The following is a 57,671-nucleotide window of genomic DNA, read 5'->3' as shown; positions in this document are numbered from 1 at the left end:
ATCTTCAAGCCAACGATAAGGATCGCTTACTTTCGTTCCAAAATAGTCATCTTCTACCACTTTCTGTTGCGTTTGTGGATAGGAGAGCTTTTCCCAAGCTTCTTGAGCTTCTTCTTTTTTAGGATTGTCCTGACAGGCAGAGAGGGCAAGCAGGCAACCTATAGGGATAAAAAAATGTCTCATAGATATAACCAAATTAGATGTTTTATGCACATTTTAGTACCAATACCTTGCCCAAAAGTTATTCTCAGAAAATTCTTTTATAGGCAAGAAGTAGTGTTAATAAAAGTAAAAAATATCATTTTACTTGATATAATGAGACAAACTTACGAATTTTTTCTGAAAACACCTAAAAAAAATGTGTTTTTTTAATGTTTTTCTTTATTCATTGCTAATCTTAGAAAAATAAATAAGAGCATAGTGAAGCCCCATAGCCCTGAACCTCCATAACTAAAGAAAGGGAGAGGGATTCCTACAGTAGGCATAATTCCTATAACCATACTGATATTGACAAAGAAATGTACAAAGAAGATAGAGGCTACACAATAGCCATAGATACGATAGAATTTGCTTTTTTGAATCTCTGCTAAGTACCATATCCTTAAGCAAAGAATTGCAAAAAGTAAGGTTACCAACGAGGTTCCGTAGAATCCCCATTCCTCTCCTAAAGTAGTAAATATATAATCAGTATGTTGTTCAGGAACAAAATTTCCTTTGGTAAGAGTTCCCTCAAGGAATCCTTTTCCAGAGAGACCTCCAGAGGAAATAGCTGATTCGGCTTGGAGAGTGTTATAGGCAACGGTTTGTCGAAGTGTTTGGCTATCAGTGATTTCGTTTTCTAATCTTAACCAAAGACTGAATCGGTCTCGGTGATGCTGTTTGAAGACTTTATAGAAGACAAAATTAGCAGAAAAAGCAGTAATAACACAAATAATAACCAGAAGAATCATATTCTTATAAGGAATATGTCCCTTACGTTTTTTTACCCAATATCCGAAAACAAGTGTTAGGAAAATAAAGGAAGTAATTGTATTTCCTATTCCGAACTTTAAAGTAGAGAGAAATACTCCAAGGAATAAAAGTAAGAGGAAAACAAAGGAAGTACTCATCCCTTCTCGTGTGAGGGCAAAGATAAAAGAACCATATACAAGAGTGCTACCAGGGTCTGGCTGTAGAATAATTAAAGCACAAGGAATTAGGATAATGAGCAGGGTGTAGAGTAAGTCTTTGAAATGCCGAATATCAGTTTGTAAATAACTCAGATGCTTTGCAAAAAGAATGGCAGTAGCTGTTTTGGCAAATTCCGCAGGCTGTAGAGTAATGGGACCTATTGCATACCAAGCCTTGGCACCATTGATTGTTTTCCCAAAGATAAGTACTCCCGCAAGAAGAAGCATAGCAATGAAGTAAAAAACTTCGGCTGAATTTTCATAAAAACGAGGTTCTATAGCTAAAATAAATAAGATAAAAATCAGACTGGTACTGATGAAAAACAGCTGCTTAGTAGCGTGCTGAGAGAAGTCTAATAGATGTGTTGTTTCAGGATTATAACCTGTCGCATAGATACACATCCAACCAATTCCTACTAAGGAAAAATATAATAGTACACAAATCCAGTCTAAGTGTTTCAGCATAGAGAATCTTATTTGTTAATAGAGAAAGGACGACCAGAATAAGGTTTAGCATATTCCTCTTCTAGGCTTTTCTCAAGCATTGTCTTTTCTAGGTCTTTTCGTTTGATATTCTTAGTTAGATATTTTTCAATCATCAGTGAGCAGATAGGTCCTGCAATACGTGCTCCAAAATATCCATTTTCTACAATTACTACAATAGCAATCTTAGGATCCTCTACAGGAGCTAATGCCATAAAGATGGAATGGTCAGTCAGTTGCATTCTTTTTCCATTGATACGGACATAGTTCTCAGCAGTTCCTGTTTTGGCAGCTACACTGATGCTATCTATCTGAGTTCCACGTGCAGTTCCCCCTGTATAAGCCATATGCATCCCTTGTAGAATTGCATCGAAATATTTAGGGTCAATATGAGTTTGTTTAGCTTCTGTAAATTGGGAAAAAGGAGTTGTTTTTCCATCAATTTTTCTAACAATATGTGGTGTATAGAAGTAGCCTTTGTTAGCGATAGCGGCTACACCATTGGCAAGCTGTAAGGGAGTTACTAATACTTCTCCCTGCCCGATTCCATTGGAGATATTATAGGTAGCAGCCCAAGCATTTTCTCCATATTGTTTGTTATAGAAAGCCGCATCGGGAATATATCCTTTTCTACCAATAGGGAAATCACTACCTAGGAATGTTCCAAACCCAAAACTCTTTAAGTCCTCATTCCAAGCAGTAATTCCTTGAGAAGGAGATTTGTATTTTTCAATAATTTTACGGTATTCAACGGCAAAATAGGCATTACAGGAATTGGCAATAGCGTGAGCCATATCCAGAGGAGAAGCGTGATGGTGGCACTTCATTGTACGGGAACCATAATGATAGCCACCACTACAGGACACAAGGCTTTGAGGAGTCATTACCCCTTCTTTTAAGCCTAGAAGAGCAGTAAAGGGCTTGAAAGTAGAACCGGGAGGGTATTCTGCTAATAAAGCTCTATCGAATAATGGTTTGGCAATGGAGTCATTATATAGAAGTGTGTAATTTTCAGAACGTTTTCTTCCTACTAATAAGTTTGGGTCATAGGATGGAGCAGAAACCAGTGCGAGGATTTCACCCGTTTTAGGTTCAATGGCTACAATACTTCCTCGCTTGCATTCCATTAGCATCTCTCCATAGGTTTGTAGTTCTTCATCAAGGGTCAGTTCTAAGGATTTTCCAGCAATGGGAAGTGTATCATAAATACCATTCTTATAGGAACCGATTACTCGATTGTATTTGTCTTTTTGTAGGTATCTTACTCCTTTTTTTCCTCTTAGGAAATCCTCATATTGTTTCTCAACTCCTTGTCTTCCTATAATTTCTCCTGCTAGGTAGTAAGGGTTGTTCTTGAGTTCCCAGTCATTCACTTCACTGATGTATCCCAGTACATTGGCACCACTGAAAGTTTCATAATGGCGTAATGAACGCTTCTGAACGAAGAATCCTGGGTATTTTCGTAATTTTTCTTGTAGAGGAGCAAATTCTTCCTTAGATAGCTGGCTTACAAAAACCGAAGGCTTACGGGGGGAATAATTCTTTGCTTTTTCAAAATTGGTAAGAAATTGCTCTTTGCTAATATTTACCATATTGCAAAACTCCAGAGTATCCATAGCCTTTACTTCACGAGGAACAATCATAATGTCATAAGCAGACTGATTGGTTACCAGTAGTTTTCCGTTACGATCATATATATATCCTCTTTGAGGATAATCATAGGCTACTTCTATCGCTATATCACTGGCAATACTGTCTTTACTTTGCTCTTTTACAATAATTTGCAAGTAAAAGAGCCTTGCTAGTAAAGAAAAGGTTGCTATGGTAATAATTAGTGGAAGAAATAGTTTTTTCATTATTGAAAGAGACTGTTTTTGTCGAGGCAAAAATACATAATAATATTTGAATAAAGCTATTTTTTTGCAAAATATTTGCGAATTTAGATGAGATTACAAAAAATGGCATTATATTTGATAGGGCTTTTTATATAACACACAAAAGGTTTTATTAAAAGATTTAAATTTGCTTATCAAATAATTTTTCTTGGAACAAATAAAATACTTTTGAATATTATATTAGTATTTTTCGAGTTTATCATTTTAAAATTATTTGTAAAATAAACTATATTTAACATATTTAATAAATAAAATAGTTTGTTGTTTATGTTCTTTTGGATGTTGAAAACTATTAAAAATATTTTTATTTTCATATTATTAATTAATAATTGTTTGTTTGTAACAAAAAATTTATTTTTAAAGTTAAAATATGTTTAAAATATTTTTTAGGATATTGTAAGAATAAAAATAAATTGTATATTTGCAAAAAATTTTAATAGATGATTTTATATCCATTAAGCAGATTCACCTTACTTATGTTAGGGGTGTCTTAAAAGAGGAGAAGTAATTCTCCTTTTTTACAGTTCAAGATACCACAAGAGTACAAAAAATAAAAGCAATTTTTATCTTTAACCTAAAATTTTTTGTATTTTAAAAATAAAAAGTCAATGATTATTAGAACAAATTTTTTCAAAGCAAAACAGATTTTTTGCTTTTCTTTCTTGAGCATCGCAACACTTACTTTTGCTCAGGATTCTGATAAAAAAGAATACAAGAACACCCTGTCGGGACCAGTTAAGAGTATTCGTATCACCACTTACAAGGCTCTGGATAAGGGAGAAGGACACTTTGGGAAAGGTGAAGTAGCTCGTGGAATGGATAATTTCCTTACTCTTTATGATAAAAAAGGAAATATCACAGAACGAATTGCTTACTACGCCAATGGAAGTGTGTGGTATACTAAAAAATATTCATATGAAGGAAGAAAGGAGGAAAATATAGCTCCTAAGAAAGATCCTTCTCGTGAGGTGAAAACTGTTACGCAAGCTCTTCAGAAAGGAGAAGAAGGCTTCCGAGGTCGTGTAACCTATCGATATGATAAGAAAGGACAAAAAACAGAAGAAGCTTCTTATGATAAGAAAGGAACTCTTCTATGGCGTTATGTTTATCGTTATGATAACAGAGGAAATATTGTAGAAAAAGATAGTTTTGATCCACAAGCAAACCTTCTTTCAAGAGAATCCTATCGTTATGATGCTAATAATAATATGCTTGAGAAAGTGATTACTATTAAGAACCAAACCGCTTACAAATGTACTTGGCAGTATAATGATAAAGGGAAAGTAGAACAAAAAGAAGAGTATTTTACTGAACTCATTGCTCCTGAGAAAGTTAATAGTATTATTGAAGATGAGATTAATGTAAAAGGAGCTTTATGGAAAAGATTTCAGTATGCATATGACAACAAAGGAAATCGTACAGAAGTAAGTGTATATGATGCTCAGGAGAATCGCAAATCTTATTCTACTACAGCTGCAGTTCCTGATAAAGTAGAAACTAAAGCTATTAGTAATAAGGAACCTTCTTATGATGAGCTACCCAACCCCAAGCTCTTAACTACTGACGAATATGATAGCTTTGGTAACTTCTGGAAAAAGGATGCTTATACTTATGATGCGGAAGGAAGAATCATTGAAGTAAAAAGCATAGATATAGATAAGAAACCATTGTTCCGATATGTATATAAGTATGATAAAAGAGGGAATGAAATAGAACGTATCAACTATGATAAGGATAATAGTATAGTACAGAGAACAACTCATACTTATGATGCAAAGGGATTACTTACAGAACGTGCTGAATATGATTCTTATGGAGAACTTATCCAGAAGAGTATTTACAAATATGATGAGGCTGGAAATAAAATAGAACAACAAGTCCGTAATACTAATGGAAGTTTGGCTTTTGTTATTAAGTTTCTTTATAATGGCTTAGGAGAACTGATTGAGACCAAAACTTTTAATCCTAAAGGAGAGCTTACTTCCAAATTAGTACAGCAGTTCAAGCTAGATGAACATAAAAATTGGGTAAAACTAACCCAGTATGCTGATGGTAAGGCTACTTATATTACAGAACGTACGATAGAATATTATAGATAATTATTATTTGTTAATTATTATTAACTGATTGATAAAGGGTAATAGAATTTCTATTACCTTTTATTTTTTTATTATCTTTGCAAGATGTTATGTTTATTTCTAATTCTTAATAGTTTTTATTTTAATTAGTATATAACCGATGAAATATTCTTTTATTATACCTGTATATAACCGACCTGATGAAGTTAAAGAACTTCTGGAAACACTAGTTCAGCAAACTTTTACGGGGGATTTTGAGACTTTAGTTATAGAAGATGGCTCTACACTCTCCTCACAAGAGGTGGTGGATTCTTTTCAGAATAGAATAGATATTACTTATTTGACTAAGCCTAATACAGGTCCTGGAGATAGTCGTAATTTTGGGATGCAGAGAGCTAAAGGAGATTATTTTATCATTTTGGATTCTGATTGTTTATTGCCTACTCATTATTTGGATGTGGTTAATGATTTTCTTCAGCAAAATTATGTGGATTGCTTTGGGGGAGCCGATGCTGCTACAGATACCTTCACTCCTATACAAAAAGCAATTAACTATGCAATGACTTCCTTGCTCACCACAGGAGGAATTCGAGGGAGTAAACATACAATAGGTCGGTTTGAACCTCGTAGTTTTAATATGGGGATTTCTCGTAAAGCATTTGAGGCTACTGGAGGATTTGGCTATATACACCCAGGGGAAGATCCAGATCTGACCATTCGCTTATGGAAAGCAGGCTTTCAAACAGCTTTTATAGAAGAGGCATTTGTGTATCATAAGCGACGCATTTCTTGGGAAAAATATAATATACAAGTAAGAAAATTTGGACAGACACGTGCTATTCTTAACCTTTGGCATCCTTCTTATAGAAAAATAGTCCATTGGTTTCCTACACTTTTTTTACTAGGATTTGTTTTTGCTTTTCTTGCGACAGTTTTTGGCTTCTGGGAATTTCTACTTCCTTATTTGATTTATTTTACCTTAATATTCTTTGATAGCAGGCATATAAATCATAGTACAGAGATTGGATTCCTCTCTATTAAGGCAGTTTGTATTCAATTTTTTAGTTATGGAATAGGTTTTTTGCAGGCTACTTTTCGGATTTTATTCTCTAAAAAGCCCCCAGAAGAATTATTTCCTAAATTATTTTTTAATATAAATAAATGAAAATCAATGAAATAAAAAATAATTTGAAAAAAATAGCTTAAAAAATTTGTCAGTTTCAAAAAAAGTTGTACCTTTGCACTCGGAAAATTGATAGATAAATAAAGTTTTCCAAAACATAAAAATATTCCTCCTTAGCTCAGTTGGTTAGAGCATCTGACTGTTAATCAGAGGGTCACTGGTTCAAGTCCAGTAGGGGGAGCAAAAGAGACACTGTAATAGGTGTCTTTTTTTGAAAATACTCTTTAGAATTGAAAATAAAATAGGTGCTTGATAACACCTATTTTATTAGTAGTTTTACTTAATTTCTTTTTAAAGGATTTTTAACGGATGAAGATCTCAGCTAATCCAATCCCCACAAGGCATGATATTCCCACTGCAATAAGCCCAGGAACCATAAAGCTATGATTGAAATAATATTTTCCTATTTTGGTGGTACCGGTAGGATCAAAATTTACGGTGGCGATATCTGATGGATAATTAGGAATGAAGAAATAAGCATAGGTGGCAGGCATAATACCTATTAGTAGAGGAACAGGAAGTCCCATCGCAATGGCTACAGGAAGCATCATTTTAGCTGTTGCAGCTTGGCTGTTGATTACTACAGAAACAGCAAAAAGAGCAAATATAAATGTCCAAGGATAAGCTTTTACCATTGAAGTGATTCCTTGCTCAAAATAAGGCATTGCATAAGTAAAATAAGTGTCACTCATCCAAGCTATCCCAAAGATAGCAATACAAGCCACCATTCCTGATTTGAATACAACACCTTCTGGAACAAGTCTTACAGGAGTCTTACACGAAATAAGAATAATACCTCCAAAACAAAGCATTACCATCTGGATAATAACTCCCATAGAAACAATATTTTTAGTGACAACTCCCTCTTTTATAACTTCAAAAGTTCGGATATCTTCATAAAGGGCTAGAATAACAATAATTACAATAGAGGAAAGGAATATATATACAGCATTCTTGGCGGACTGTGGTATATAATCATTTAGGGTAGTCTTGGTACTATTAAGGATAAGGTCTCTGTAGGTAGGATCCTGTAATCGGCGTTGGTACTCTGGATCTTTTTCCAGATCTTTTCCTCTACGAAGGCTATAGAGGCACATTGCCAACATTCCTAAGAAGGTAGCGGGTAGTGTAACAGAAAGGACATTGAGTAATGTTAGGTTAGCTCCTCCCTGTAAGTGAAAAAGATCAATAAGAGCCTTGCCTAGATATACATTAACAACAGCAGAGATAGGACTAGCTGTGAGGGCAAGCTGAGAAGCTACAGAGGCTGCTGCCATTGGTCTCTCAGGACGAATTTTATTCTTTAAGGCTATATCTCCAATAATAGGCATAATAGAATACACTGCGTGTCCTGTTCCAAGCATAAAAGTAAGTGTATAAGTAGCAATAGGTCCTAAAAAAGTAATTTGTTTGGGATTTTTTCGTAGGATTTTTTCTGCTACCTGAAGCATAAACTTTAATCCTCCAGCGGCTTCCAGAATAGAAGCGCAAGTAACTACAGCGAGGATAATCAGCATTACTTCAATGGGAGCTGAGGCAGGAGGCATTCTGAATACAAAAACTTCAATAATTAAGCCTATACCAGAGATAACTCCAAGCCCGATTCCTCCATAACGGCTCCCTGCATAGAGCATTCCCAAGAGGAAAAGAAATTCTAAAATCAATACATACGTGTTCATAGAAATTTAATTTACATTAGAGAATAAATAAAATGATTGTTTTTCGGGTGTAAAGCTATGAAAAAAAATTATTCCACCAAAGAAAAAGAAAATATTTTTTTGCAAATCTATATGATTTTTTGAGAATAATTTTCAGGATAAAAAAACATATTGGTAGAGATAAAATTTAAGAATATTTCGCTAAAAATATTTTGATAAATGGAAATATATGCTTATATTTGCCCGCTAATAATAAAAAAATAGAACCCAATGAAGAACTATTTATCTATTCTTGTTGTTTTATGCTTATTTGTCTCTTGTAAGAAGAATAATGGTTACAAGGACAGTGATCCTACTCTTTTCAAGGAGTATATAACAGGTTTTACCTCAGGGCTTATTTCCACTGAAGAACCTATTGAAGTACTCTTAACAGAGTCTTTAGATATTGAACAGATTGAGAATATAGACACTGAGAAAGTTTTTGAATTTTCTCCTAAGGTAGATGGGTATGCTACCTTTGAAGGTAATTCTGTGAAATTTGTTCCTAGAGAACCTCTTTCCTATAATAAGGAGTATCAAGTAATATTTAATCTCTCACAGGTACTGAATGTAAATAAGGAACAAGAGAAATTCTTTTTTCGTGTACGTACTCAAAATCTTTTATTTGAAGTCAATACACGTGATTTACAGTCTTATAGTCCTGATTATTATTTTCTTAATGCACAGATAGAAGCTAGTGACAAGCTTTCTCCAGAGATGATACCTAATATGGTTTTTGCAACTATAGGTGGTAAGCGATTACAGGTTAAGGCACTTAGTAGTGAGGCTGCTAAGGAAATGCCTATTGTTATAGATAGTATTCCTTCTCCTGAGAAAGGAAGCCAGTTGCTTGAGATACGCTGGGATGGAGGAGCTTATGATATCACTAGTAAGGGAGAAGCTTCTATTAATATACCTAAGAATGATAGCTTTGGGGTTGTTCAGCTTCTTCAGAATGAAGGGGAGAATAACTCATTTAATCTCATCTTCTCTGCTCCTATAGAGAAGAATCAGGATTTCCGTGGGCTAGTTACTGTAGAGAATTATGACTCTCAGTTCAAATATTCTACCTCAGGGAATATACTTAAGGTATATAGTGATGTGAATTTTGATAATGAGGTCAAAATAAAAGTATATCAAGGAATCAAAAGCCAGTATGGAGATCGTATGAAGTATGATTTCTCAGGGAAGCTTACTTTTGATCCTATCAAACCTCAAGTACGCCTAGTACGTAATGGAACACTTCTGCCTAGTTCTCAGAATCTTAAGATTAATTTCCAGACGATTAATCTTAGAGCAGTGGAAGTAAGTGTCTTACGTATCTATCAGAATAATGTACTCCAATTCTTACAAGAAAATGATCTTAATGGTGCCTCTCGATTGCGTAGAGTAGGAGCAACAATAGCTCGTAAGCAAATTCCTATACAATCGGTTACCAAAAATTCACTTTCTAAGTGGAGCACACACGCCTTGGATCTTTCTAAGCTCATAAAGCCTGAGCCTGGGGCTATTTATCGAGTAAAAATAGACTTCAAGCGAGAGTATGCCCTGAACTGTAATCCAGATAATACACCTATTAAGGAAGAAAATCTTCTTATAGCAGAAGAAGGAGGGGATAGTGATTATTATGATTATGATGAATATTATTACTATGATTGGGACGAAAGAGATGACCCTTGTACAGATAGCTACTATTATAATAAAGCAGTAGAGACAAATGTATTGGCGACAGACTTGGGAGTCGTAGTCAAGAGAGGGCAGGAAGATGATTATACTGTGGTAGTTAATGATCTGCTTTCTACAGCTCCAGTTGCAGGAGCTAAAGTAGAACTATATGATTATCAACAACAAAAACTCTCTGAGGCAAGTACAAATGCTGAAGGAATAGCTTTTGTAAAAACCTCCAAGCAGGCTTATTTTGCTATCGCACGTAAGAATAATAATACTACTTATGTGAAGATTAATGATGGGGCTAGTCAGTCCGTGAGTAGTTATGATGTAGGAGGATTGGAGCTTGAAAAAGGGCGTAATGGTTACCTTTATACAGAACGTGGAGTATGGCGACCAGGTGATAGTATTTCTGTAGGATTTATTTTTAATGATTATGCGAATAAGCTTCCAGAAAGGCTTCCTATTAAGCTTACTTTCTCAGATCCTAATGGAAAAGTAATGCAACAGATAGTTAAGAATTCTAATCTACAAAACCACTATTTATTTACCTTACATACACATCCTGAGGCTCTTACAGGAAATTGGTCTTGTCAGGTAAATGTAGGAGCTTCTACTTATAGTAAGACGATAAAAATAGAGACCATTAAGCCCAATCGTCTTAAAATTAATAATAGTCTCACAGATAAGTTTATCTCTAATCAAGGACAAAACGCTACTCTACAAGTAGATTGGTTACAAGGTGTTCCTGCCAATGAGGTGAAAGTAATTGTTACAGGGAAGTTATATCCTAAGTCTAATCCTTTCAAGGGCTATGAAAGCTATACTTTCCATAATACTTCTTTTCCACCTACTTCACAGGAAATTAGTGTATTTGAAGGACAAACAGATGAGAAAGGAAGCGCTTCCTTCTTCTTCCAACCTAAGAAGTTACAGAATGCTTCCCAAATGCTCAAGGTCAATTTCCTTACCCAAGCTAATGAGCAAGGAGGTGACTTTAGTACAGATGTTACTTCAGCCACTTATTCTCCTTATGCCTCTTATGTAGGTATAAAACCTCTTGCTCCTAATACAGAGGATTATCAGACAGGGAAAGTGGCTAAATTCCAAACTTTGGTAGTCTCTGAAGAAGGGAAGCCTATTGCAGGGCGTAAGGTTAAGCTCCTTGCTTACAAAGTAGAAAAAAGCTGGTGGTGGGATGTATCAGAATATAATATATCTACTTATAATTCATCTCCTTCTCAAGGGCTTGCTTTTACTAAGGAAGCTACTACTCATAGTGATGGTAAGGCTACTTTTGATATTCAAATAAAAGATGATGAAGCAGGAAGATATTTCTTCTTGGTAGAGGATACAGAAAGCCAACACGAAGCAGGAATTGCTGCTTATTTTTACTCTTGGGGGCAAAATGAGGAGGATGCTGGAAAAGATGCTACTATGCTAATGCTTTCTACTGATAAAAAAGAGTATAAAGTAGGAGAGAAGGTACTCCTTACTTTCCCTTCGGATCAAGGAGGGCGAGCTCTAATTTCTGTAGAAAATGGCTCTAAAGTCCTAAAGACTTATTGGGTAAATACCCAAAAAGGTAAAACTACTTATCACTTGCCTATTACAAGTGATATGGCACCTAATGTGTATCTTTATGTAACTCTTCTGCAACCTCACGCGCAGACAAAGAATGATGCACCTATCCGCTTATATGGAATTGCACCTATTTCAGTATATGATCCTAAAACAAGGCTTGAACCTATTATAGAGATGCCTGAAGTGCTTCGTCCAGAAAAACAAGTTACAATTAAAGTAAGAGAAAAAACGGGAAAACCAATGACCTATTCTTTGGCTATTGTAGAGGATGGCTTGCTTGATCTTACTCGTTTTAGAACCCCTAATCCGTGGAATACTTTCTTTACTAAAACAGCTTTAGGGGTAAGAACGTGGGATATTTATAATGATGTTATAGGAGCTTTTGGAGGAACAATAAATCAGGTATTTAGTATCGGGGGGGATGAGGATTTAGGAGCAGGACAAGCTAAAAAAGCAAATCGCTTTAAGCCTCTGACAATAGTTCAAGGTCCTTTCTACTTACCATCAGGTGTGAAATCTCATAAAATAAATATTCCTAATTATGTGGGTTCTGCTCGTGTGATGGTTATAGCTTCCGATGTACAGCATAATGCCTTTGGAAGTGTAGAGAAAACTGTTCCTGTAACTAGTCCTCTGATGGTATTGGCTTCCTTACCTCGTAAGGCAGTACCTGGTGAGGAAATTACCTTACCTATAACTGTTTTTGCTACTGAACCACAGATAAAAAATGTAACAGTCCGAGTTAAAACTAATGAGAAGTTTTCTTTACAAGGACAAGCTCAACAGCAAGTAACATTTACAGCCCCAGCCGAGAAAATGGCTTACTTTAGTTTGAAAGTAAATGAAATAGGAATAGGTAAGATTACAGTTGAGGCTATTTCAGGGAATGAAAGGGCAGTTTATGACGTGGAAATGGATGTCTATAATCCTAATCCTAAGATTTATCAAGTGAAATCTCTAATTTTACAACCCAATACTTCAGGAAATATTTCTTTTGAAGCATTTGGAGAAAAAGGAACGGGAGAGAGTATTTTGGAAGTTTCAAGCTTCCCTGGAGTCAATTTGGCACAACGCTTAAAATATCTTATTGAGTATCCTCACGGATGTGGAGAACAGCTTACCTCAGGAGCTTTCCCTCAGCTTTATTTAGCTGATTTTGAAACGCTCTCATTGACGCAACAGCAGGAAGTACAGAAGAATGTAACGGCGGCCATACGTAAAGTTTCTGAAAATCAATTACCTAATGGAGGGTTTTCCTATTGGCAAGGATTGGATTACGCCGATGAGTGGGTAACTTCCTATATAGGACAATTCTATATAGAGGCAGAACGAAAAGGCTTTGCTCTTCCTTCAGGAAGCAAGACTAAATGGATTGCTTATCAGAAGACATTAGCCCGTAATTGGACTCCTAATGGTTCTAATGCAGCCTTTAATCAAGCTTATAGGTTATATACCTTGGCACTTGCCAAATCTCCAGATATAGCCTCTATGAATAGGTTAAGAGAAGCTTCGGGACTCTCAGGGGAAGCACTCTCACGATTGGCAGCAGCCTATGCTATTGCAGGAGAGAAAAAGGCTGCGGAAGAGCTCTTCAAGCGGGTTACTTTTGATACGGAGACAGAGAATAATTATGGCTATGGTTCTTCTTTGCGTAATCAAGCAATGTCCTTGGAAACAGCTTTATTATTGGGTAAAACACAGATAGCAGCTGAATTAGCCTTGAAGATTTCTGAAAAGCTCTCTTCTCAAGAGTGGCTAAGTACCCAGACAACCGCTTATAGCCTTTATGCAATGGCTCTTTATGTAGCTAAAAATAAGGCAGGAAAGGCTTTTTCTCTTGCTTACCAGAGTACAACTGATAATGGAACCCTTACCAGTGGTAATACAGGAATGACAACCAAAAAGCTTAATGTAGCTCAAGGAAATCATAAGCTCAGCCTACAGAACAAATCAGCAATTACCCTTTATGCAAGAGTAGTTACTAGTGGTATTCTCCCGATAGGAAAAGAACTTATCCAACAGAATGGACTAGCTATCCAGACGAGCTTCTCTTCTGATAAGAATGGAAATCTTTCGGTAGAATCACTTCCTCAAGGAACAAGTTTTGTAGCTAAAATATCAGTTACAAATACTACTCAAAGTGCTATTTCTAATGTGGCTCTTACTCAATTTATTCCTTCTGGATGGGAGGTTATCAATACTCGCTTTACCGACTATGGAGACCAAAATGATAAATGGGATTATGCTGATATTCGTGATGACCGTGCTCTTATCTATTTTGGATTAGGTGCAGGGAAAACAAAAACCTTTACTCTTAAGCTAAATGCTTCTTATAAAGGGAAGTACTATCTTTCAGGAACTTATGCAGAAGCAATGTATGATAAAAACTATAATACTCATACCACAGGTAAATGGATAAAAATAGAGTAATATTTTATAAAATGAATTAATAACAGTTATAGAAATCTAAAAAGCACTAATTTTAGCAACTAAAATTAGTGCTTTTGCCTAAAAAATCGTATCTTTGCAACAAAATATAGGAATATGTTATCATTTGACCAAGTAGATCTCATTCTCTTAGATGAGCTACAACAAGATAGTAAGCAGTCTGTTAAGGAATTGGCTAAAAAAGTCAATCTTTCTATAACACCTGTGCACGAACGTATCAAGAAATTAGAAGCACTTAATGTAATCCAAAAGTATGTTGCTGTAGTGAATCCTGATGCTTTAGGAAAAAGTTTGGTGGCTTATTGTCAGGTAAAGCTTATTCGTCATCAAGAGAGCTTATTTGAAGAATTTGAAACTTATGTACGTAGCTTGGATGAAGTACAAGAAGCTTATTATATGGCAGGACCTTATGATTTTCTTCTTAAGCTTATCCTAAAGGATATGAAAGACTATCAGAACTTCGTAGTACATAAAATTTCTAAGTTGAATATTATTTCAAATATCCAAAGTGCTTTTACTATTCAGAGTATTAAGAACACTTCAATGATTAAGTGTATATTAGATGAAGAAGTAATAGAAGAAACTCCAAAAGAAGAATAGAATGCACTTTGCCATAGCTGGGAATATAGGGGCGGGGAAAACCTCTCTCACTTCCTTATTGTCAAAACATTATAAGTGGGAAGCTCACTATGAGGAGGTATCGGATAATCCATATTTGTATGATTTTTATGCTAATATGGAGCGATGGAGCTTTAATCTGCAGGTGTTCTTTCTGAATCATCGATTTCGACAAATTCTTCAAATAAGAGAAAGTAAAAAGAATGTAATTCAGGATAGAACAATCTATGAAGATGCTTATATTTTTGCTCCTAATCTCCACACAATGGGATTACTTTCTACAAGAGATTTTACCAATTATCGTTCTCTATTTGATCTTATGGAGAATTTTATAGCTCCTCCTGATTTGCTTATCTATTTGAGAAGCTCAATAGCTAATTTGGTTAGTCAAATCCATAAGAGAGGAAGGGAATATGAGAGTAGTATTTCTATTGATTATCTTAATAGGCTGAATGAATGTTATGAGGAATGGATTAGTGGTTATGATAAGGGGAAACTTCTAATTATAGATACCGATAAGTTAGATTTTGTCCAGAATCAAGAAGATTTGGGTGAGGTTATCCAGCGTATAGACACTCAAATTAATGGACTTTTTTAAAAATAATAGCGAATCTTATTGATGATTCGCTATTATCTTATATATTCCTATTCATAAGGCTTTTGCCGAATTCTTTTAGGATTTCTTTCTTTTGCTCTGATATTTCAAGAGTATCTAGGATAGAAAAAGCCTTTAGGGTGTAGTTTTCTACTTCTGAACGGAGAAAAAGATCACTACCTGTAGAGATAAACAACTGGGTTACCTTTACAATTTTCTCTTTCTCATTCTCTATAGGGAACTTGTAGAGGCGCATAAGAGCTTCTTTTTCTTCAGAGGAACCTTTTTCTAAGGTATTCAGATAAAGCAAGGTTTTTTTATTTTGTAGAATGTCTCCTCCTATTTTTTTCCCGAAAGTATTATCCCCAAAGGTATCCAAGTAATCATCTTGTAATTGGTAAGCAATTCCTAGAGCAATACCAAAATCATAGATTTTTTGCTTATTTTCCTCAGAGGTTTCAGCAATGATAGCCCCCATTTTCAGGGCTGCTCCTACAAGAACAGCTGTTTTATAGGTAATCATTTTTAGGTATTGTGAGGTAGATACCTGTTCTTCTTTTTCAAAATCTACGTCATATTGTTGTCCTTCACATACTTCAAGAGCTGTTTTGCTGAATATTTCAGCAAGTTGTCGGAAGATAATTGGTTCATAACGTTCAAAATATTGGTAAGCAAGAATAAGCATAGCATCACCTGAGAGGATTCCTGTATTGAGATTCCACTTTGTATGAACGGTAGGTTGCCCTCTCCTTAAGGGAGCCTCGTCCATAATATCATCATGTACTAACGAAAAATTATGAAAAATTTCTACAGCTAATGCTGCATAAAGGGCTTGGTGATAATCCTTGCCAAAAATATCTGTACTTAGCATAGTAAGAACAGGGCGTAAGCGTTTTCCTCCTACATTGAGGATATATTGAATCGGATCATAAAGATTCTTGGGCTCTCTTTTCTGTATATGTTCTTTTAAGAAAGACAGAAATTCATTCTGATAATCAGTAATTAGTTGCATATACTGGACTTATTGTTCATTATTATCATTGATACCATAGTATTTCACCCCTATCTGGATACGCTCTCTTCCATTAGCTAATCGCCATTGGTTGGTATCACGCAGAGAATAAGCACAACCACAATATTCCTGCATATAGAAGTGTTCTCGCTTACTAATTTCCAGCATACGTGCAGAACCACCTTTTTTTCGCCAGTTATGTGTCCAATAAGTAATTCCCTCATAAGGAGCTACAGCACGTAAGCCACTATCATTGATTTGGTCAAAATTCTTCCAGCGAGAGATTCCTAAAGAACTAGTAATCGTGTCGAATCCATTTTCATAAGCATAGAGAGCAGTCCGTTCAAAGCGCATATCAAAACACATCGTACAACGTTTGCCTCGTTCAGGTTCATATTCCATTCCCTTAGCACGTTCGTACCAATTATCTACATCATAGTCAGCATCTATAATGGGAATTCCTAACTGTTCTGCAAAGCGAATATTCTCATTTTTACGAATTTCGTATTCTTTTTTAGGGTGAATATTAGGGTTATAGAAAAAAATGGTGAATTCAATACCAGAAGCACTAATGGCTTCCATTACTTCTCCAGAACAAGGGGCGCAACAAGAGTGTAGCAGAAGTTTTTTACCTCCATTAGGAAGGACTAATTTTTCTCTGATAATTTCCATAGAATTTTTATTAGGTTGCTTTGAGTTTAATTCAAAAAAGACTTTCACACAATGATGAAAGCCTTTTTCAAATTTTCTTATTATGAGCAACTATTTAAACGATTGCACAAAGCGAGTGCAAAGGTACGATTTTTTTCTGGATATGCAACTTTTTTCATTCTTTTTTTCAAGAATTAAGCTGAACATACATTCACCTCTTTATTAATTTTTTTGACCAATCCTTGAAGAACTTTTCCAGGAGCAAGTTCGATAAAATCAGTAGCTCCATCCTGAATCATTTGTCGGATACTTTGTGTCCATCTAACAGGAGCTGTTAGTTGAGCGATAAGATTTTGCTTGATTTTTTCAGGGTCGGTTATAGCTGTAGTGGTCACATTCTGGTAGATGGGGCATAGTGGTTTTTGGAATGTAATTTCTTGAATAGCAGTAGCAAGCTCTTCTTCAGCGGGTTTCATTAAAGCAGAATGGAAAGCCCCTCCTACCGAAAGAATCTGGGCACGCTTGGCACCAGCTTCCTTCATAGCTTCACAAGCATTCTCTACGGCACTATATTCTCCTGAGATAACTAACTGTCCAGGACAGTTATAGTTTGCAGGTGTCACAATACCCTCTATTTCACTACAGATTTTTTCTATTTGTGCATCTTCTAATCCTAAGATGGCAGCCATTGTTCCACGTTGGAGTTCGCACGCTTTTTGCATAGCCTGAGCACGTTTGGAGACTAGGCGTAAGCCTTGCTCAAAAGTTAATACGCCACTGGCAACCAAGGCAGAGAACTCTCCCAAGGAATGCCCTGCAACCATATCAGGAGCAAAAGAATCCCCTAATACACGGCTCTGAATAACAGAATGTAAGAAAATGGCGGGTTGCGTTACTCTTGTCTGCTTAAGGGATTCCTCATCGCCAGCAAACATAATATCTGTAATAGAAAATCCTAAGATAGCATTAGCTTCCTCAAAGAGGGATTGGACAAGAGGATTTGCCTCATATAAATCCTTTCCCATTCCTACAAATTGGGAGCCTTGACCAGGGAAAATATAAGCTTTTTTCATTTTTTTCTATATTTAAAAATGTTTTTCTTAGGCAAAAGTACAATATTTTTCTGTAATAGACAAACAGAATCTTTGAAAGTTAAACTAGAGTTAATTATTTGGTTGTGTTTTTGAAAAGTAGTAAATTTGCAAATAAATATATTTGAACTACTTCGCTAATAAAGCTTTAATATTATTTGCATATCTCCTCAAAAAATCCTAAATTTGCTTTTTGATAGAATTTGTAGAAAAAGAGACAATTGATAGGATGAAAATATCTGTAGTGATTAATACTTATAATGCTGAAAAACACTTAGTTACAGTCTTGGAAAGCGTGAAAGAATTTGACCAGATTGTACTTTGTGATATGCATAGCTCAGATAACACTATTGCAATAGCTGAAAAGTACAATTGTAAAATAGTCTATTGTGAGCGTTATCCTTATGTGGAACCTGCCCGAAATTTTGCCATAGCTCAAGCAGATTATCCTTGGATTTTAGTCATAGATGCTGACGAGACTGTTCCTCCAAAGCTTAGAGAATACCTCTATCAAATCACTGAAAATTCTGCCATAGGAGGGGTGTATATTCCTTTTAAAAATTATTTTATAGATCAGTATATGCGTTCGGCTTTTCCTGATTTTAAATTGCGTTTTTTTAGAAAAGAAGGTGCTGATTGGCCTAAAGAAATTCATTCAACGGTAAAGGTACAAGGGGAGGTTATCAGGTTACCACGCCATAGAACAGACTTAGCTTCAGAGCACTTGGCTAATGATTCGGTGACAACCATTCTCAGTAAGAATAATAACTATAGTACTCAAGAGGTAGAACGTCGCAAAGGCAAGCGGATAGGCTGGGGCAAACTACTCTTTTCTCCTTTCTTTTGGTTTGTAAAATACTATTTTATTAAGAAAGGTTTCTTAGATGGTAAGAAAGGATTTATCTTTGCCATTCTTAAGGCTCAATATAAATTCTCTTGTTTGGCAAAAATATATGAATATCAGCAATTACACCGATGAAAACAACTTTACTCATTACTACCTATAATCGACCAGATGCTTTAGAACTATGTCTGATGAGCGTACTGAGACAGACACACTTACCTGATGAACTCTTGATTGCTGATGATGGTTCGACTCCTGATACAAAAGAATTAATAGATAATTACCGAGCAAAATTTCCTATTCCATTGGTGCATATTTGGCACGAAGATAAGGGATTCCGTAGAACAGTCATTCTCAATAGGGCTTTTTTGGTAGCTAAAGGAGATTATATCATTCAAGTGGATGGAGATCTAATATTGGAGAAGCATTTCATAGCAGATCATATTAATTTTGCTAAGGAAAAGTGTATAGCAAAAGGACGTCGAGTATGTCTTAGTCAGAAGGAAACAGATAGATTACTTAACCAAAAGAGTCTCAGGGCTTCTATTTTTCTACAAGGAACTACTATGCGAGAACACGGTATTAGAATACCTTTCTATAATCAGTTGTTTTCTCCTAAAGAAAAAGCAACAGGAGATGGAGTAGGAGGTGGAAATATGGCTTATTGGAAAGCAGATGCTCTTGCCATCAATGGTTATAATATGGATATTCAAGGTTGGGGGCCTGAAGATTGGGAGTTTGCTCAACGATTGGTTCATTTGGGTTGCAAACAAAGAAAATTAAAGTTCGGTGCTATACAATTCCATTTGGAGCATAATACATATCCCAAGCAGCCTACAGAGGCTCACTTGCGGATGGTAGAAGAGCTGAAGAAAAATAAAAATATCCGTTGTACAAATGGAGTGGAACAGATAAATAATTTAATTGAGCAAGTAAAAATCTATGAATAATCCACTTATATCTATTATTGTTCCTGTGTATAATGGAGAGACTTATTTGTCACGTTGTCTAGATTCTTTATTGGATCAAACCTATGCTCCCATAGAGATATTAGTGGTTAATGATGGGAGTCAAGACAGAACAGCAGAGATTCTTTCTCAGTATGAGCAATATCCACAAATAAAGGTTTTTTATCAAGAAAATAAAGGACTTTCAGGAGCTAGGAATTTAGGTCTGAAACATTTTGAAGGGGATTTTGTATGTTTTGCAGATAGTGATGATTATGTAACCCCAACCTATTGTGAGGAACTTTATAAAGCACTAATAGATAACAATGCTGATATAAGTGTCTGTCAGTATACACTTATAGATACTAAAGGAAAAGAAATTCCACAAGAGAAAGATAAGAAAGTACAACTATTCTCTCATATAGAGGCTTTAGCTTTACTATTGGAAGATGGACAACTAAAAAGTTATGCTTGGGGGAAACTATTCAAAAAGGAATTATTAGAGAATTTTTCTTTTCCAATGGGAAGAATATTTGAAGACTATGCATCTATGTTTTTTCTTTTTGATAAGGCAACAAAAGTGGTGATGATTAATAACTGTTTATACAATTATATTCAGTACCCTAATAGTCTTTCTAATAAAAAAGGTGGAGAGAAATTTTTTCATTTCTTTTTGGGAGTGATGGAAATGTATGATTTTGCTTGCCAATACAAAGAAAAACTTCCTAATTGGAATAGAATTGTTGAAAAGACAGCCAAGCAAAGTCTTTTCGCTATTAAACGTTTTTACCTTTTCTCTAAAGAGGTAGAAAAATCTATAGAACAAGTGATGAAAGAAAGATTAACTTCCTTTTATTCAAATGAATACAAAAAAATCCCTTTCAAATACAGATGGAAGATTTTCTCTTTTTTAAAACTTCCTTTTTTATATAATACTTATATACAATTTAAAAAGAGATGAAACAAAAACATTATATATACCAGCAAGGTGGACTGGGGAATCAACTTTACATATTGGCTTATGCTTTTTATTTAAAAGAAAAAGGAGTAGGGCCTATATGTATGTATAGCGCAGATCGTGAAAAAAAGGATACTAAGGACAAGAAAAAACGTAATGTTTATTCTCAAATTACTGAAAAATTAGGATTTCCTATCAGTGGATTAAGTTATTTCTTTTTTTCAATGGCTAAAAAGATGGCTAAAAAATCTTTCTTTAAAAAATATATAGCATTACAAGTAGAAAAAGAAGGACAATTTGCTGTTTTCCAAGAGCCAGCGACTCAATATGAATCTAAGATATATCTTCATATGGGGTGGTATCAGTCTTATCTTTATCAAACCCCTCAATTTATAGAGAGACTTTACAAAATTATAGAAGAATTAGCAGGAAATACAAGGCAATTTTCCATCACTGAAAATGATGTAGTACTCCATATCCGCAGAGGAGATTTTCTAAAGGAAAAAAACAGGGCTCTATTTCATATTATTGAAACACCTCATTATTTGGAGGGATTGGCTAAGCTCTCTCAAGGAATTAATCTGGAAAAGGTGTATATTCTTTCTGATGATTTTGAAGGAATAGAGGATATTATTACAACTCTGTCCAAACAATATGAAGTAGTTTTAGTTAAAGGAAATACAGTACTCCAAGATTTATACTTACTTACCCAATTTAAGAACTATGTGATTGGAAATAGTACCTTCTCTTGGTGGGGAGCTTATCTTTCCAAATATAAAGAGCGAGCAAATATTATCGTTCCCAAAGAACCTTGGAAAATACCGATGCCAGAGAAATCACCATATCCTCCTTACTGGGTACAAATATAATCTTTTACCAGATATTATGAAGAACGATACAGACAGTTATAAAGATCTTTCTAAGTTAAAAGGGAAAAGTATTTTACTATGTATGCCCAATTACTTTAATATATATGAGTTATTCGCTGAAAATATTAAAGCTTTGGGAATGGAACTTATCCTTATAGTTCCTCCTGTATTCTATTATAAAAGATGGAGGGATAGAATGATTAATTTTCTTAGAAAAGTATTTTTAGGAGATAGACAATATAAGAATAAACTGATAAAACAATTTAATATTGAATATTTTCTCGATAAGACAACTAATATTGAATCTAAAAGTATTGACTATATGCTTTTTGTGCAACCAGATCTTGTCACTGATAATCAGATAGGGAAACTTTTGCGTATAGGAAAGAAAAATATTGCTTATCATTGGAATGGATTAGAGCAATATCCTGATAGAGAGGTTTTTGATAATATTGGTCAGTTTGATACATTTTATGTTTTTGATCCTAAAGACTACCAGAAATATAAAGAAATATACCCAAATATAAAATTAAGTCATAATTTCTTTTTTGAAAATATAGAGAATACAATCACAGTAGAGAACATAGAGAAAAAGGCTCTTTATGTAGGAAGTTATTTTGAAGATAGAATAAAAAATGTTATTTTTGTAGAAAAATTATTAGATAAATATAATATTCCTACAGATATTGAATTAGTTTATAAGGATAAGAGACCTTTTTTATCGAATAAAAATATAAAAATTACTTCTGAGAAAATAAATTTTATAGATTACTTAAAGAAAGTACAGAGGTCTAAGATTCTTTTGGATTTCAAGTTGGGACACAATGGTCTTTCTTTCCGTTTCTTTGAGGCTCTAAAGTATGAGAAAAAGATTATTACAGACAATTTTTCAGTAAAGGAATATGATTTTTACAACCCTAATAATATTTTTATTCTACATAAAGATAATTTAGAGAACTTGGAAGCCTTTTTGCATTCAGATTATCAAAAATTACCTCCTGAATTGGTAGAAAAGTATTCTTTCAGTTCTTGGATATATGATTGTTTGTGTGGATAAAGAAAATAAAAGTCAATATTGTGAATATAAATAATACGAAAAAAAACAGAGAGTATTCTTTACTAAAGGAAAAAAAAATCTTATTATGTATGCCTGATCATTTCAGCATATATGAAAATTTTTCTCAAGGTATGAAGGAGGTTGGAATGGACTTGAAACTTATACTTCCTCCTAATTTCTTTCATTATAGAAAGAAGAAAGAAAAGATAATTAATTTTCTGAGGAAAACATTTCTCTTAGACAAAAAATATAAAAACAAGCTAAGAAGGCAGTTTGATATAGATTGTTATAAAGAATGGGTTAAGGATATACCAGAAAAAAGTCTTGATTATGTACTTATTATACGTCCAGACCTGATTCCTCAAGAAGCTTTACAAGATTTATTAAGATTAGGAAAAAAAACAATAGGATATCAGTGGGATGGACTCAATATATATCCAGAAGTATTTGCTTGTATTCCAATGTTTGATACTTTTTATGTGTTTGATCCAGAAGATTATCAAAAATACAGAGAGACTTATTCAAATTTGCGACTGACTCATAATTTCTTTTTTGAGGGAGAAGAGGTCACAAATAAGACCTATAGAAATGAAGGTGTTTTCTATCGAGGAAGTTATTCACCTTCTCGAATAGAGGACACAACTCTTGTGGTTAATGAATTAGCTAAATATGATGTTTTTATCGATGTTCAGTTACTTCATTATAAGGATAAAAGACCTACTATAAATAATAGAAATATAGGATTGTTTGATCAGCAAATAGACTTTGGAGAATACTTAGAAATGGTTAAAAATGCTAAAATCCTTTTAGATTTTAAAGCAATAGGGCACAATGGACTTTCTTTGCGTTTTTTTGAATCTTTAAAGTATGAAAAAAAGCTAATTACCAATAACGCCTCTGTTGTTGATTATGACTTCTACAATCCTAATAATATTTTTATTCTACATAAGGATAGTTTAGAAGACTTAGAAAAGTTTATACGTTCTGATTATGAAAAACTCCCTACTGAGGTAGTAGAGAGCTATTCCTTCAAAGCTTGGTTATATGATTGTCTTTTGGGCTGATATCATCTCTACATTGTAGAATCATAAAGGTACATACCATAAACAAATTGGCAAATTGTCCTGTAATAAACATATCGAAAACTGATTGAAAAGCTAAGATAGTAATGACAAAAAAGGAGAATATTTTTCTCCTTTTTTCAGCAAAAAAATAAGGAGAAAAGTAAATGAATAATAGCAGACAAAGCCCTATAATGCCAAATTCCATAGTGGTTTGTATATATTGGTTATGACTATCTACAAAATCTGTAGGTTGCCAAAAATGCTTAAAAGTTTCATCTAAGCTTTCTGTTCGGGCTTTGTTAAAAGCTTCTTGAGCATCATTGGCTCCCCTTCCTAATATAGGAGCTTCCATAATAACCTCTTTGGCTGTTTCCCACAAAAATAGGCGTGGTTCTCCCTTTATTTGTTCTTCAGAAATACGTTGATGATGGGTGACTTTATTATATACAAAAATTGAAAGTATTCCTATTACAATCAGGGTAACATATTTATTTCTTTTCCAAACCTCTCTTAAGCAAATACAAGAAATAATAAATAGAGACATCAAGAAGCCACTTCTACCTTCAGAAATAGATAAGACCCCAAAAATAAATAGAAAACTTAAAATATATAATCCCAATTTCCATTTTTGTAGCATTTTGTATTGATTGGATACAATATACCATATGCTGATAATAGCCAAATTCATATAGACATTATATACCATATGATTATTCACAAACAGAATACGAGCATTATAGAAGGAAAACATCTTATTCTCAGACATTATAAAGGAGGAGATTCCTATCTTGAAAAAGATTAAATATATGATTGAAGCAACAGCACTAATAATAATTGTGTTAAGATAATAACTCAATTTGTGTTTGTTATTAAGTCCCAAGAACCCACAAAGAGCAAGCCCCGATAGGCAGATTCTATTTCTTAATAATAAATGAGAATAGGTCGAGCTATTCTCAAAAGGTTGATAGATGAAAAATAAACAGAAAAAAAGAAAAACAACACTATAATAGATTCTTATTTTATCAAATTTGAAAGAGAGATATCTTTTATTGTAAAAAAAATCTACGCAAAAGGTAATAGTCAAGGCATACCAAACATCTCTGTAATTTGATATATAGGTAACGCTTATAGCCAATAAAAATAAAGATATAGCCACTGGTAAGTAGCTGATAATATTACTAAAAAAGTCTTTGTTTAGTTTCATTAGTTTTTTCTTTGGAATATATTATAAATATTTTTCTTGAATTATATAAGCAGGTCTTTCTTTGGTTTGCTTGAATATTTTTCCTATATACACCCCAATAATACCTAAAATAATCAGTTGTAAGCCTCCAAAAAAGACAATAGTCATAATAAGGGATGCCCAACCAGAGATTTCTGAACCATTGAGGAAAGAATAAATCACATAAGGTACGTATAACACTGAAAGCAAGGAAAAGAAAAATCCTAAGAATACTGCAAAATATAGAGGCTTCACACTGAAAGAAGTAACTCCACTAAGGGCTAATTGGAACATTTTCTTTAGAGTGTATTTGGTTTCTCCTGAATAACGAGCCTGAGCTGTATAGGGTACATATACTTGATTGAAGCCTACCCAAGGAACGATACCTCGTAGGAAAGGCTCGTTTTCTTTCATTTGACGGATTACCTCTACAACAGATTGGTCAAGTAGGCGGAAGTCAGCTGAACCTTCTTTTATTTCAATGTCTGAGAGTAAGTTCAGTAGTTTATAAAATTGTTGGGAACTCTTGCGTTTTTTCTTTGGAATTTCTGCAGGGTAGGTACGCAGAGTAGCTACCACTTGGACACCCTCTTCCCATTTATGCACTAAGGTAGGAATTAAAGAGGGAGGATGTTGCATATCTCCATCCATTGAAATAACTGCTGGAGCATCTGCATAATCTAGACCTGCTTTTACAGCTAATTGGTGTCCAAAATTGCGGGAGAAAGAAAGGTATTTTACTCTTGAGTCTTCTTTGGATAATTGTTGGAGGACAAGGAGTGATTGATCGCTACTACCATCATTTACAAATATCAAACGGAACTCATAGGATGGGAGTTCTTTAGTAAAAACATCCTTAATAGCATTATACAGTACGTGGATATTTTCACTTTCATTATAACAAGGTACAACAATATCTATCTTTTTCATAAAGTAGTTTCTTTGGTGTTTGTAAGTGGTTTTGTATAGTCTAAAAAGCACATTTCCCATACAAGAGTAAGCCATATAAGGGCTACCGGTACAGCTCTGAGAGAATACCGAATGATATAAGGTTCTTTTAAAGGCTTAAAGAGGTCAGTAGGAGAGAGCGAGGCAAGTATAGCCAGAACTAATAAGATATTCTTGAGTATATCATTCTTATTAGGAGTGACCATAAACCAAATTCCAACTCCTACATATGCTATAATATAGGTACTATTTTCTGTTCCTGTACTGAATAAGCAGAGAAATATACTTACTGAAGCTAAGAACATTAGTCTGAATCTTAAGTGTTTATATTGGCTTATCCGAATATAAGGGAAAGTAAAGAGTATCAAGCCCAGTAGTATGACTACTGTGTTGTTATTATAAATTCCTGTACGTTGTAAAAAGCCTAAAAGAGAGAGGTTCTGTAGATTATAAAGAGAAGCATTCATATTCTCACCATTTTTTTCAGAAATGGAAAGAAACCAATCCTGATATTGAGAAATTACATATTCATAGGATGAGAATAACATAGGTAGACAGAAAAGAAGCCCAATCCACAAGAGTCCAGACCATACAAAACGCCATTTATCTTTAGCAAAAAAGAAAAAAGCCAATCCTACAATTCCATAGAGCTTTGTAAGTATTCCAATAACAATAAAAAGGGTTGCCCAATGGCTTTTTCCTTTCTCTATAAAGACAAAAGCTACTATAAGTAAAGCTATAACACTGATATTAAATTGTTGCATAGCTGCAGCGGTATACATATCGTGTGCAGCTATCAGTAAAATACCTATAATTCCTTCCTTTGAGAGTGGTAACTGACGGACTGCCCAGTAGAGAAAAGCTACATTAGCTAATATCCATAAGGCACAGCCCATTCCTGTGGGGAGGAGGGCAAAAGGAGCTATGATAGTACTAAAAAAAATCCCATAATGGTTCATATCCCCATATTCATCAGGGTAGGGGAGGTATAAGGGAAGTTGCTTTATGGTGTGCCAGAATACGCCTTCAAAAATAAGATAGTTATTATACTTTGTTCGTAGGATAACATTTTGGATAACAGTAGCCAAAGCTAAGGCAACCCAAAGGATACCTACAAAGCGTTCGTTATAAAGTAGCTTCTTAAGCATAAAAGATTTTAGTTAGGAATCCATTTTTTTTCAAAATTAGGCTTACGCTTCTCAAGGAAAGCATCACGTCCTTCTTTTGCTTCTTCAGTCATATAAGCCAAGCGGGTGGCTTCTCCTGCAAATATTTGTTGTCCCACCATTCCATCATCAGTGAGGTTCATCGCATATTTTGCCATCTTGATAGCAGTGGGAGACTTCTGTAGAATTTCTTGAGCCCATTGATAAGCGGTTGCTTCTAGCTCTTTATGAGGGATAACAGCATTCACCATTCCCATTTCAAAAGCCTCTTGAGCAGAATAGTTTCTCCCTAAGAAGAAGATTTCGCGAGCCTTTTTCTGTCCTACCATTTTTGCTAAATAAGCAGAGCCATATCCAGCATCAAAGCTAGCTACATCAGTATCTGTTTGCTTGAAGATAGCGTGCTCTTTGCTAGCCAAAGTAAGATCACATACTACGTGTAGGCTGTGCCCTCCTCCTACAGCCCAGCCTGGGACAACAGCAATGACTACTTTCGGCATAAAACGAATTAAACGTTGAGCTTCAAGGATATTTAACCGATGAGCACCATCTTCTCCTACGTAACCTTGCTTACCTCGTACGCTTTGGTCACCACCACTACAGAAAGCCCATATACCATCTTTAGGAGAAGGACCTTCGGCTGAGATAAGTACACATCCTATAGAGGTATCTTCAGTAGCGTCCTTAAGGGCGTCTATGAGTTCTGAAGTAGTACGAGGTCGGAAAGCATTCCTTACCTCAGGACGATTGAAGGCAATACGTGCCACTCCATTACACTTTTTATAGGTAATATCTTGATATTTTTTGGCTTCTTGCCAGAGAATTTCTGTATTCATTATTTATTCAGTAAAAGGGTTATCTACAAACATTCGGTGATAATAGGGAGAATAACTCTTAGAGTTATCAAGTTCTTTGAGAATATAAATTCCAGAGGCATTTGTTCGTGATTGGAAACTTCTTGCCGAAGCGTAGAAAGTTTGTCTCCCTGTGATTTGTTCCAGAGCTTTGGCTAATAAAGTTTCATTAGGATTTCCTAACGGGACTAAGTCTAAGGGATTTTCACTCAGTTCTATAGTGGGGGAGAGACCTTCTTCATAAGCTCCAAACCCGCTAGCATTTTCAGAGCGCATTACAATGGGTTGGATAGCCCATTTGTTTTCAGGGTGTTCTCTATCTTTGATTGTAATAGAAGCTAAGTTCTTCCCTACAGTAGTTTCTCCTATCTGAATTACTTCCATATAGGGCTTTAACCCGTTGATAATGAGTTCAGAAGCAGAAGCAGTGTGATGGGAAGTAAGGATGTATACCCTAGATAAGTTGAGGTTATTGATAGGAGTTCCAAGAATATTATTCTCAAAATAGTAATAGCTTTTCCAAATGCGAGACATCTTAGCATTGGCAGTTTGTTTTATGAAAATTTTTTGTGTATCAGCTCCAGCTATCATACTGGCTAAGTAGATAGCTGTTTGTACACTCCCTCCTGGATTATATCGAAGATCAAGAATAAGTTCTGTAGCTCCTTCTGCCTTGAAAGTACCAAAAACATTGTTCAGCTCAAGATCATATTTGCTTACAAACCCATTATAGACTAAGTAAGCCACTTTCTTTCCCTCTATAGGGATAACTTTATGAAGGAGAATAGGATCTTCTCTCATAGTAGTTTGTAAGATAGTTTTATTCTCTTTAAATGTAAGAGTTTTATTGTTAATGGTATAAAAAGAAAAAGTAAGAGAACTACTCTGATTATTCAAGAGACTATGGTAATTACTATAAGTGAGTTCTTGTCCATCTATTTTTGCAAAAATATCTCCTCGCTTAACTCCTTTTCTTTCAGCATCGGAGTTGGGAATTACATATCTCACATATCCTATAATGTGCCCATTGGAAGTCCAGGCTATACTGTAATCTATTCCTGTACTAAGAATAGAACCTTGTAGGCTTTCTTCTAATTTTTCGTAATTATCTGTGATATAGCTGAATCGGTCTCCATATACCCCTTGTCGATTATATAACAAAGAATTAAATAGCTCACGAGGAGAACGGAAACCTTTAAGATATTTTACATAATTTTCACTAGTGGCATCTGTATTAGCTATTGATTTTTCAAATCGTGTATCGGACAGAGCTGGTACTTCTCCTTGCCATAAATAATACTGATTGAGCCCTTTCCAAATGAAGTCTTTTACAAGGAAATAATCATCAGCAGTTTTTGCTTTCTCAAGAGCAGCCTCTTTTCGCTCTTTACTGAAATGTTGAGGATTATCCTCTACCTTACTACAGGAAAAGAGAATAATGCAGAGTATAAAAAGTATTATTCTTCTCATTTTTATAATGAATTTAGTGTGTTTTTTTATTATTATCTAAAAAAATTATAATAAACCTCATTTTAAATAATGTATAAGCAAGCTTGTTACATAGTCATAACTTTGGATACCTCCTGATTGGGCATTGGCTTTGAGAAAAGTATCATAACTCTCCTTGAAGACAACCTCTAGAGGATTATCATATTGTCTCCAAAAGTTAGAAGCTTCTCTGTAATTTTCTAAGATTCCTTCACGAAGTAGAGCTACCTTTTTTGTGTAATTATCTGGATTGCTCTTTCTAATTTCACTTAAGCAATAGCGCAAGGCAAAAAGCGTACCACTGTACCTGAAAAAGGGTTCTGGGTGGTGATAAGTAGCTAAAAATCCAATAAAATTAGCTTCTTTCTCAGAGGCATATCCCAACTGATGTGCTACCTCGTGCGCACAGACGGTAGGAAAGCTATATTGTATAGCAAGCGAATTCACCTGAGCTTCTCCCGTGAAAGGATTTAGATAGCCACTATACCCCATATAACTAAGCCCTTTACTATACAGAGAGGACTTAATAGACACTCCCTTAAGAATCAATTCAGGAAATTTGTTCCTTATAATCTCATATCCTTGAGGAATTTTGTCATAAATTTCCTTTTGAGTAAAAGGGAAAGAAAGAAGTTCCTCAGGCTTAGTTGAAAGTAAAGAATGGAGTCCGTTAGCCTCTTGTATGAGCTTATCTGTAACAAATTCTAAGTCAGCCTCTGTATAGGATAATTCCCAGCCAAATTGCTTAGATAACGGAACTCTATAATAATTGAATCCCCATAGAAAATAAAAACTACTAATGATAATTGTAATAAATAGTATTATTTTCTGTAAAATAATAAAAGGATTCTTTCGGAGAACTTTGTAGCTCTTGATAAACCAGAAAATACTTCCTATAGGAATCAGAATATAGAGTATATCTCCTACTGAAAAAGGAATTATTCCCAAAACAAAACGACAAAAAGAACTGATATAAGGATAAATTCCTTGGCTATATACCTTTTCTGTAATTTGTTCCTGCGAGCGAAAAAGAATATAAATACACGAAAAAAGGAACAAATAGATAGAAATTCTATATAAAAAAGGATATTTTTGCCTCATTATTTGTTTTTAAGTTCAAAAGAATAAGATTAGACTCTCTTTTTCCCAGCAAAAAGTAGTAATATTCCCGCTATGATAAATGGAATGCTTAACCATTGTCCGGTAGAGAATAATCCTAATGTGTTTTCTATACCTCCTTGGCTATCTTTTACAAATTCTACAATGAATCGGATTGTCCATAAGGCGATTAGGAATACTCCAAAGATAAAATAAGGTTGCTTAGCTTTATCTGTTTTCCAATATAAATATAGAAGAAACCAGAAGAGGATAAAATAGCAAAAAGCCTCATATAGTTGAGCTGGATGTCTATAAGGAATTAAGTTATAAATCTCAACAAACTGTGGGTTGTGAGCAATTACTTCAAACGCTTTCTGAGGTGTATAAGTACCTGTAAGCTCCATTGCCTGGCGCACATCAAAGTCCCCAGATTGTAAGAATTTTACTCCCAATGGGAAGGATTTATCTACTATTTTGCCATTAATCTCAGAGTTCATAAAGTTCCCTAATCGTACAAACATTCCCCCAATAGTGATAGGAATAACAATGCGATCAAGCACCCATGATAGCTTGAATTCAGTATATTTACGGATGTACAAAATCATAGCAATAATGATTCCTATAGCAGCTCCGTGACTGGCTAAGCCTGAAAAACCAATGACTTCAAACTTAGGAGAGAAGCGAAAAGGAATAAGAATTTCACTAAGGTGATACTTAAAATAAGCCCAATCATAGAAAAATACGTGTCCTAATCGTGCTCCTAAAAGGGTAGCTATTGCAACATATATGACTAATGCATCTAGTTTTTCCAAAGATTTTCCTTCATTGAGAAAAATCTTCTTCATAATATAGAAACCTAATGAAAAGGCAATAACGAACATTAGGCTATAGTAACGTATCTGAAAAAAACCTAAGTCCCAGAGGACTTGATTTGGGTTCCAATCCATAAAAAATTAAATTTTTACACGCCAACCAAAAGGATCCTCGGCTTTGTTATACTGGATATTAATTAAAATTTCTTTAATTTGTGAAGCATAAGATTTCTCTATAGTAGGTAATTGGTAATCCTTACCCTTGTAATTGAAAGCAGTTACAGGACTGATTACAGCAGCTGTTCCACAACCAAAAATTTCTTGAAGAGTTCCATTCTCAGCAGCTTCTATAAGCTCTGTAACTGTAATAGGACGTGATTGAAAGTCAATTCCTAATTTGTCGGCTACAGCTAATACACTTTTACGTGTAACTCCATCCAAAATACGCTCTGTAGGAGGAGGAGAGACAAGTGTATTACCTATTCGGAATACCACATTCATTGTACCACATTCTTCTAATAGCTCGTGGGTAGCATCATCAGTCCAGATAATCTGTTGGAAGCCTTCTTCTTTGGCTAAAGCAGTAGGGTAGAACTGTCCTGCATAGTTTCCTGCAGCTTTCGCAAAACCAAAACCTCCATTAGCAGCACGACTATAGTGATCAGCTATTTTTACTTTTACTTCCTTGGTAGTATAATAACTCTGTACTGGAGAGGTAATAATCATAAATCGGTATTCAGTAGCAGGATTAGCTTGTACGCCTTCTGAAGTAGCAATTACAAATGGTCGAAGATATAAAGAATTACCAACTCCTGGTTGTACCCAATCTTTATCTAAAGTTACTAAAGTTTTTAGTCCTTGATCAAATAATTCTTCAGGGAATTCAGGAATTGCCATTCGCCTACAGGATTTATTCATACGAGCATAATTTTCAGTAGGACGGAAGAGAAAAACATTTCCTTTATCATCTTTATAGGCTTTCATTCCTTCAAAGACAGCCTGTCCATAATGGAATACACTCATAGAGGGAGCTACCAAGAAAGGAGCATAGGGCTCTATACGAGGATTTTGCCATTTACCATCTTTGTAATCACATACAAACATATGGTCAGAGAAGATATGTCCAAAAGCTAATTTTGAAAAATCAATATTAGGGAGTTTGCTTTGAGTAATTTTTTTAACAGAGATAGAAAAATTGGAAGTGTTCATTATTTTTTTTCTTGCAAAGGTACTATTTTTTTTTGAGCTTTACATATATTTGCTAAAAAAATATTTCCAACCTTCGATAAGTCTTTTAAATTTAGTATATTTGCCCTCAAAAATTAGGGATAATGAAAGACCTACGAATTATATTTATGGGGACTCCTGATTTTGCAACAGGGGTACTTAAGAAAATGGTAGAGAATGGATTACAAGTAGTCGCTGTAGTAACAGTTGCAGATAAGCCTTCAGGAAGAGGGCAAAAAGTACAAGAATCTTCTGTGAAGAAATATGCTGTTTCTCAGAATATTCCTTTGCTCCAACCTATTTCCTTACGTGATGAAGAATTTTTAAAAGAGCTTCGGCAATTTCAAGCTGATATACAAGTAGTAGTAGCCTTTAGGATGTTGCCTAAAGTAGTCTGGCAGATGCCTAAAAAGGGTACTTTTAATCTCCACGCTTCTTTACTGCCTGATTATCGAGGAGCGGCTCCGATTAATTGGGCTATTATTAATGGAGAAAATCGCACAGGAGTTACTACCTTTCTGATAGATGAAAAAATAGATACAGGTTCAATTCTTCTCCAAGAAGAAATTGCTATAGAAGCAAGAGAAACAGCTGGTTCTCTTCACGATAAATTGATGGAAATAGGATCAGACCTTGTTCTTACAACAATAGAAAAAATAGCAAATGATAAAATTTCCCCCCTTGCTCAGCCCTTGAAGGTTACTAAGGAAGCTCCTAAGATTCACAAAGAAACGGCTCGTATTAATTGGAGAGCTTCGTTGAATTCTATAGATTGCTTTATTCGAGGAATGGCTCCTTATCCTACTGCTTGGACAATATTACACCATCAAGGAGAAGAAATTCCTGTTAAGATATATGTAGCAAGTCCTATAGAGGTAGCTCACGAACTTTCGATAGGGAGTATTCAAGCAGACAATAAATCTATAAAGGTAGCTGTTCAAGGCGGATTTTTGCAGATAGAAGAGCTTCAACTTCCTTCAAAAAAGCGTATGACAGCCAAGGAACTATTAAATGGTTTTCATTTCGGAGATGAAGATATTTTCCTATAATAGAGCTATATTTTTGTAAAATAAAACAAACTAAATGCTAATAAAATAATAAAGTTGCTTGTTTTAGAATATTTTTTGATCAATAATGCACTTTATCTCAATAAAAATACTACTTTTGTACTGTATTTAACGAATTAAGTATTTAATTTTATTTTTTATGAACAAAACAGAACTTATAGACGCTATTGCAGAAGAGGCTGGACTTTCTAAAGCCGATGCAAAAAAAGCTTTAGAAGCTTTCTTGGCTAGCATAGAGAAGACCTTGAAAAAAGGAGATAAAATTTCCTTAGTAGGCTTTGGCTCTTGGTCAGTATCTGAAAAACCTGCAAGAGAAGGAAGAAATCCTAAAACAGGAGAAACTATTAAAATTGCTGCTAAAAAAGTAGTAAAATTCAAAGCAGGAGCAGAACTTTCTAATGCTGTAAACTAATTAAAAACAATAAAGAGAGGCTGTACTTAGAATAAGTACAGCCCTTTTTTTATCCTTTGGCATCAGAGAGGAATTTCTCCAAGCCACTATCCGTAAGAGGATGCTTCAAGAGACCTAAGATAGCAGAAAGTGGAGCGGTGATAACATCTGCTCCTATTTTAGCGCAGTCAATAATGTGCATTGTATGCCGAACAGAAGCTGCAAGTATCTGGGTATTATAGCCATAATTATCATAGATAAGGCGAATATCCGCGATAAGTCCAAGCCCATCATTAGAAATATCATCTAGCCTTCCTATAAAAGGAGAAACATAGGTAGCACCCGCTTTGGCAGCCAAAAGAGCTTGTCCTGCCGAGAATACAAGCGTACAATTTGTACGAATCCCTTTTTCTGAAAAGTAACGAATGGCACGGATACCATCCTTTATCATAGGGATTTTCACAACAATTTGGGGGGAAAGAGAGGCTAGTTTTTCACCTTCAAGGATCATTCCTTCATAATCAGTAGCTATTACTTCTGCCGAAATATCCCCTGGAACTATTTCACATATTTTTCTATAGTGTTCTAGGATATTTTCTTCCCCTCGAATACCTTCTTTTGCCATTAAGGAAGGATTCGTAGTTACTCCATCTAATACGCCTAGATGTTCGGCTTCTTGAATCTGTGCTAGGTTAGCGGTGTCAATAAAGAATTTCATTACTATAATTTTGGGTACAAAGATACTATTTTTCTCCTTAATAACTCTTTTTATAATCAATAAATATATAAATAGATGTTTCTTTAATGTAATTAATTAATTATTAACAAAAATTCATTGTTATAAATTATTTACTTTAATATTGTTTATAATAAAAGTTAATGGTTAAATATTTTTGTATTTCGTTGAAAAACAGTATATTTCATAGTGTTTTGTAGTGTCTAAATTACATATTTATTTAAATATTTATTTTAAAGTTAAAAAAAATAGAGAAAAAATGCTTTTAATTATTATTTTTTTTGTATTTTTGCATAACTAATTGAATTAATATATAAAGATATGAAAGAAAAGTGCTTGTATCTCCTGTTAGGGTTCCTGTGTATAACAGGACTGTATGGGCAGGAACATACTGTGACAGGTGTAGTGAAGGATGAGGCGGGACAGCCTCTTCTTGGTGTCTCAGTATTGGTAAAAGGGACTCAGCGAGGAGTAGATACCGATATAAATGGAAAGTATTCTATTAAGGTGCCTGATGAAAAAGCTGTCCTTGTTTTCTCAATGGTTGGGAGTAAGCCTACAGAACGTAAGGTGGGTCTTAATCGGGAGATTAATATAACCCTTAAGGAAGATGTTACTGAGCTTACAGGGCTTGTTTTTACAGGTTATCAGGAGATTAACAAAAAACTTTTTACAGGTAACTCTCAGACACTCAAGATTGATGATATTAAGCAGGATGGGGTTGTGGATGTGGCTCGTATGTTAGAGGGTCGCTCTGCGGGAGTCAATGTACAGAATCTTTCAGGTACTTTTGGTACATCACCTAAAATTACTATACGTGGAGGATCTTCTATCTTTGGAGATACCAAACCGTTATGGGTGGTAGATGGAGCTGTACAGGAGGAAGTGGTGAATCTCAGTTTTGAGCAATTGGCTTCAGGAGACTCTGCTACGCTGATAAGCTCAGCTATATCAGGGCTTAATGCTAATGATATTGAAAGTATAGAGATTCTTAAAGATGCCTCGGCTCTCTCGCTTTATGGAGCACGTGCGCTTAATGGAGCAGTAATTATTACAACTAAGAGTGGTAAGAAAAATATCAAAACTCAGCTCAACTACCAGCTTGAGGAGTCTGTACGTATGATTCCTAATTACAGCCAATTTGATATTATGAACTCACAGGAAACAATGAGTGTCTATCGAGAATTGGAACAAAAGGGATTCCTATCAGGAGCTACCTATGCTGCTGCGGATCAAGGGGGACCTTATCATATTATGTATCGTAATATTGACACATATAATCCTGCTACGGGCCGTTTTCTACTTGAAAATAGTCCTGAAGCTCGAAATGCGTTCTTACGCAAATATGAGTATGCTAATACAGACTGGTTCAAAACCCTTTTCCGCCCTTCTCTTACTCAGAATCATACTCTTAGCCTCAGTGGAGGTAGTGAGAATGCTACTATATATAGTTCTTTAGGTTTCTTTGTTGATCCAGGTTGGAGTATAGCTGATAAGCTACATAGAATAACAGGAAATATCAAAACAAGTTATAACTTATCTTCTAAAGTAAAGATAGGTGTATTGGCTCAAGGTTCTATACGTAATCAAAAAGCACCAGGTACCTTCTCTCGTTCAGGAAATGTTGTAACAGGGGAGTATAATCGTAATTTTGATATCAATCCTTTTAGTTATGCTCTTAATACTTCAAGAGCGCTGCGCCCTTATGATGATAATGGTGATTACGATTATTATCGTATGAATTATGCACCTATGAATATACTTAAAGAGCTTAAAAATAATTATATAGACCTTAAGGTGATGGAGTATAAGCTCCAAGGTGATTTGGAGGTGAAGTTTACACCTGAATTTAAGTATAAATTCTTAGGATCTGTACGTTATGTTAAAAGTACCAATGAGCACTCTATTACTGAACAGTCAAATGTAGTAGGAGCGTACCGTGCGAATGATAATATGATTATAGGAGAAAGAAATCCTTTCCTGTATAAGGATCCTAATAACCCTTCTCAGCTTCCTCAGGTAGTTCTTCCTAATGGAGGAATCTATAAGCTTGATGAGAATGATCTACAGAGCTATTATCTTCGTAATGCTTTTGAGTATAACAAAACGCTTAAGGATGAGGAAATGAGAGAGTTACACGCTCTTAAGTTCTTTCTTGGGCAGGAGTTCCGTTATACAAATAGAGATAATCAATACTTTGAAGGTTATGGATATCAGTTCAACCGAGGAGGAGTAGTTTTTACAGAACCACTTATGCTACAGAAGGTTATAGGAGATAATTCTCAATATTTTGATAAATCTTTTAGCCGTGAGCGTGGGGTAGCTTTCTTCTCTCAGGCTTCCTATGGTTACCGCAACCGATATATCTTGGCAGGAACACTTAACTATGAGGGTACTAACCAGCTCGGAAGAAGTCGCTCTGCACGTTGGTTGCCTACCTGGAATATCAGTGGTCGCTGGAATGCTTCTAACGAACGTTATCTAGAAGGAAAGCACACTCTTTCCAATCTCTCTTTCCGCCTTAGTTATGGGCTTATAGCTGGATTGGCAAATGCAGGAAATGCCTTACCTATCTTTACTAGTGATATAACTAATCGCTATCGTTCCTCTTATGATGAATCACTTATCCGTATCATATCTTTACAGAATTCAAATCTTACTTGGGAGAAAGTATATGAGACAAACTTTGGTACTGATATAGGTTTGTTTGGAAATAAGATAAATCTTTCTCTTGACCTTTACCAAAAGAACTCAAAGGATCTTATGGATATTGTACGTACTTCAGGTATGGGAGGAGAAATCTACAAATATGCTAATGATGCCTCTATGGTTACCAGAGGATTTGAATTAGTCGTGGATACACGTAATTTCAAAACTGACGATTTTTCTTGGAATACCAGCGTGAACTTTGCTTATTTCAATCAGGAGATTACAGCTTTGGCAAATTCTCTAGCAAGTGTTTTTAGCCTTGTACGTGAGACAGGAGGTAACGTATTGGGAGGAGCTCGTAACACACTTTATTCTTATGATTTCATAGGGCTTAATAATCAGGGAATGCCTATGTTCAACCTTAAGAATGGAAGTACTAACTATCAGGATATTGATTTTCAAGACCGAGACAATATTCTCTCTTATCTGAAAAAAGAAGGTGCTGTGGATCCTAATATTACAGGAGGACTTAGCAATACTTTTCGCTATAAGAATTGGGAACTGAGCTTTTTGATTACAATGCAAGCAGGTAATAAAATACGTAAGGCTCCTCGCTATAGTGCTACAGGATATAGTGACTTAAGTGTATTTCCGAAGGAATTCAAAAATCGTTGGATGGCTCCTGGGGACGAGGCTACTACCAATATACCTGGTATTGTTTCTACTCGTACGCTTAATGAAACAAACAAAGCACTTATTTCAAGAGCTTATAGCGCATACAATAACTCTACTCAACGTGTTGTAGATGGTTCTTTTGTTCGTATGAAGAGTATTTCCCTTTCCTATACTTTCCCTAAAGAAGTACTGGAAAGCTTGAAATTGAGTAACTTGACACTGCGCCTACAGGCAAGTAATCCTTTCCTTATCTATGCACATAAGGACTTGAATGGGCAAGATCCTGAGTTCTTCCGATCAGGAGGAGTTTCTTACCCAATTACCCCTCAGTATACCTTTACAATTAATTTTGGAATATAAAAAATATACTCTTATGAGAAAAAATAAATATATATACTTCATAGCCTTAAGTTTTCTCTTTACGTTAAGTGCTTGTAATAAGATATTGGATGAGCTACCCGATAGCCGTACTGAAATTGACACTCCAGAGGAAATTCAGGAATTCTTGGTCTCTGCTTATCCTAACAGATATTATATGTATATTGCTGAGATTATGAGTGATAATGTAAGTGAAAAAACTTCTTACCTTAATGTATCAGCACTTAATGCAGATATGTATTTTTGGAGAGATAATAATGAAATTGATGGAGAGGATAATACCCCTACCGATTATTGGACATCCTGTTATGCAGCTATTGCTGTAGCTAATCACGCATTAGAATACTATGAGGCTTTGCCAAACTCCTCTAAGTATAACTATCTCAAGGGAGAAGCCTTGGTGGCACGGGCATATGCACATTTTATGTTGGCTTATCTCTGGTGTAAGCCTTATAACCCTACTACTGCAGCAACTGACTTAGGGCTTTCCTATGTAACTACTCCTGAAAAAGAAGTATTTAGGAAGTATACCCGTATTTCCCTGAAAGATTATTACCAAGCTATAGAGAAAGACCTCACAGAGGGACTTCCTCTGCTTGATGATAGTAAATACAAGCAACCTCGTTTTCATTTTACTACTCAGGCAGCGCACGCTTTTGCTAGCCGTTTCTATCTTATGAAAGCTGAATGGGATAAGGTAATTGAACATTCTAATGCCATCTTAGGAAGTCGCCCAATAACCAAACTTCGTAATATAAAAGCAAATAATGCTTTGACTCTTGATGAAAGGAGTGTAGATTATGCTAGTCCTTCTAATCCTGCTAATATCTTGGTTGCAAGCGCTCGTTCTACCCTTGGCTACTACTTTCAGGGTCATAAGTATAGCCTTACGATGAATAAGTTTGGAGAGATTATATCTCCTCGTAATACTCACCCATTGAATTTTTCTAATATCAGTTGGGCAAGTGCTAATTCACCCTTGGATGACGGTCGAGGAAATCTTGTATATCCTAAGTTTAAGTTCTATGATAAGTTCATCAATCGTAGTGCAGGTACCCGTATTTACTATAGTTCAGCAACTTTGTTTTCCTATGATGAAGTGTATCTCAACCGATTGGAAGCTTATTTGATGACTAATAATCTTGATCAGTTCAGGCAAGACCTATATACTTATCTTATTCCTAAGACTCATAATAGTAGTAGGCCTAATCAGGAAAATCCTTTTCCTCGCTTAACGTTCGAGCGTTATCTTACAGAGGCTGCCTTGGATAGGCGTTACCATAATAGAGGTACTGATTTTGACCCTTCTTACTCTCTCACTACTCGACAAAGAGAATGGTTACAAGCAGTGGTGGATATTCGTCGTGTAGAATTTGTTCAAGAAGGCTTGCGCTGGTTTGATAATAAACGTTTAGGAATGAAAGTCGTTCATAAAGATGGAGATAATAATATAGAGTTGCCTAAAAATGATCCACGAAGAGAACTTCAGATTCCTCTCAGTGCATTGGAATTTGGTATAACTCCTAATCCTCGTTAATCCTTAAAATATTATTACAATGAAGAAAATAGTTTATATATTTATATCTCTTATTCCTGCCTTAATGGGTTGTAATAGGGAAAATAGTCTTGATCAGGAAAGTGTCATACAGGATGATACAGACCCTAGGACATCTCTGGACGATTATATTCGCAGTCAATTCATTACTCCTTATAATATAGATGTCAATTACAAATATGTAGATGCTAACTATGATATGGGACGATACCTATATCCTCCTACAGAGAGTAAAGTTCAGCCTTTTCTACAAATGATTAGACGTGTATGGATTGAGAGTTATGAGCAGGTAGCAGGGACTAGCTTTGTTTCCCAAGTGGCTCCCCGCCAGATAGCTCTTATTGGAGGAAGGAGCTTAGACCCTCTTACCCACGAAGAAACACTTGGTTTGGCTGATAATGGTACTAAAATCACTCTTGCTCGTGTAGATTTTTTCGATCCTAATCAGCCTGATGCTGAAAATATAAAGCATATTATCCATACCATTCAGCACGAGTATTGCCATATCATAAACCAGAGGAAGCCATTTTCCCCTAATTTTGGAAAAATAACCCCTTCAGGTTACACCAATACATATAATAATTTCACCAAAGAACAAGCTAATGCTTTGGGATTTATTACTCCATACTCTATGGCTAATCCTTTTGAAGATTTTGCAGAGATGACATCGAATATGCTTCTTAAGTCCAAAACAGAATGGGATACCGCTATAGCTGCCTTATCCGAGACAGGGAAAACGGCAATTAAGAAAAAAGAAGACTTTATTGTAGAATACTTTAGAACTGAATGGAATATTGATTTTTATCAGCTACAACGTGTCGCTCGAGAAAGAATGCAATATTATTTGTAACCCTAAAAATGATACTAAGATGAAGAAAATATTATTTTTATTTGCTCTGGTAACTCTATCTGCTTGTCAGAAGAACGAACCAGACTTACTTCTTGGGAAAAATGCTTCCCAGCGTATAGCTGAAGCTAATGAGCAACTGAAAAATACTCTCTCCCAAGCTCCCAACGGCTGGAAAATGAGTTATTTTCCTAAAAAAAATTCTTATGGTGGCTTTACATTCTTAATGAAATTCACCACCCAAGGACGTGTAACTATGGTCTCTGATTACCCTAATGCAGCTACACCTCAAGAAAGTAGTTACCAAATACAAGAATCACAAGGTCCTTTATTGGTATTCACTACTAAGAACTATATCCACAACCTACTCGAACCTATTGCAGAGGAAAGGTTATATAGTGGGCTTGAAGGAGAATTCCAATTTGCTTATATGGGGAGGGAAGGGGACAAACTTAAGTTCAGAACCCAACGCAAAAATACTCAGCAATTTGTATATCTTGAGCCAGCTACAGCCAGTGAATGGGGTAATATACAAAACCTTAATACATCACTTAATGCTATAGACCATACTTATTATTTAAAAGTAACCTCTTCTGAGGGAACAGAGGACTATTTTGTAAAGCCTAGACTTCGTCTTTTTTCTTTTGTTTCTATGCAGAATGAGGAAAAAGTAAGCAAAGCAGGTCTTATTCCTACAGCTGATGGATTTGCTTTTGAGCCAGCTTTGCAAATAGGGGGGAAGAATTTTTCCAAAATTACAGCTGTTCCTGGGACATCTCCGCAGAACTATACGGCTACTAATGGTGATGTTACTATTGAGTTGAAGCATTTTTCTGATCCTACACTCGAATTTGAATCACAAGGCAATAGAATTACCAATGGAGAAAATGTCTTTATCCTTTTTGGAGGAGAAGACTTCAAGAACTCTCCTTATATGAGTCCAGATTTCTTCAGGGATTTCTTTAGAATAGATGACCAAAGAAAGTTCCTTACTTATGAATTACTCTTTAATACAGATGGTGACGGACCTCTTTTGCGTATAGGGTATCTCCTTCCTGGTGGAGGAACTAATCAGGCTTATTTTGCTTACAAAATTAATTATGAGATTAGAGATAAGAAGATTTATCTTTCTTTTATAGAAGAATATCCGGATGTTGATGAATTCTATCTCGACCCTGCCAATGAGGACCTCTTGGAGTTAGCACGTGAGCGATTAACAAACTTTATTGCTTTAAGCTCACAAGGACTTTATCTCTGGAAAACACCAACAGTGATATTAGGTCCTGTATCTTATATCAAGAGTATCGCACAGCCTAATTATTATTTTCCAGCACTTAGTATGTAATAGATTTCCAAATATTTTATTTAAGGACTATCTTTTTGAAAATTTGATTCTATTGAGAAAAAAATTTGGTGGTTTTACAAAAAATATATAACTTTGTCTCATCAAAAACAAATATCTTTAAATCACTTAAGATAAGAGGATATTAAATATTTTCATACTATGGAATACCGTATAGAAAAAGACACAATGGGGGAAGTAAGAGTCCCTGCTGAGAAGCTATGGGGAGCTCAGACAGAGCGTTCTCGTAATAACTTTAAGATAGGAGTTCCGGCTTCTATGCCTAAAGAGGTAATTTATGGCTTTGCCTATTTGAAAAAAGCAGCAGCCTATGCTAATTGTGAGTTAGGTGTATTACCGCAGGAAAAAAGAGATCTTATTGCTAAAGTATGTGATGAAATTCTAGAAGGAAAACTCGATGACCAGTTTCCATTAGTAATCTGGCAGACAGGTTCAGGGACACAATCCAATATGAATGTGAATGAGGTCATTGCCAATCGTGCTCAGCAGTTAGCTGGAAGAAAAATAGGAGAGGGGGAGAAAGTCCTTCTTCCTAATGATGATGTGAATAAATCTCAATCCTCCAATGATACTTTTCCTACAGGAATGCATATTGCGGCTTATAAATTGGTAGTAGAAAATACAATACCAGGTCTTGAGAAGCTAAAGACAACATTACAGAAAAAAGCAGAAGCTTTTAAGGAAGTTGTAAAAATAGGACGTACACACCTAATGGATGCTACACCTCTTACTTTAGGACAGGAATTTTCTGGCTATGTTTCTCAGTTAGAGCACGGTATAAAAGCATTAAAGAATACCCTTGATCATCTTAGTGAATTGGCATTAGGAGGAACTGCTGTAGGTACTGGAATTAATACACCTAAAGGTTATGATGTATTAGTAGCTAAGTATATAGCTCAGTTTACAGGGCTTCCTTTTGTAACTGCTCAGAATAAGTTTGAAGCACTTGCTTCTCACGATGCTATGGTAGAATCACACGGAGCATTGAAGCAAATTGCTGTTGCTTTGAATAAAATAGCTAATGATATTCGCTTAATGGCATCAGGTCCTCGAAGTGGAATTGGAGAAATACTTATTCCGGCCAATGAACCTGGAAGTTCTATAATGCCGGGGAAAGTGAATCCTACTCAGTGTGAAGCAGTAACTATGGTAGCTGCTCAAGTAATGGGTAATGATGTAGCCATTAGTGTGGGAGCCACTCAAGGTCACTATGAACTGAATGTATTCAAGCCTGTTATTTGTGCTAATTTCTTGCAATCAGCACGGCTTATAGGTGATGCTTGTGTAAGTTTTGAAGAACATTGTGTTGCGGGAATAGAGCCTAATCATACACGTATTAAGGAATTACTTAATAATAGCCTTATGCTCGTAACAGCTCTTAATACTAAGATAGGTTATTATAAAGCTGCTGAAATAGCTAATACGGCACACAAAAATGGTACTACTCTCCGTGAAGAAGCTATTCGATTGGGATATGTAACACCTGAAGAATTCGATGCTTGGGTAAGACCAGAGGATATGGTAGGAAGTCTTAAATAAAATAAATTAACAAATATAAATTAATGGCAAGTACAGCTGATATCAAAAAAGGATTATGTATCCGATTTAATCACGACATTTACAAAATAATCGAATTCCTACACGTAAAACCCGGAAAAGGGCCTGCTTTTGTGAGAACTAAGCTCAAAAGTGTTACTACAGGAAAAACAATTGATAACACTTTTTCTGCTGGGCATAAGATAGACGATGTGCGTGTAGAAACTCGTTCGTTCCAATATCTTTATCCTGAAGGAGATGAGCTTGTATTTATGAATACAGAGGACTTTAATCAGGTTCATATTCGTCAGGATATGCTTGATTATCCTGATTTGCTTAAAGAAGGAGAAGTGGTAATGATTATCTTCAATGCTGAAGATGAGACTCCTCTTTCTGTGGAAATGCCTGCAAATGTGATCCTTACAGTAACTCACGTAGAACCAGGGGTAAAGGGAAATACAGCAACCAATGCTACCAAGCCAGCAACAGTGGAAACAGGAGCTATTGTGAATGTTCCTCTTTTTATTAATGAAGGAGACCGCATAAAAGTAGAAACTGAAAAAGGTACCTATGTAGAAAGAATGAAAGATTAGTTCATTCAATAGAGATTAAAGAAAAAGAGGCTACTCCAAAGGTAGCCTCTTTGTTATCTAAGAAAAAGAGCCATTTTCTCTTCTTCCTTTTGTCTCATTTCTTGTGATTGTTCAGGTGTCTTATCTTTGTAACCACATAAGTGTAAGATTCCGTGTGCCATTACCCTGAGAAGTTCTGTAGAGAAATCAATATTATATTCTTTGGCATTTTCCTCTACGCGCTCCACAGAGATATAAATATCACTAGAGAGCAAATTATCCTTTCCATAATCAAAAGTAATAATATCTGTAAGAGTATCGTGTTGTAGATAATCTACGTTAATTTTGTGTAAATACTCATCATTACAGAAAATATAGTTAATATCTCCTTCCTTTTTTCGTTCAGAAGCAATGATAAGTTGCACCCAACGCCTAAAATCACTTTCTTCATTAGGTAATTCAAAAGAAAGTTCATAAAAAAAGTGTATCATAAATACGAATTAGATTTTTTGCAAAGTTATAAAAAAGAATGGGAATAAGAGTAGTTTATTTTTCTAAAAAAGAATCTATTTTATTTAAAATATCTTGTAAAGAAATCGTTGTTATAGATTTTTCATAGCCTTCAGGATATTTATTGCCAAATACGGAAGTAGGAATTAGTGGGAAAATAGTTCTATCAGCTAATAGGGCATTTGATGAGTCTTGCCCATAAGGATAAAAACCTGCAAAAGGATGAGTTACTCCCCACAGAGTAATTGTAGGAACACCATACATAGCTGCTAGGTGAGCATTTCCGCTATCCATAGCAACCATTAGTTGTAAGTGGGCAATCAGAGAAAGTTCCTCTGCAAAGGAAAGAATACCTATCATATTCTTCACATTCTTAAGCGAAGGAAGTGATTGTACTAACTCTTTCTCTCGGTTTCCTCCTCCAAAGATAAAGATATTGAAAGTAGGATATTTTTCAGAGATAGATAGAATAACTTTTTTCATCTGCTCAAAAGGGTATTCTTTTCCCTTATGAGAGGCAAAAGGAGCTATCCCAATATTTTTATACTTTGAAAGCATATCTTGTATCTTCTGAGAAAGGGGGGGAGAGGGAGCAAAGTAATTTTTTTCTAAAGTAATCGGAAATCCTAAGGATTCAAATACTTTTGCATAGCGTATATAGCTAGGTAATAAAGGAACAAAAATCTTATTTTTGGCTCGAGTAAGGGCTTTTTTCTCACTTCTCCCTTTATTGATTTGCTTAAAAGGAACTGACGAAAAAGAAAAAAATAATTTTAATATGTTTGTTCTCAATACATTATGTAAATCAGCAATGCCTGTAGGACTATTTTTTTTCAGTTCCTTGAATAGCCTGTAAAGTCCTATGATACCTTTATGTTTTTTCTTCAGATCCAAAGGAAATACCTGACAATTAGGTAGATGGGTGAACATTGGAGCAAAAAGAGGACGAGTAACTATAGTGAGTTTTAGCTCAGGATATTGCTCAGTAAGAGCGGTCAGTACAGGAATACTAATAGCAACATCTCCCATTGCAGAGAGGCGAATAACTAATAAGTGATTGGTTGAAGTATTTTTCATCTAACTGATTTCTACAAAAATAGGGCAATGATCACTATGCTTGGCTTCAGGGAGTATTGTAGCTCTTTGGATACGATTTTCTAAAGGTTGAGCCACTAGGCAATAATCAATACGCCAGCCTTTGTTATTGGCTCTAGCATTGGCACGATAGCTCCACCAAGAATAATTATGAGGTTCTTTGTTCAAAAAACGAAAGCTATCTATAAAGCCATTCTTTAGGAAATCATCTAACCATTTGCGTTCCACAGGAAGAAAACCAGAGACATTCGCATTGCGTACAGGATCGTGAATATCAATAGCTTCGTGACAAATATTGTAGTCTCCACAGATAATAAGGTTAGGATGTGTTTTCTTTAACTGATTGATATAATCCTGAAAATCAGCCATAAATTGTAACTTGTGATCAAGGCGATTCGTATTAGTTCCAGAAGGCAGATAAAGGCTCATAATAGAAATGTCTCCATAATCCGCACGAAGAATACGCCCTTCCTTATCCATATAATCAATACCTGAACCGATTTCTATATGGTTAGGTTCCGTTTTGGAGAGGATGGCTACACCACTATAGCCCTTTTTTTCAGCAGAATGAAAGTAAAGATAATGATAACCAATTGCCTTGAGGGATTCTTTATCTATCTGACTTTCAAGAGCTTTTATTTCTTGCAAGCAGATAACATCAGGATTGGCTGCACTTAGCCATTCTACAAATCCCTTGTTCATAGCCGCACGGATACCATTGACATTATAAGAAAAAATTTTCATACCAGAAATAAATAAAGCGCAAATGTACTAAAATATATTGTAAAAAATACATATTTTGTAAGGAGATTTTTTAATTATCAAAATATATTCCCTGCTAAAAATCTTAAAATATTTTTTATTTCTGTTGAAAAATTGTAATTTTGCACCGTACCTGATGATACATAGAACAACTAAATATGGCAAAAATAAAATATTATTACGATCCAGAAACCCTTTCTTTTAAGCAAATAAACAATCATAAAAGAAGGCTTAAATATTTGCTATTTTTCTTTCTATCTTCCTTTCTTTTCGCTTTATTGATTATCCTTATTCTCTATAATGTAAATATAATGCAGACTCCAAAAGAATTATCAATGAGGAGAGAACTTAAGGAATATGAGACTCAGTATGCCATTTTGAATAAAAAAATGAAGCAGATGGAAACAGTTCTTGACAATATAGCAGATAGAGATAATAACCTATACAGAACTTATTTCGAAATGTCTCCTATTCCCAATGAGCAACGGAAAAGTGGATTTGGAGGTGTAAATCGTTATGAATATCTGGAGAAATTCACGAATTCTGAATTGCTTATTGATATGACCAAGCACTTGGAATCTTTGCAAAAGCAATTGGCTGTTCAGTCACAATCTTTAGATGATATAGCTTCTTTGGCTAAGGAAAAAGAGAAATTATTGCAGTCTCTTCCTGCTATTCAGCCTGTACAAAATAAGGATCTTAAGAGAATGGCATCGGGCTATGGTTTCCGTACAGACCCTTTTACAAAAGTGAAAAAATTCCATTATGGAATGGATTTCTCTGCTCCCTCAGGTACTCCTGTATATGCTACAGGTGATGGGGTGGTTTCTCGTGCTGATAGTAATTCTTCAGGCTATGGGGAGCATATTCGTGTAGATCACGGTTATGGATATGAGACTATTTATGCGCATCTGAGTCAGTATAATGTGCGCCCAGGTCAGAAAGTAAAAAGAGGAGATGTTATAGGATATGTAGGAAGTACAGGACGCTCAGAGGCACCTCATTTGCACTATGAGGTTAAGAAAAATGGCGAACACCTTAATCCTATTAATTTCTACTATGGAAGCCTTTCTTCAGAAGAATATGCTGAGATGTTGAAACAATCTTCTCAAGGAAATCAATCATTAGACTGATGGAAGTGCCTTACAAAAAACGCTATTATTCTATAGGAGAACTAGCAAAATCTTTCAATGTAAATCCTTCTAAAATAAGATTCTGGGAAAAAGAATTTGATATATTATCTCCTAAGAAAAGCCAGAAAGGAACTCGGAGATATTCTGAAAAGGATATAGAAATTTTTCGCTTAATATATCACTTAGTTGAGGAACAGGGATATACATTGGAGGGCGCAAAAGCCAAAATAAAAGAAAAACCAAAAAAAATACTTTCAACAATAGAAATTATTGATAAACTTCAGCAAGTGAAGCAAATGCTGATGGATATAAAGAATGAATTATAGAAAATAAGATGGATTACGTATATTCTACAACTGAAAATGGTATTGCAACACTAGAATTCTCACATTCACAAGCCAATTGTCTCCCTTTAGATTTTCTTTATCGTCTCTCTGAGGAATTGAATAAGCTCTCAGTAGATGATACCGTAAAGGTAGTTCTCCTTAGGAGTGCTGGAGAAAAAACTTTCTGTGCGGGAGCTTTTTTTGATGAGCTTTCTCAGGTTGATTCATTAGAAAAAGGTAAGGAATTTTTTAGTGGATTTGCTCTTGTACTCAATGCTATTCGCCAATGTGCAAAACCTATTATAGGAAGAGCTCAAGGGAAAGCAGTCGGAGGAGGAGTTGGTATTTTGGCGTGTTGTGATTATGTATTTGCTACAGAACAAGCTAGTATTCGATTACCAGAACTAAGTATTGGAATAGGACCTTTTGTAATAGCTCCAGTAATTGAGAGAAAAATGGGAACTGCAGCTCTTTCTGAATTATCTTTCGATCCAGAACAATGGAAAAATGCTTATTGGGCAGAAAAAAAAGGGCTTTTTGCGAGAGTTTTTGAGAATATTTCTGATATGGATAAGGAAATAGACTATTTTTTAAGAAAATTGAGTTCATATCCTATAGAATCTCTTGTGGAAATCAAGAAAATCCTTTGGAAAAGTACTCCTTCTTGGGAAAATCTACTCTTTGAAAATGCTTCTATTTCTGGAAAATTAGCTTTATCTGATTTTACTAAAAATAAAATAGCAAAGAAAAATAAATGATACCATTACAACAAAATATATCTGAAATACAAGAAAAAATAGCTAATGCTCCTGATAATAGTTATGCAATGGGAGTTCTTATAGGAAGCCTCTTGCCTTTTGTAGTGTTAGTTATTTTGGGCTATCTTCTGTATTCATATATGAAAATAAAAAGCAATAAATAATGTCAGTACAAGAAACTACTTTGGAAATCCGTTTGGATAATCTTGAACATAATGTGCGCCATTTAAAGAAATATCTCAAGGAAGGAACTCGTTTTTTGGCGGTTGTTAAGGCAAATTCATATGGAAATAATTCTGTTGCTATTGCCCAATACTTAGAAAAAAAACATTTGGTAGATTATTTTGCAGTAGCTTTTACTAGTGAAGGAATTGAGTTGCGAAAGGCAGGAATAGTAACTCCAATCCTAATATTTCATCCTCAACTGATAGATTTCCAAGAGATACTTACCTATCAATTAGAGCCTACTTTGTATTCTAAAAGGCTGATTACCCATTTTTTGGATTTTGCGAAAGAGAATAACCTACAAGAATATCCATTCCATCTCAAATGTAATTCAGGAATGAACCGATTAGGATTTTCAGTAGAAGAAATAGAAGAAATATGCCAGCTTCTTGAGGGAGAATCTTCTATAAAAGTGAAAACAGCTTTCTCTCACTTACTAGCCTCTGAAGATTTGGAAGCTCGTCCTTTTATGGAGAAGCAGATTACTATTTTTAAAGAATTTCAGAAAAAACTTGAGCAACATTTCTCACATAAGATTATCTACCACAATTGTAATACCTCAGGAATACTCAACTACCCAGAGGCTCATTTTGATATGGTAAGAAGTGGAATCGGAATGTATGGGTTTGCAAATGACACTTCTCTACAGAAAGATTTTAAGCCTATTACTATACTTAAGAGTATCATTTCACAATTACATAATATTCAGGCAGGGGATTATGTAGGCTATAATTTTGGATTTCAAGCACAGAAGCCTATGTGTATAGCTACGATTTCAGTAGGTCACGCTGATGGGCTTAATCGTATTTATGGGAAAGAAGTTGGTTTTGTATATATAAAGGATAAGAAATGCCCTATTGTGGGAAATGTATGTATGGATATGATAATGGTAGATGTTACTGAAATTTCCTGTCAGGAAGGTGATGAAGTGGTTATTTTTGATGAACGCCATACAAGTGAAGTCCTAGCAGAAGCCGCTCAAACCATCTCCTATGAACTTATTACTTCCCTTTCTCGTAGGATAAAAAGGGTTTATATAGAATCTTAGAATCTTATTCAAATTTTATAGCTTTGATAGGAGAGATTCTGCTTACTATATAAGAGGGGACAAGAAGCATTAGTAAGCAAGTAATGAGAATTCCTATATTAACTATAATAATATATCCTAGATGTAGGTAAATGGGTACTTCCGAAACGTAATATATAGAAGGATCTAGCTTTAAGGGAGAAAAGAAATATTGTATCAGTAATAGGCTGATTCCTATGAGGTTGCCCCATAAAAGTCCTAACCCAATAAGATAAACTGCATTGTAGAGGAATATTTTACGAATTGTCCAGTTACTTGCTCCAAGAGCCTTAAGCATTCCTATCATAGGAGTTCTTTCTAATATAAGTACAAGGATGGCTGTAATCATATTGACCCCTCCTACAATAACCATAATACTAATAATTATAATAATGTTAAGGTCAAAAGTGTGAAACCAGTCGAAAATGGTGGGGTATTTCTGGGCAATTGTTTGTGAATCATATTCAGGAGGGATATGGTTATATATGTATTCCCCAATGGAGTTCATCTGGTCAAAATCTTTGATAAATACTTCAAAAAAGCCTGTTTGGTTGGCTTTCCATTTGTTGATTTTTTGTAATTGTCGGATATCTACAAGTATATAAGAAGCATCAAATTGCTGAAAACCAGATGAATAGATACCACAAATGGTAAAGTTCCTTTGGTTGGGAATACTTATATTATCCTCTCGGAGAAACAAAGTATTACAAGTATCTCCCACAGAGAGTTCTAATCGGTTTGCTATATATTCTGAGATAAGTACCTCATTACTAAGCGTATCAGTAGAATAGTTAGGAATTTTTCCTTCTTTAAGATATGATTTCATATATTTCCAATCATAATCCATCCCAATTCCTTTTGCTATAATTCCCTCAAAAGTCTTTTCAGTACGAATAATTCCACCTTTGGTAATCACAGACTGGATATGTATAACTCTATTTTCTCCTTGGTTAAAAAAATCAGGCTGAGTATAGAAATCTTCTTCAGTAGAAATAGGGACTATAGAGACTTCAGAGTGATTGGTGTCATAATTGAAAATCTGGATATGTCCATTGAGAGAAGCTATTTTCTGGCGAATACGTTCTTGAAGTCCCTTTCCTGTAGCTATAGCAATAAGGATCATCACCATTCCAAGAGCAATGGCACTAATGGCAATTTTGATAATTGGAGAAGAAATACTATTTTTGCCCTCTGAAGTTCGTACTATACGACTGGCAATGAAAAATTCAAAATTCAAAATGAAACGCAAATTTAGAATGAGCAAAATTACACTTTTTTTATTATTCCTGAGTCTTTTTGGGAAAATTTCTGCACAAAATATTTCTTACAAAAAATATGAATATGTAGGAACAGGAGCAAGTCAATATTATCAGTATCTGCCAATGCTTACAGGAAAAAGGGTAGGGGTAGTTACGAATCATACAGGGATTATTCAGAAAATAATTCATAATGAGGATAATACAACCACAATAGAGAATGAGCATTTGGTGGATTTTCTTTTGACTAAGAAAGTAAATGTTACCAAAGTGTTTGCTCCAGAACACGGATTTCGTGGAACAGCCGATGCAGGGGAAGTTATTAAAGATGGAATAGATGCAAAAACCAAGCTTCCTATTGTATCTCTCTATGGAAAGAATAAAAAACCAACCTCGGAACAACTCAAAGGGATAGAAGTAATGCTTTTTGATTTGCAAGATGTTGGGGTGCGATTCTATACCTATATTTCTACTTTACACTATGTAATGGAGGCTTGTGCAGAGAACTATATTCCTTTGGTAATTCTAGATCGTCCTAATCCTAATGGATATTATATAGATGGAGCAGTGTTAGAACCTCCATATAAGAGCTTCATAGGGATGCACCCTGTTCCTGTAGTCTATGGGATGACAATTGCAGAGTATGCACAGATGATAAATGGAGAGAAATGGCTTAAAAATGGAATTCAATGTAATTTAAAGATAGTTCCACTGAAAAATTATGATAGGAGTGTTATTTATCCACTTCCTATCCCTCCTTCGCCTAACTTGCCTAATGAAACGGCAGTAAATTTGTATCCAAGTCTATGTTTTTTTGAAGGAACAAATATAAGTATGGGCAGAGGAACCCAATGGCAGTTTCAAATATATGGTTCTCCTTACCTAAAAAAGACAGCTTTTACCTTTACACCAAAGCCTAATTCAGGAGATAAGAATCCTAAATATAATGGAAAAACTTGCTATGGAGAGGATTTAAGTCGTACGCCTCCCTTAACTTCTTTAAATCTTTCTTGGTTGCTCAAAGCCTATCAGCAAACAGAAGGAGTGAAAACGAATTTTTTCAATACTTCATTTGACAAACTTGCAGGAAATAAAGAACTAAAAGAACAACTTGTGCAACATAAGACAGAAAAAGAAATAAAAACTAGCTGGAAAGATGCTTTAGAAATCTTTAAAAAAACAAGAAAGAAATATCTATTATATCCTTCTGATTTCTAAAAAGATAAATGTATTTATACTTCTTATTTTTTGTAGAAAATAAAAAAATGTGAAGAAATTTATATAAAAAATGTATGTTATGTAAATTATATTTTTTATTTTTGTGCCATAAAAGGGGAGGATTTATTAAAACACACTCTTTTTCAGATATGTATCTGTTTTACAAGAACTTAAGTTTTTTATGTTACATAAGATTAAAGCAAATCAGATTGCTCAAGTATTGAATGGAACTCTTGTAGGGAATCCTGAAGAGGAAGTCTTCAAGCTCTCTAAGATAGAAGAAGGCTCTTTGGGCTCTATAACTTTCTTATCTAATCCAAAATACAAACCATATATATATACTACGGAGGCATCTGTGGTAATTGTTAAAGATGATTTTATTCCTGAACAACCTATAAAATCAACTCTTATTAAGGTTCCTGATCCCTATTCTGCTTTTACTCAATTGCTTGAATTTTATAATCAGATGAGAATCTCTACTAAGGTAGGGATTGAGAATCCAGTTTTTATTGATCCTTCTGCTACAGTAGGGGAGAATGTGTATATAGGAGCTTTTACCTCTATAGGAGCACATTGTAAAATAGGAAATAATGTAAAAATATATTCTAATACCAATATTGGAGACCACGTAACAATAGCAGATAATACAATCATATTCAGCGCTGTAACTATTTGTGCAGATTCTGTCATAGGAGCTAATTGTATTCTTCATTCGGGAGTAGTTATTGGGGCAGATGGTTTTGGCTTTGCTCCTCAGGAAGATGGTTCTTATAAGAAAATTCCTCAAATAGGGAATGTTGTTTTGGAGGATAATGTGGAGATTGGGGCTAACACAACAATTGATCGTGCTACAATGGGTTCTACCCTTATTCGTAAGGGAGTAAAAATAGACAACTTAGTACAAATAGCTCACAATGTGGAAATAGGAGAGAATACAGTAATAGCTTCTCAAGCAGGAGTAGCAGGTTCTAGTAAGATTGGCGCACATTGTAGCATAGGAGGACAGGTTGGCATTGCAGGGCACTTCACTATAGGTAATAATGTAAAAATACAAGCCCAATCAGGAATTGGTAGAGATGTTAAGGATAATGAAGTAATTCAGGGTTCACCTGCCTTTACTTATATGGATTACAACAAATCCTATGTAGTATTCAGGAAACTTCCTGAATTGTTCAAGAAAATCGATGAATTAGAAAAAAAGATTGATTCTTAACCTATTATGAATATTGAGCTATTGAAGGAATCTTTAAATTTACTCAATGATTTTCCAGAATATATATTATATCAATTCAGTAGCAGAGTATCTAACTATTTACAAACGTTGCCTAAAGGATATAGAGTAGATTGCTCAAGAAAGAGGCTCTGCTTACATAAAAGGCAAACTAAAAGAATATCCTACTCTTATAAGTAAAGAGGTTGATGAATATATTAGACTAAAAAGTGATGATAAAAGCTTGCTTTCCTTATTTTTTGAACGTATCTATATAGAAAACATTATTTGCTTATTTAGAACAGGAAGTTTTCCCCATAGTATAAAGAAGAAAATTTGTAAAGTAGCCAATATAAATCAGGAAATATTTAGAGTTATTGAAAAACCGATTTTAGAAACAATACTTTAATAAATATTAGAAAATTACGTAATTAAAAAATATATCTTGTGAAACAACATACATTAGCTGGCTCTATTACCTTACAAGGAAAAGGGCTCCATACAGGAAGGAATGTAACCCTCACTCTAAAACCTGCCAATGAGAATACAGGATTTGTATTTGTTCGATTGGATTTGGAGGGCAACCCCGTCATAGAAGCAGATGCGAACTATGTAACAAGTACTGAGAGAGGTACTGTCCTAGAGAAAAAAGGAGTAAAAATACAGACCTGTGAGCATATTCTTGCTGCATTAGTGGGAATGAATTTGGATAATGTTTCTATTGAATTAGATGCTCCTGAACCTCCTATAATGGATGGATCGGCTAAGTTTTTTGTGGAAGCTATTGAGAAAGTGGGAGTTGTGGAACAAGAAGCAGAACGTAAGGAATACATTGTACAGGAGGTAATCTCTTATAGAAATGAGGAGACAGGTTCTGAAATTACTATTATTCCTTCAGAAGAGTACCAAGTAACTACAATGGTGGATTTTGGAACTAAGATATTAGGAACCCAAAATGCCTATATGAAATCTCTCTCTGAATTCAAAGAGGAGATAGCTAGTGCTCGTACTTTCAGCTTTTTACACGAATTAGAAGTACTTCTGGACAGGGGACTTATCAAGGGAGGAGACCTCAATAATGCTATTATATATGTAGACAAAGAGCCTTCTACTGAGACAATGGATAAACTCAAAAAAGTTTTTGACAGAGATAATGTTACAGTAAAGCCAAATGGTGTATTAGATAATATTACACTTCATTACTCCAATGAGGCTGCTCGCCATAAGCTATTAGATGTGGTAGGAGATTTAGCTCTTGTAGGGGTTCGTATTCGTGGAAAAGTTATAGCTAATAAGCCTGGACATTTTACGAATACTCAATTTGCTAAGAAGCTCTCTAAAATTATTGCCAACGAACGTAAGAATGATATTCCTAAGATAGATATTAATCAGGCTCCTTTGTTTGATACTGTAAAGATTATGAAGTTTCTTCCACATCGTCCTCCTATGTTATTGGTGGATAAGGTGTTTGAACTTTCAGATAAACATGTAATTGCTACAAAGAATGTTACCATGAATGAGCCTTTCTTTGTGGGGCACTTCCCTGGAGCTCCCGTAATGCCAGGTGTACTTCAGATAGAGGCAATGGCACAAGCTGGAGGAGTACTGATTCTTAGTACTGTACCTGATCCTGAAAACTACCTGACTTACTTTATGAAGATTGATAATGTCAAATTCAAAAATCCAGTACTCCCTGGAGATACTCTTATTTTTAAGTTAGAGTTACTCACCCCTATCCGTCGTGGAATCTGCCATATGCAGGGGTATGCCTATGCCAATGGTAAACTCGTAACTGAAGGAGAGCTTATGGCTAAAATAGTAAAAAGAGACGATAATCAAGAGTAATATGATGTATCCCTTAGTCAATATACACCCTGAAGCTAAAATAGCTCAGAATGTGGTAGTAGAACCTTTCTCTACTATTTGCAGAAATGTAGAGATTGGAGAAGGTACTTGGATAGGTCCTAATGTAACCATTATGGAAGGGGCTCGTATTGGGAAAAACTGTAAAATATTCCCAGGAGCGGTTATCTCAGCTATTCCTCAAGATCTTAAGTACAAAGGAGAAGAAACTACTACCCATATAGGGAACAACACTACCATCCGCGAATGCGTTACTATCAACAAAGGAACGGTAGATCGCATGCGTACTGTGGTGGGGAACAACTGCCTGATTATGGCTTACTCTCATATCGCTCATGACTGTATCGTGGGGGACAATTGTATTTTCTCCAATGGCACCACCTTAGCCGGACATGTAACTGTAGGAGATTGTGCTGTAATGGCTGGAATGACAGCTGTCTATCAGTTCTGTTCTATTGGGAGTTATGCGTTTGTTACAGGAGGTTCCTTAGTAGGAAAAGATGTACCTCCTTATGTTAAGGCAGCTCGTAATCCTCTCTCCTATGTAGGGGTAAACTCTATTGGGCTACATCGTCGTGGTTTCTCCACCGAGAAAATTCGTGAAATACAGAACATCTATCGTATTCTTTTCCAAAAGAAACTTAGTACTTCTCACGCCTTGGAGTATATAGAAGCTGAAATGGAAGCAACTTTAGAAAGAGATGAAATCCTTCAGTTTGTTCGCAAATCTCAACACGGAATTATGAAGGGATATGCAGGCATCCTTCCAGATGAAGGAAATGTATAAAGTGCTATTTTCTTCTTAGATTATATAAAAGAGATACAAATTATTGTATCTCTTTTTATTTACCTATAATAATAAGTTGTATCTTTGCCCATTCATCATTAAAATATACATACTATGTTTCAAACCCCTTATAACGCGGCGCCATTTTCGCGCTTTACTGCTACCGACTATCTGCCAGCTATTGAAAAAGCTATCGCCGAAAGCCTTGCCCAAATCGATAGTATTACCCAAAATTCTGAACCTGCTACTTTTAAAAATACAATAGAAGCCTTGGCTTACACAGGCTTAGAACTCGACCGACTTACGGCTATGTTCTTCAACCTCAACAGTGCTGAGACTAACGATGCCCTGCAAGCCGAAGCGCAACGCATCTCGCCTTTGCTTACCGACTACGGCAATGATATCCGCCTGAATGAAGCCCTCTTCAAGCGTGTGAAAGCAATCTATAATCAGCGTGAGCAGCTTTCGCTTACTGCAGAACAACAAACGCTCTTAGAGAAAACTTACAAAAGTTTTACCCGCAATGGGGCTAACTTATCACCCAACGATAAGGAGAGTTTGCGCAAGATTGATAAAGAATTGGCTACACTTAAGCTGAAGTTCTCCGAGAATGTACTCGCTGAAACCCAGCATTACCAATGGGTAATTACCGATAAGGAACAACTGAGTGGGCTACCTGATTTTGTTCTTGAAATGCTCGCTCAAGAAGCCAAAAAACGCCATACCCAAGGCTGGGTCATTACCCTCGATTTACCCGTATATACAGCAGTAATGAAATATGCTGATAACCGCGACTTGCGTCAGAAACTCTTCACCGATTATCACAGTCGTTGTGCGGGAGAGAGTGCCTACAACAACGAAACCAATGTGTTGCGTATCGCCCAATTGCGACAAGCACGCGCCTCTTTGTTAGGCTACCCTAATTATGCTACTTTTGCTTTAGAAGAACGTATGGCGGAAACCCCCG

General features: G+C 35.2%; 49 protein-coding genes and 1 tRNA gene (1 of these 50 running past the window's edge). 30 read left to right on the top strand and 20 right to left on the bottom strand.

Going from position 1 to position 57,671, the window contains the following annotated elements:
* From RYK20_RS01060 to mrdA, 3 genes are all read right to left on the bottom strand, one after another.
* Nucleotides 1–183 carry the 5' portion of a prolyl oligopeptidase family serine peptidase gene (locus RYK20_RS01060; RefSeq protein ID WP_314894094.1) on the bottom strand. It extends 1,968 nt beyond the left edge of the window, so the window shows 183 of its 2,151 coding nt (coding positions 1–183); the start codon lies at nucleotides 181–183; its stop codon lies beyond the left edge, outside the window.
* Between the two features lie 185 nt (nucleotides 184–368).
* Nucleotides 369–1,634, bottom strand: a complete 1,266-nt coding sequence (rodA, locus tag RYK20_RS01055; protein ID WP_297978335.1) for a rod shape-determining protein RodA — start codon at nucleotides 1,632–1,634, stop codon at nucleotides 369–371.
* A gap of 8 nt (nucleotides 1,635–1,642) precedes the next feature.
* On the bottom strand, nucleotides 1,643–3,508 hold the full coding sequence (mrdA, locus tag RYK20_RS01050; RefSeq protein WP_314894093.1) for a penicillin-binding protein 2: 1,866 nt from the start codon (nucleotides 3,506–3,508) through the stop codon (nucleotides 1,643–1,645).
* Nucleotides 3,509–4,155: 647 nt separating this feature from the next.
* On the opposite strand from mrdA, the gene RYK20_RS01045 reads away from it, so the two are divergent.
* The 3 genes from RYK20_RS01045 to RYK20_RS01035 all read left to right on the top strand — a co-directional run bounded on the left by RYK20_RS01045 (nucleotide 4,156) and on the right by RYK20_RS01035 (nucleotide 6,989).
* Nucleotides 4,156–5,646: a sugar-binding protein gene (locus RYK20_RS01045; RefSeq protein WP_314894092.1), complete on the top strand. Its 1,491-nt coding sequence runs from the start codon at nucleotides 4,156–4,158 to the stop codon at nucleotides 5,644–5,646.
* Nucleotides 5,647–5,785: 139 nt separating this feature from the next.
* Nucleotides 5,786–6,790 carry a glycosyltransferase gene (locus RYK20_RS01040; protein WP_314894091.1) on the top strand — a complete coding sequence of 335 codons (1,005 nt, stop codon included), beginning with the start codon at nucleotides 5,786–5,788 and terminating at the stop codon, nucleotides 6,788–6,790.
* A gap of 125 nt (nucleotides 6,791–6,915) precedes the next feature.
* Nucleotides 6,916–6,989: transfer RNA gene (locus tag RYK20_RS01035), tRNA-Asn, on the top strand.
* Nucleotides 6,990–7,110: 121 nt separating this feature from the next.
* Here the strand turns inward: RYK20_RS01035 and RYK20_RS01030 are convergent.
* Nucleotides 7,111–8,487, bottom strand: a complete 1,377-nt coding sequence (locus tag RYK20_RS01030) for an anaerobic C4-dicarboxylate transporter (RefSeq protein ID WP_311455844.1) — start codon at nucleotides 8,485–8,487, stop codon at nucleotides 7,111–7,113.
* 249 nt (nucleotides 8,488–8,736) lie between these two features.
* Between RYK20_RS01030 and RYK20_RS01025 the strand changes: the two genes are divergently transcribed.
* From RYK20_RS01025 to RYK20_RS01015, 3 genes are all read left to right on the top strand, one after another.
* Nucleotides 8,737–14,187: an MG2 domain-containing protein gene (locus RYK20_RS01025; RefSeq protein ID WP_314894090.1), complete on the top strand. Its 5,451-nt coding sequence runs from the start codon at nucleotides 8,737–8,739 to the stop codon at nucleotides 14,185–14,187.
* A gap of 114 nt (nucleotides 14,188–14,301) precedes the next feature.
* Nucleotides 14,302–14,805, top strand: coding sequence for an Lrp/AsnC family transcriptional regulator (locus RYK20_RS01020; protein WP_297978009.1), 504 nt, complete (start codon nucleotides 14,302–14,304; stop codon nucleotides 14,803–14,805).
* Between the two features lies 1 nt (nucleotide 14,806).
* Entirely contained in the window at nucleotides 14,807–15,421 is a 615-nt protein-coding gene (locus RYK20_RS01015; RefSeq protein ID WP_314894089.1) for a deoxynucleoside kinase, read from the top strand.
* Between the two features lie 37 nt (nucleotides 15,422–15,458).
* Here RYK20_RS01015 and RYK20_RS01010 read toward each other — a convergent pair whose 3' ends face one another.
* The 3 genes from RYK20_RS01010 to fabD all read right to left on the bottom strand — a co-directional run bounded on the left by RYK20_RS01010 (nucleotide 15,459) and on the right by fabD (nucleotide 18,154).
* Nucleotides 15,459–16,430, bottom strand: a complete 972-nt coding sequence (locus RYK20_RS01010) for a polyprenyl synthetase family protein (protein WP_314894088.1) — start codon at nucleotides 16,428–16,430, stop codon at nucleotides 15,459–15,461.
* A gap of 9 nt (nucleotides 16,431–16,439) precedes the next feature.
* Nucleotides 16,440–17,102 (bottom strand): epoxyqueuosine reductase QueH, encoded by a 663-nt coding sequence (locus RYK20_RS01005; RefSeq protein WP_314894087.1) that lies wholly within the window; start codon nucleotides 17,100–17,102, stop codon nucleotides 16,440–16,442.
* A gap of 173 nt (nucleotides 17,103–17,275) precedes the next feature.
* Nucleotides 17,276–18,154, bottom strand: coding sequence for an ACP S-malonyltransferase (fabD, locus tag RYK20_RS01000; RefSeq protein WP_314894086.1), 879 nt, complete (start codon nucleotides 18,152–18,154; stop codon nucleotides 17,276–17,278).
* 211 nt (nucleotides 18,155–18,365) lie between these two features.
* Here fabD and RYK20_RS00995 point away from each other — a divergent pair, with 211 nt between their 5' ends.
* The 6 genes from RYK20_RS00995 to RYK20_RS00970 all read left to right on the top strand — a co-directional run bounded on the left by RYK20_RS00995 (nucleotide 18,366) and on the right by RYK20_RS00970 (nucleotide 23,911).
* The gene (locus tag RYK20_RS00995; RefSeq protein ID WP_314894085.1) at nucleotides 18,366–19,151 is read left to right on the top strand and encodes a glycosyltransferase family 2 protein; all 786 of its coding nucleotides are present in this window, start codon (nucleotides 18,366–18,368) and stop codon (nucleotides 19,149–19,151) included.
* A complete protein-coding gene (locus RYK20_RS00990) occupies nucleotides 19,148–19,966 on the top strand; it encodes a glycosyltransferase family 2 protein (protein ID WP_314894084.1) in 819 nt (272 codons plus the stop codon). The genes RYK20_RS00995 and RYK20_RS00990 overlap by 4 nt, the downstream gene beginning before the upstream one ends.
* Nucleotides 19,959–20,924, top strand: coding sequence for a glycosyltransferase family 2 protein (locus RYK20_RS00985; protein ID WP_314894083.1), 966 nt, complete (start codon nucleotides 19,959–19,961; stop codon nucleotides 20,922–20,924). The genes RYK20_RS00990 and RYK20_RS00985 overlap by 8 nt, the downstream gene beginning before the upstream one ends.
* Nucleotides 20,921–21,790 (top strand): alpha-1,2-fucosyltransferase, encoded by an 870-nt coding sequence (locus RYK20_RS00980; RefSeq protein WP_314894082.1) that lies wholly within the window; start codon nucleotides 20,921–20,923, stop codon nucleotides 21,788–21,790. Before RYK20_RS00985 ends, RYK20_RS00980 begins: the two co-directional genes overlap by 4 nt.
* A 16-nt stretch (nucleotides 21,791–21,806) precedes the next feature.
* Nucleotides 21,807–22,847 carry a hypothetical protein gene (locus RYK20_RS00975; RefSeq protein WP_314894081.1) on the top strand — a complete coding sequence of 347 codons (1,041 nt, stop codon included), beginning with the start codon at nucleotides 21,807–21,809 and terminating at the stop codon, nucleotides 22,845–22,847.
* 89 nt (nucleotides 22,848–22,936) lie between these two features.
* Nucleotides 22,937–23,911: a hypothetical protein gene (locus tag RYK20_RS00970; RefSeq protein WP_314894080.1), complete on the top strand. Its 975-nt coding sequence runs from the start codon at nucleotides 22,937–22,939 to the stop codon at nucleotides 23,909–23,911.
* Here the strand turns inward: RYK20_RS00970 and RYK20_RS00965 are convergent.
* The 8 genes from RYK20_RS00965 to RYK20_RS00930 form a co-directional block, all read right to left on the bottom strand.
* Nucleotides 23,877–24,677, bottom strand: coding sequence for an O-antigen ligase family protein (locus tag RYK20_RS00965; protein ID WP_314894079.1), 801 nt, complete (start codon nucleotides 24,675–24,677; stop codon nucleotides 23,877–23,879). The genes RYK20_RS00970 and RYK20_RS00965 overlap by 35 nt on opposite strands.
* Nucleotides 24,678–25,136: 459 nt before the next feature.
* The gene (locus RYK20_RS00960; protein WP_297977998.1) at nucleotides 25,137–26,063 is read right to left on the bottom strand and encodes a glycosyltransferase family 2 protein; all 927 of its coding nucleotides are present in this window, start codon (nucleotides 26,061–26,063) and stop codon (nucleotides 25,137–25,139) included.
* Complete coding sequence (locus RYK20_RS00955) at nucleotides 26,060–27,229, bottom strand: glycosyltransferase family 87 protein (protein ID WP_314894078.1); 1,170 nt, start codon at nucleotides 27,227–27,229, stop codon at nucleotides 26,060–26,062. The genes RYK20_RS00960 and RYK20_RS00955 overlap by 4 nt, the downstream gene beginning before the upstream one ends.
* Before the next feature lie 8 nt (nucleotides 27,230–27,237).
* Nucleotides 27,238–28,083: a 1,4-dihydroxy-2-naphthoyl-CoA synthase gene (locus RYK20_RS00950; RefSeq protein ID WP_297977996.1), complete on the bottom strand. Its 846-nt coding sequence runs from the start codon at nucleotides 28,081–28,083 to the stop codon at nucleotides 27,238–27,240.
* 3 nt (nucleotides 28,084–28,086) lie between these two features.
* Nucleotides 28,087–29,571: a S41 family peptidase gene (locus RYK20_RS00945; protein ID WP_314894077.1), complete on the bottom strand. Its 1,485-nt coding sequence runs from the start codon at nucleotides 29,569–29,571 to the stop codon at nucleotides 28,087–28,089.
* Between the two features lie 57 nt (nucleotides 29,572–29,628).
* Nucleotides 29,629–30,690 (bottom strand): DUF3810 domain-containing protein, encoded by a 1,062-nt coding sequence (locus RYK20_RS00940; RefSeq protein WP_314894076.1) that lies wholly within the window; start codon nucleotides 30,688–30,690, stop codon nucleotides 29,629–29,631.
* 29 nt (nucleotides 30,691–30,719) lie between these two features.
* Nucleotides 30,720–31,634: a prolipoprotein diacylglyceryl transferase gene (gene lgt / locus RYK20_RS00935; protein WP_314894075.1), complete on the bottom strand. Its 915-nt coding sequence runs from the start codon at nucleotides 31,632–31,634 to the stop codon at nucleotides 30,720–30,722.
* Nucleotides 31,635–31,640: 6 nt separating this feature from the next.
* A complete protein-coding gene (locus RYK20_RS00930; protein ID WP_314894074.1) occupies nucleotides 31,641–32,708 on the bottom strand; it encodes a branched-chain amino acid aminotransferase in 1,068 nt (355 codons plus the stop codon).
* A 122-nt stretch (nucleotides 32,709–32,830) separates the two neighbouring features.
* Between RYK20_RS00930 and fmt the strand changes: the two genes are divergently transcribed.
* Entirely contained in the window at nucleotides 32,831–33,775 is a 945-nt protein-coding gene (fmt, locus tag RYK20_RS00925; RefSeq protein ID WP_314894073.1) for a methionyl-tRNA formyltransferase, read from the top strand.
* 157 nt (nucleotides 33,776–33,932) lie between these two features.
* Nucleotides 33,933–34,205 carry an HU family DNA-binding protein gene (locus RYK20_RS00920; RefSeq protein ID WP_297977990.1) on the top strand — a complete coding sequence of 91 codons (273 nt, stop codon included), beginning with the start codon at nucleotides 33,933–33,935 and terminating at the stop codon, nucleotides 34,203–34,205.
* A 49-nt stretch (nucleotides 34,206–34,254) separates the two neighbouring features.
* Here RYK20_RS00920 and fsa read toward each other — a convergent pair whose 3' ends face one another.
* Entirely contained in the window at nucleotides 34,255–34,902 is a 648-nt protein-coding gene (gene fsa / locus RYK20_RS00915) for a fructose-6-phosphate aldolase (RefSeq protein ID WP_297977989.1), read from the bottom strand.
* 339 nt (nucleotides 34,903–35,241) lie between these two features.
* Here fsa and RYK20_RS00910 point away from each other — a divergent pair, with 339 nt between their 5' ends.
* The 6 genes from RYK20_RS00910 (at nucleotide 35,242) to efp (ending at nucleotide 44,516) form a co-directional block, all read left to right on the top strand.
* Complete coding sequence (locus RYK20_RS00910) at nucleotides 35,242–38,604, top strand: SusC/RagA family TonB-linked outer membrane protein (protein WP_314894072.1); 3,363 nt, start codon at nucleotides 35,242–35,244, stop codon at nucleotides 38,602–38,604.
* A 13-nt stretch (nucleotides 38,605–38,617) separates the two neighbouring features.
* Nucleotides 38,618–40,159 carry a RagB/SusD family nutrient uptake outer membrane protein gene (locus tag RYK20_RS00905; protein ID WP_297978913.1) on the top strand — a complete coding sequence of 514 codons (1,542 nt, stop codon included), beginning with the start codon at nucleotides 38,618–38,620 and terminating at the stop codon, nucleotides 40,157–40,159.
* A 19-nt stretch (nucleotides 40,160–40,178) separates the two neighbouring features.
* Nucleotides 40,179–41,027, top strand: coding sequence for a substrate import-associated zinc metallohydrolase lipoprotein (locus tag RYK20_RS00900; protein ID WP_297978914.1), 849 nt, complete (start codon nucleotides 40,179–40,181; stop codon nucleotides 41,025–41,027).
* A 19-nt stretch (nucleotides 41,028–41,046) separates the two neighbouring features.
* Nucleotides 41,047–42,369: a DUF4302 domain-containing protein gene (locus RYK20_RS00895; RefSeq protein WP_314894071.1), complete on the top strand. Its 1,323-nt coding sequence runs from the start codon at nucleotides 41,047–41,049 to the stop codon at nucleotides 42,367–42,369.
* Between the two features lie 159 nt (nucleotides 42,370–42,528).
* A complete protein-coding gene (gene fumC, locus RYK20_RS00890) occupies nucleotides 42,529–43,926 on the top strand; it encodes a class II fumarate hydratase (protein ID WP_311456611.1) in 1,398 nt (465 codons plus the stop codon).
* A 23-nt stretch (nucleotides 43,927–43,949) separates the two neighbouring features.
* Nucleotides 43,950–44,516 carry an elongation factor P gene (gene efp / locus RYK20_RS00885; protein WP_297978917.1) on the top strand — a complete coding sequence of 189 codons (567 nt, stop codon included), beginning with the start codon at nucleotides 43,950–43,952 and terminating at the stop codon, nucleotides 44,514–44,516.
* A 53-nt stretch (nucleotides 44,517–44,569) separates the two neighbouring features.
* Here the strand turns inward: efp and ybeY are convergent, their stop codons facing one another.
* The 3 genes from ybeY to RYK20_RS00870 are packed head-to-tail and all read right to left on the bottom strand — an operon-like array spanning nucleotide 44,570 to nucleotide 46,844.
* Nucleotides 44,570–44,986, bottom strand: coding sequence for an rRNA maturation RNase YbeY (gene ybeY / locus RYK20_RS00880; RefSeq protein ID WP_297978919.1), 417 nt, complete (start codon nucleotides 44,984–44,986; stop codon nucleotides 44,570–44,572).
* Between the two features lie 55 nt (nucleotides 44,987–45,041).
* Nucleotides 45,042–46,082, bottom strand: a complete 1,041-nt coding sequence (locus RYK20_RS00875; RefSeq protein WP_314894070.1) for a glycosyltransferase family 9 protein — start codon at nucleotides 46,080–46,082, stop codon at nucleotides 45,042–45,044.
* The gene (locus RYK20_RS00870; RefSeq protein WP_314894069.1) at nucleotides 46,083–46,844 is read right to left on the bottom strand and encodes an exodeoxyribonuclease III; all 762 of its coding nucleotides are present in this window, start codon (nucleotides 46,842–46,844) and stop codon (nucleotides 46,083–46,085) included. It abuts the gene before it with no gap.
* Between the two features lie 176 nt (nucleotides 46,845–47,020).
* On the opposite strand from RYK20_RS00870, the gene RYK20_RS00865 reads away from it, so the two are divergent.
* From RYK20_RS00865 to alr, 5 genes are read left to right on the top strand one after another with little or no spacing between them, the layout of a single operon-like run.
* A complete protein-coding gene (locus RYK20_RS00865) occupies nucleotides 47,021–47,995 on the top strand; it encodes a M23 family metallopeptidase (protein ID WP_297978923.1) in 975 nt (324 codons plus the stop codon).
* Nucleotides 47,995–48,321: a MerR family transcriptional regulator gene (locus tag RYK20_RS00860; protein ID WP_297978924.1), complete on the top strand. Its 327-nt coding sequence runs from the start codon at nucleotides 47,995–47,997 to the stop codon at nucleotides 48,319–48,321. The genes RYK20_RS00865 and RYK20_RS00860 overlap by 1 nt, the downstream gene beginning before the upstream one ends.
* An 8-nt stretch (nucleotides 48,322–48,329) precedes the next feature.
* Nucleotides 48,330–49,079 (top strand): enoyl-CoA hydratase/isomerase family protein, encoded by a 750-nt coding sequence (locus RYK20_RS00855; protein ID WP_314894068.1) that lies wholly within the window; start codon nucleotides 48,330–48,332, stop codon nucleotides 49,077–49,079.
* Nucleotides 49,076–49,243, top strand: coding sequence for a hypothetical protein (locus tag RYK20_RS00850; protein ID WP_297978927.1), 168 nt, complete (start codon nucleotides 49,076–49,078; stop codon nucleotides 49,241–49,243). The genes RYK20_RS00855 and RYK20_RS00850 overlap by 4 nt, the downstream gene beginning before the upstream one ends.
* Nucleotides 49,243–50,352: an alanine racemase gene (gene alr, locus RYK20_RS00845; RefSeq protein WP_297978929.1), complete on the top strand. Its 1,110-nt coding sequence runs from the start codon at nucleotides 49,243–49,245 to the stop codon at nucleotides 50,350–50,352. The genes RYK20_RS00850 and alr overlap by 1 nt, the downstream gene beginning before the upstream one ends.
* 4 nt (nucleotides 50,353–50,356) lie before the next feature.
* On the opposite strand, the gene RYK20_RS00840 is transcribed toward alr, so the two are convergent.
* The gene (locus tag RYK20_RS00840) at nucleotides 50,357–51,607 is read right to left on the bottom strand and encodes an FtsX-like permease family protein (RefSeq protein WP_314894067.1); all 1,251 of its coding nucleotides are present in this window, start codon (nucleotides 51,605–51,607) and stop codon (nucleotides 50,357–50,359) included.
* 19 nt (nucleotides 51,608–51,626) lie between these two features.
* Here RYK20_RS00840 and RYK20_RS00835 point away from each other — a divergent pair, with 19 nt between their 5' ends.
* The 5 genes from RYK20_RS00835 to RYK20_RS00815 all read left to right on the top strand — a co-directional run.
* On the top strand, nucleotides 51,627–52,844 hold the full coding sequence (locus RYK20_RS00835) for a DUF1343 domain-containing protein (protein WP_314894133.1): 1,218 nt from the start codon (nucleotides 51,627–51,629) through the stop codon (nucleotides 52,842–52,844).
* 181 nt (nucleotides 52,845–53,025) lie between these two features.
* Nucleotides 53,026–54,057 carry a UDP-3-O-(3-hydroxymyristoyl)glucosamine N-acyltransferase gene (lpxD, locus tag RYK20_RS00830; RefSeq protein ID WP_314602954.1) on the top strand — a complete coding sequence of 344 codons (1,032 nt, stop codon included), beginning with the start codon at nucleotides 53,026–53,028 and terminating at the stop codon, nucleotides 54,055–54,057.
* Nucleotides 54,058–54,501: 444 nt separating this feature from the next.
* On the top strand, nucleotides 54,502–55,899 hold the full coding sequence (locus RYK20_RS00825; protein WP_311456626.1) for a bifunctional UDP-3-O-[3-hydroxymyristoyl] N-acetylglucosamine deacetylase/3-hydroxyacyl-ACP dehydratase: 1,398 nt from the start codon (nucleotides 54,502–54,504) through the stop codon (nucleotides 55,897–55,899).
* A gap of 1 nt (nucleotide 55,900) precedes the next feature.
* Complete coding sequence (gene lpxA / locus RYK20_RS00820) at nucleotides 55,901–56,704, top strand: acyl-ACP--UDP-N-acetylglucosamine O-acyltransferase (RefSeq protein ID WP_311456627.1); 804 nt, start codon at nucleotides 55,901–55,903, stop codon at nucleotides 56,702–56,704.
* A gap of 114 nt (nucleotides 56,705–56,818) precedes the next feature.
* Nucleotides 56,819–57,671: M3 family metallopeptidase (locus tag RYK20_RS00815; RefSeq protein ID WP_314894066.1), on the top strand; the 853-nt coding region annotated here is incomplete at its 3' end.

This window comes from uncultured Capnocytophaga sp., assembly GCF_963525585.1.
Lineage (GTDB): Bacteria > Bacteroidota > Bacteroidia > Flavobacteriales > Flavobacteriaceae > Capnocytophaga.
Note: the sequence above shows the minus strand (reverse complement) of the source record. Positions and strands in the feature narration are given on the sequence as shown.

Coding starts and splice junctions, on each gene's coding strand:
- RYK20_RS00850 (WP_297978927.1), top strand. CDS start 49,076: ATGATACCATTACAACAAAATATATCTGAAATACAAGAAAAAATAGCT.
- efp (WP_297978917.1), top strand. CDS start 43,950: ATGGCAAGTACAGCTGATATCAAAAAAGGATTATGTATCCGATTTAAT.
- RYK20_RS00975 (WP_314894081.1), top strand. CDS start 21,807: ATGAAGAACGATACAGACAGTTATAAAGATCTTTCTAAGTTAAAAGGG.
- RYK20_RS00970 (WP_314894080.1), top strand. CDS start 22,937: ATGCCTGATCATTTCAGCATATATGAAAATTTTTCTCAAGGTATGAAG.
- RYK20_RS00985 (WP_314894083.1), top strand. CDS start 19,959: ATGAATAATCCACTTATATCTATTATTGTTCCTGTGTATAATGGAGAG.
- RYK20_RS00835 (WP_314894133.1), top strand. CDS start 51,627: ATGAGCAAAATTACACTTTTTTTATTATTCCTGAGTCTTTTTGGGAAA.
- lpxA (WP_311456627.1), top strand. CDS start 55,901: ATGATGTATCCCTTAGTCAATATACACCCTGAAGCTAAAATAGCTCAG.
- RYK20_RS00860 (WP_297978924.1), top strand. CDS start 47,995: ATGGAAGTGCCTTACAAAAAACGCTATTATTCTATAGGAGAACTAGCA.
- fumC (WP_311456611.1), top strand. CDS start 42,529: ATGGAATACCGTATAGAAAAAGACACAATGGGGGAAGTAAGAGTCCCT.
- mrdA (WP_314894093.1), bottom strand. CDS start 3,508: ATGAAAAAACTATTTCTTCCACTAATTATTACCATAGCAACCTTTTCT.
- RYK20_RS00920 (WP_297977990.1), top strand. CDS start 33,933: ATGAACAAAACAGAACTTATAGACGCTATTGCAGAAGAGGCTGGACTT.
- RYK20_RS00980 (WP_314894082.1), top strand. CDS start 20,921: ATGAAACAAAAACATTATATATACCAGCAAGGTGGACTGGGGAATCAA.
- RYK20_RS00905 (WP_297978913.1), top strand. CDS start 38,618: ATGAGAAAAAATAAATATATATACTTCATAGCCTTAAGTTTTCTCTTT.
- RYK20_RS01025 (WP_314894090.1), top strand. CDS start 8,737: ATGAAGAACTATTTATCTATTCTTGTTGTTTTATGCTTATTTGTCTCT.
- RYK20_RS00895 (WP_314894071.1), top strand. CDS start 41,047: ATGAAGAAAATATTATTTTTATTTGCTCTGGTAACTCTATCTGCTTGT.
- fmt (WP_314894073.1), top strand. CDS start 32,831: ATGAAAGACCTACGAATTATATTTATGGGGACTCCTGATTTTGCAACA.
- RYK20_RS01020 (WP_297978009.1), top strand. CDS start 14,302: ATGTTATCATTTGACCAAGTAGATCTCATTCTCTTAGATGAGCTACAA.
- RYK20_RS00990 (WP_314894084.1), top strand. CDS start 19,148: ATGAAAACAACTTTACTCATTACTACCTATAATCGACCAGATGCTTTA.
- RYK20_RS00950 (WP_297977996.1), bottom strand. CDS start 28,083: ATGAATACAGAAATTCTCTGGCAAGAAGCCAAAAAATATCAAGATATT.
- RYK20_RS01030 (WP_311455844.1), bottom strand. CDS start 8,487: ATGAACACGTATGTATTGATTTTAGAATTTCTTTTCCTCTTGGGAATG.
- RYK20_RS01005 (WP_314894087.1), bottom strand. CDS start 17,102: ATGGAAATTATCAGAGAAAAATTAGTCCTTCCTAATGGAGGTAAAAAA.
- RYK20_RS00865 (WP_297978923.1), top strand. CDS start 47,021: ATGGCAAAAATAAAATATTATTACGATCCAGAAACCCTTTCTTTTAAG.
- RYK20_RS00930 (WP_314894074.1), bottom strand. CDS start 32,708: ATGAACACTTCCAATTTTTCTATCTCTGTTAAAAAAATTACTCAAAGC.
- RYK20_RS00855 (WP_314894068.1), top strand. CDS start 48,330: ATGGATTACGTATATTCTACAACTGAAAATGGTATTGCAACACTAGAA.
- RYK20_RS01010 (WP_314894088.1), bottom strand. CDS start 16,430: ATGCAACTAATTACTGATTATCAGAATGAATTTCTGTCTTTCTTAAAA.
- RYK20_RS00960 (WP_297977998.1), bottom strand. CDS start 26,063: ATGAAAAAGATAGATATTGTTGTACCTTGTTATAATGAAAGTGAAAAT.
- RYK20_RS00910 (WP_314894072.1), top strand. CDS start 35,242: ATGAAAGAAAAGTGCTTGTATCTCCTGTTAGGGTTCCTGTGTATAACA.
- RYK20_RS00875 (WP_314894070.1), bottom strand. CDS start 46,082: ATGAAAAATACTTCAACCAATCACTTATTAGTTATTCGCCTCTCTGCA.
- ybeY (WP_297978919.1), bottom strand. CDS start 44,986: ATGATACACTTTTTTTATGAACTTTCTTTTGAATTACCTAATGAAGAA.
- lpxD (WP_314602954.1), top strand. CDS start 53,026: ATGTTACATAAGATTAAAGCAAATCAGATTGCTCAAGTATTGAATGGA.
- RYK20_RS01015 (WP_314894089.1), top strand. CDS start 14,807: ATGCACTTTGCCATAGCTGGGAATATAGGGGCGGGGAAAACCTCTCTC.
- RYK20_RS00965 (WP_314894079.1), bottom strand. CDS start 24,677: ATGTCTGAGAATAAGATGTTTTCCTTCTATAATGCTCGTATTCTGTTT.
- RYK20_RS01045 (WP_314894092.1), top strand. CDS start 4,156: ATGATTATTAGAACAAATTTTTTCAAAGCAAAACAGATTTTTTGCTTT.
- RYK20_RS00955 (WP_314894078.1), bottom strand. CDS start 27,229: ATGCTTAAGAAGCTACTTTATAACGAACGCTTTGTAGGTATCCTTTGG.
- rodA (WP_297978335.1), bottom strand. CDS start 1,634: ATGCTGAAACACTTAGACTGGATTTGTGTACTATTATATTTTTCCTTA.
- RYK20_RS01040 (WP_314894091.1), top strand. CDS start 5,786: ATGAAATATTCTTTTATTATACCTGTATATAACCGACCTGATGAAGTT.
- RYK20_RS00900 (WP_297978914.1), top strand. CDS start 40,179: ATGAAGAAAATAGTTTATATATTTATATCTCTTATTCCTGCCTTAATG.
- fsa (WP_297977989.1), bottom strand. CDS start 34,902: ATGAAATTCTTTATTGACACCGCTAACCTAGCACAGATTCAAGAAGCC.
- RYK20_RS00870 (WP_314894069.1), bottom strand. CDS start 46,844: ATGAAAATTTTTTCTTATAATGTCAATGGTATCCGTGCGGCTATGAAC.
- RYK20_RS00940 (WP_314894076.1), bottom strand. CDS start 30,690: ATGAGGCAAAAATATCCTTTTTTATATAGAATTTCTATCTATTTGTTC.
- RYK20_RS00945 (WP_314894077.1), bottom strand. CDS start 29,571: ATGAGAAGAATAATACTTTTTATACTCTGCATTATTCTCTTTTCCTGT.
- lgt (WP_314894075.1), bottom strand. CDS start 31,634: ATGGATTGGAACCCAAATCAAGTCCTCTGGGACTTAGGTTTTTTTCAG.
- fabD (WP_314894086.1), bottom strand. CDS start 18,154: ATGAAAAAAGCTTATATTTTCCCTGGTCAAGGCTCCCAATTTGTAGGA.
- alr (WP_297978929.1), top strand. CDS start 49,243: ATGTCAGTACAAGAAACTACTTTGGAAATCCGTTTGGATAATCTTGAA.